At 45.2% G+C, this 57,671-nt stretch carries 47 protein-coding genes (1 of these 47 running past the window's edge); 20 read left to right on the top strand and 27 right to left on the bottom strand.

Annotated features, from left to right (window positions below):
- Together yiaY and AACR09_RS24115 are read right to left on the bottom strand one after the other, a co-directional pair.
- Positions 1 to 424: the start of an L-threonine dehydrogenase gene (gene yiaY, locus AACR09_RS24120; protein WP_004730228.1), read on the bottom strand. It extends 725 nt beyond the left edge of the window; only the first 424 of its 1,149 coding nucleotides appear in the window; the start codon lies at positions 422 to 424; its stop codon lies off the left edge, out of view.
- Between the two features lie 260 nt (positions 425 to 684).
- Positions 685 to 837 carry a hypothetical protein gene (locus tag AACR09_RS24115; protein ID WP_181359798.1) on the bottom strand — a complete coding sequence of 51 codons (153 nt, stop codon included), beginning with the start codon at positions 835 to 837 and terminating at the stop codon, positions 685 to 687.
- 225 nt (positions 838 to 1,062) lie between these two features.
- On the opposite strand from AACR09_RS24115, the gene yjjG reads away from it, so the two are divergent.
- Together yjjG and yddG are read left to right on the top strand one after the other, a co-directional pair.
- A complete protein-coding gene (gene yjjG, locus AACR09_RS24110) occupies positions 1,063 to 1,737 on the top strand; it encodes a pyrimidine 5'-nucleotidase (RefSeq protein ID WP_017092773.1) in 675 nt (224 codons plus the stop codon).
- 205 nt (positions 1,738 to 1,942) lie between these two features.
- Entirely contained in the window at positions 1,943 to 2,872 is a 930-nt protein-coding gene (gene yddG, locus AACR09_RS24105; protein ID WP_017079752.1) for an aromatic amino acid DMT transporter YddG, read from the top strand.
- Between the two features lie 50 nt (positions 2,873 to 2,922).
- Here yddG and AACR09_RS24100 read toward each other — a convergent pair whose 3' ends face one another.
- Positions 2,923 to 3,819, bottom strand: coding sequence for a cation diffusion facilitator family transporter (locus AACR09_RS24100; RefSeq protein WP_193834560.1), 897 nt, complete (start codon positions 3,817 to 3,819; stop codon positions 2,923 to 2,925).
- 315 nt (positions 3,820 to 4,134) lie between these two features.
- Here AACR09_RS24100 and AACR09_RS24095 point away from each other — a divergent pair, with 315 nt between their 5' ends.
- Entirely contained in the window at positions 4,135 to 4,485 is a 351-nt protein-coding gene (locus AACR09_RS24095) for a hypothetical protein (protein WP_193834651.1), read from the top strand.
- A 61-nt stretch (positions 4,486 to 4,546) separates the two neighbouring features.
- Here AACR09_RS24095 and AACR09_RS24090 read toward each other — a convergent pair whose 3' ends face one another.
- Positions 4,547 to 5,425 carry a LysR family transcriptional regulator gene (locus AACR09_RS24090; protein WP_004730238.1) on the bottom strand — a complete coding sequence of 293 codons (879 nt, stop codon included), beginning with the start codon at positions 5,423 to 5,425 and terminating at the stop codon, positions 4,547 to 4,549.
- Positions 5,426 to 5,586: 161 nt separating this feature from the next.
- Here AACR09_RS24090 and AACR09_RS24085 point away from each other — a divergent pair, with 161 nt between their 5' ends.
- From AACR09_RS24085 to AACR09_RS24075, 3 genes are all read left to right on the top strand, one after another.
- Positions 5,587 to 6,186, top strand: a complete 600-nt coding sequence (locus tag AACR09_RS24085) for a class I SAM-dependent DNA methyltransferase (RefSeq protein WP_004730240.1) — start codon at positions 5,587 to 5,589, stop codon at positions 6,184 to 6,186.
- 342 nt (positions 6,187 to 6,528) lie between these two features.
- Positions 6,529 to 8,085: a YjjI family glycine radical enzyme gene (locus tag AACR09_RS24080; protein ID WP_108156430.1), complete on the top strand. Its 1,557-nt coding sequence runs from the start codon at positions 6,529 to 6,531 to the stop codon at positions 8,083 to 8,085.
- A gap of 56 nt (positions 8,086 to 8,141) precedes the next feature.
- Positions 8,142 to 9,056, top strand: coding sequence for a YjjW family glycine radical enzyme activase (locus AACR09_RS24075; protein WP_193834558.1), 915 nt, complete (start codon positions 8,142 to 8,144; stop codon positions 9,054 to 9,056).
- 75 nt (positions 9,057 to 9,131) lie between these two features.
- Here the strand turns inward: AACR09_RS24075 and AACR09_RS24070 are convergent, their stop codons facing one another.
- The 5 genes from AACR09_RS24070 to yccS form a co-directional block, all read right to left on the bottom strand.
- Positions 9,132 to 10,043, bottom strand: a complete 912-nt coding sequence (locus AACR09_RS24070) for a LysR family transcriptional regulator (RefSeq protein WP_029405117.1) — start codon at positions 10,041 to 10,043, stop codon at positions 9,132 to 9,134.
- A 75-nt stretch (positions 10,044 to 10,118) separates the two neighbouring features.
- Positions 10,119 to 11,378 (bottom strand): hydroxymethylglutaryl-CoA reductase, encoded by a 1,260-nt coding sequence (locus AACR09_RS24065; protein ID WP_102456754.1) that lies wholly within the window; start codon positions 11,376 to 11,378, stop codon positions 10,119 to 10,121.
- 170 nt (positions 11,379 to 11,548) lie between these two features.
- Entirely contained in the window at positions 11,549 to 11,869 is a 321-nt protein-coding gene (locus AACR09_RS24060) for a hypothetical protein (protein WP_004730251.1), read from the bottom strand.
- A gap of 121 nt (positions 11,870 to 11,990) precedes the next feature.
- Positions 11,991 to 12,176, bottom strand: a complete 186-nt coding sequence (locus tag AACR09_RS24055; protein WP_004730253.1) for a hypothetical protein — start codon at positions 12,174 to 12,176, stop codon at positions 11,991 to 11,993.
- A 333-nt stretch (positions 12,177 to 12,509) separates the two neighbouring features.
- A complete protein-coding gene (yccS, locus tag AACR09_RS24050; RefSeq protein ID WP_193834556.1) occupies positions 12,510 to 14,693 on the bottom strand; it encodes a YccS family putative transporter in 2,184 nt (727 codons plus the stop codon).
- Positions 14,694 to 14,870: 177 nt separating this feature from the next.
- Here yccS and helD point away from each other — a divergent pair, with 177 nt between their 5' ends.
- Together helD and AACR09_RS24040 are read left to right on the top strand one after the other, a co-directional pair.
- A complete protein-coding gene (gene helD / locus AACR09_RS24045; protein WP_193834554.1) occupies positions 14,871 to 16,946 on the top strand; it encodes a DNA helicase IV in 2,076 nt (691 codons plus the stop codon).
- A gap of 152 nt (positions 16,947 to 17,098) precedes the next feature.
- Positions 17,099 to 17,449 (top strand): VOC family protein, encoded by a 351-nt coding sequence (locus AACR09_RS24040; RefSeq protein WP_065605123.1) that lies wholly within the window; start codon positions 17,099 to 17,101, stop codon positions 17,447 to 17,449.
- 113 nt (positions 17,450 to 17,562) lie between these two features.
- Here AACR09_RS24040 and AACR09_RS24035 read toward each other — a convergent pair whose 3' ends face one another.
- Together AACR09_RS24035 and torT are read right to left on the bottom strand one after the other, a co-directional pair.
- Complete coding sequence (locus AACR09_RS24035) at positions 17,563 to 18,018, bottom strand: methylglyoxal synthase (protein ID WP_004730260.1); 456 nt, start codon at positions 18,016 to 18,018, stop codon at positions 17,563 to 17,565.
- 60 nt (positions 18,019 to 18,078) lie between these two features.
- Positions 18,079 to 19,026, bottom strand: a complete 948-nt coding sequence (gene torT, locus AACR09_RS24030; protein WP_228010436.1) for a TMAO reductase system periplasmic protein TorT — start codon at positions 19,024 to 19,026, stop codon at positions 18,079 to 18,081.
- On the opposite strand from torT, the gene AACR09_RS24025 reads away from it, so the two are divergent.
- Positions 18,971 to 19,135: a hypothetical protein gene (locus AACR09_RS24025; protein ID WP_228010435.1), complete on the top strand. Its 165-nt coding sequence runs from the start codon at positions 18,971 to 18,973 to the stop codon at positions 19,133 to 19,135. The genes torT and AACR09_RS24025 overlap by 56 nt on opposite strands.
- Before the next feature lie 64 nt (positions 19,136 to 19,199).
- On the top strand, positions 19,200 to 22,214 hold the full coding sequence (torS, locus tag AACR09_RS24020) for a TMAO reductase system sensor histidine kinase/response regulator TorS (RefSeq protein ID WP_193834552.1): 3,015 nt from the start codon (positions 19,200 to 19,202) through the stop codon (positions 22,212 to 22,214).
- 247 nt (positions 22,215 to 22,461) lie between these two features.
- Here torS and AACR09_RS24015 read toward each other — a convergent pair whose 3' ends face one another.
- The 3 genes from AACR09_RS24015 to AACR09_RS24005 form a co-directional block, all read right to left on the bottom strand.
- A complete protein-coding gene (locus tag AACR09_RS24015; RefSeq protein WP_193834550.1) occupies positions 22,462 to 24,816 on the bottom strand; it encodes a fatty acid cis/trans isomerase in 2,355 nt (784 codons plus the stop codon).
- Between the two features lie 157 nt (positions 24,817 to 24,973).
- Entirely contained in the window at positions 24,974 to 26,638 is a 1,665-nt protein-coding gene (locus tag AACR09_RS24010; protein ID WP_193834548.1) for a VRR-NUC domain-containing protein, read from the bottom strand.
- A 57-nt stretch (positions 26,639 to 26,695) separates the two neighbouring features.
- Complete coding sequence (locus tag AACR09_RS24005) at positions 26,696 to 27,934, bottom strand: L-lactate MFS transporter (protein WP_017079765.1); 1,239 nt, start codon at positions 27,932 to 27,934, stop codon at positions 26,696 to 26,698.
- Positions 27,935 to 28,528: 594 nt separating this feature from the next.
- Between AACR09_RS24005 and AACR09_RS24000 the strand changes: the two genes are divergently transcribed.
- A complete protein-coding gene (locus AACR09_RS24000) occupies positions 28,529 to 28,909 on the top strand; it encodes a hypothetical protein (protein ID WP_004730275.1) in 381 nt (126 codons plus the stop codon).
- A 189-nt stretch (positions 28,910 to 29,098) separates the two neighbouring features.
- Here the strand turns inward: AACR09_RS24000 and AACR09_RS23995 are convergent, their stop codons facing one another.
- Positions 29,099 to 29,443, bottom strand: coding sequence for a YajD family HNH nuclease (locus AACR09_RS23995; RefSeq protein WP_004730279.1), 345 nt, complete (start codon positions 29,441 to 29,443; stop codon positions 29,099 to 29,101).
- Positions 29,444 to 29,718: 275 nt separating this feature from the next.
- Here AACR09_RS23995 and yghU point away from each other — a divergent pair, with 275 nt between their 5' ends.
- Together yghU and AACR09_RS23985 are read left to right on the top strand one after the other, a co-directional pair.
- On the top strand, positions 29,719 to 30,576 hold the full coding sequence (yghU, locus tag AACR09_RS23990) for a glutathione-dependent disulfide-bond oxidoreductase (RefSeq protein ID WP_017082522.1): 858 nt from the start codon (positions 29,719 to 29,721) through the stop codon (positions 30,574 to 30,576).
- A 182-nt stretch (positions 30,577 to 30,758) separates the two neighbouring features.
- Positions 30,759 to 31,082 (top strand): DOPA 4,5-dioxygenase family protein, encoded by a 324-nt coding sequence (locus AACR09_RS23985; RefSeq protein ID WP_017085490.1) that lies wholly within the window; start codon positions 30,759 to 30,761, stop codon positions 31,080 to 31,082.
- 110 nt (positions 31,083 to 31,192) lie between these two features.
- Here AACR09_RS23985 and AACR09_RS23980 read toward each other — a convergent pair whose 3' ends face one another.
- The 5 genes from AACR09_RS23980 to AACR09_RS23960 all read right to left on the bottom strand — a co-directional run bounded on the left by AACR09_RS23980 (position 31,193) and on the right by AACR09_RS23960 (position 34,933).
- Positions 31,193 to 31,345 (bottom strand): hypothetical protein, encoded by a 153-nt coding sequence (locus tag AACR09_RS23980; protein ID WP_009844874.1) that lies wholly within the window; start codon positions 31,343 to 31,345, stop codon positions 31,193 to 31,195.
- An 87-nt stretch (positions 31,346 to 31,432) separates the two neighbouring features.
- Positions 31,433 to 32,725: a sensor histidine kinase gene (locus AACR09_RS23975; RefSeq protein ID WP_108180883.1), complete on the bottom strand. Its 1,293-nt coding sequence runs from the start codon at positions 32,723 to 32,725 to the stop codon at positions 31,433 to 31,435.
- Positions 32,722 to 33,396 carry a response regulator transcription factor gene (locus AACR09_RS23970; protein WP_193834546.1) on the bottom strand — a complete coding sequence of 225 codons (675 nt, stop codon included), beginning with the start codon at positions 33,394 to 33,396 and terminating at the stop codon, positions 32,722 to 32,724. Before AACR09_RS23970 ends, AACR09_RS23975 begins: the two co-directional genes overlap by 4 nt.
- 8 nt (positions 33,397 to 33,404) lie before the next feature.
- Positions 33,405 to 34,316, bottom strand: coding sequence for a sterol desaturase family protein (locus AACR09_RS23965; protein ID WP_193834544.1), 912 nt, complete (start codon positions 34,314 to 34,316; stop codon positions 33,405 to 33,407).
- Between the two features lie 11 nt (positions 34,317 to 34,327).
- Positions 34,328 to 34,933: a hypothetical protein gene (locus tag AACR09_RS23960; protein ID WP_193834542.1), complete on the bottom strand. Its 606-nt coding sequence runs from the start codon at positions 34,931 to 34,933 to the stop codon at positions 34,328 to 34,330.
- Between the two features lie 180 nt (positions 34,934 to 35,113).
- Here AACR09_RS23960 and AACR09_RS23955 point away from each other — a divergent pair, with 180 nt between their 5' ends.
- Genes AACR09_RS23955 through AACR09_RS23940 form a run of 4 tightly spaced genes read left to right on the top strand, consistent with a single transcriptional unit; the run spans position 35,114 to position 41,397 of the window.
- Complete coding sequence (locus AACR09_RS23955; protein WP_145568611.1) at positions 35,114 to 36,001, top strand: ABC transporter six-transmembrane domain-containing protein; 888 nt, start codon at positions 35,114 to 35,116, stop codon at positions 35,999 to 36,001.
- Positions 35,991 to 37,169 carry an efflux RND transporter periplasmic adaptor subunit gene (locus AACR09_RS23950; protein WP_193834540.1) on the top strand — a complete coding sequence of 393 codons (1,179 nt, stop codon included), beginning with the start codon at positions 35,991 to 35,993 and terminating at the stop codon, positions 37,167 to 37,169. Before AACR09_RS23955 ends, AACR09_RS23950 begins: the two co-directional genes overlap by 11 nt.
- Complete coding sequence (locus AACR09_RS23945; RefSeq protein ID WP_193834538.1) at positions 37,166 to 40,342, top strand: efflux RND transporter permease subunit; 3,177 nt, start codon at positions 37,166 to 37,168, stop codon at positions 40,340 to 40,342. Before AACR09_RS23950 ends, AACR09_RS23945 begins: the two co-directional genes overlap by 4 nt.
- Positions 40,342 to 41,397, top strand: coding sequence for a helix-turn-helix transcriptional regulator (locus AACR09_RS23940; protein WP_193834536.1), 1,056 nt, complete (start codon positions 40,342 to 40,344; stop codon positions 41,395 to 41,397). The genes AACR09_RS23945 and AACR09_RS23940 overlap by 1 nt, the downstream gene beginning before the upstream one ends.
- A 129-nt stretch (positions 41,398 to 41,526) precedes the next feature.
- Here AACR09_RS23940 and fruA read toward each other — a convergent pair whose 3' ends face one another.
- From fruA to fruB, 3 genes are read right to left on the bottom strand one after another with little or no spacing between them, the layout of a single operon-like run.
- Positions 41,527 to 43,275 (bottom strand): PTS fructose transporter subunit IIBC, encoded by a 1,749-nt coding sequence (fruA, locus tag AACR09_RS23935; protein ID WP_193834534.1) that lies wholly within the window; start codon positions 43,273 to 43,275, stop codon positions 41,527 to 41,529.
- A gap of 15 nt (positions 43,276 to 43,290) precedes the next feature.
- On the bottom strand, positions 43,291 to 44,268 hold the full coding sequence (gene pfkB / locus AACR09_RS23930) for a 1-phosphofructokinase (RefSeq protein ID WP_017090852.1): 978 nt from the start codon (positions 44,266 to 44,268) through the stop codon (positions 43,291 to 43,293).
- Between the two features lie 9 nt (positions 44,269 to 44,277).
- Positions 44,278 to 45,411, bottom strand: a complete 1,134-nt coding sequence (gene fruB / locus AACR09_RS23925; protein WP_193834532.1) for a fused PTS fructose transporter subunit IIA/HPr protein — start codon at positions 45,409 to 45,411, stop codon at positions 44,278 to 44,280.
- 372 nt (positions 45,412 to 45,783) lie between these two features.
- Between fruB and cra the strand changes: the two genes are divergently transcribed.
- Positions 45,784 to 46,788, top strand: a complete 1,005-nt coding sequence (cra, locus tag AACR09_RS23920; protein ID WP_099166615.1) for a catabolite repressor/activator — start codon at positions 45,784 to 45,786, stop codon at positions 46,786 to 46,788.
- Between the two features lie 33 nt (positions 46,789 to 46,821).
- Here cra and AACR09_RS23915 read toward each other — a convergent pair whose 3' ends face one another.
- The 4 genes from AACR09_RS23915 to nirB all read right to left on the bottom strand — a co-directional run bounded on the left by AACR09_RS23915 (position 46,822) and on the right by nirB (position 53,437).
- Entirely contained in the window at positions 46,822 to 48,612 is a 1,791-nt protein-coding gene (locus AACR09_RS23915; protein WP_193834530.1) for a bifunctional protein-serine/threonine kinase/phosphatase, read from the bottom strand.
- A gap of 146 nt (positions 48,613 to 48,758) precedes the next feature.
- Positions 48,759 to 50,228 carry a NarK family nitrate/nitrite MFS transporter gene (locus tag AACR09_RS23910; protein WP_065607994.1) on the bottom strand — a complete coding sequence of 490 codons (1,470 nt, stop codon included), beginning with the start codon at positions 50,226 to 50,228 and terminating at the stop codon, positions 48,759 to 48,761.
- A 142-nt stretch (positions 50,229 to 50,370) separates the two neighbouring features.
- Positions 50,371 to 50,715 (bottom strand): nitrite reductase small subunit NirD, encoded by a 345-nt coding sequence (gene nirD, locus AACR09_RS23905; RefSeq protein ID WP_017082504.1) that lies wholly within the window; start codon positions 50,713 to 50,715, stop codon positions 50,371 to 50,373.
- A gap of 139 nt (positions 50,716 to 50,854) precedes the next feature.
- Positions 50,855 to 53,437, bottom strand: coding sequence for a nitrite reductase large subunit NirB (gene nirB, locus AACR09_RS23900; RefSeq protein WP_193834528.1), 2,583 nt, complete (start codon positions 53,435 to 53,437; stop codon positions 50,855 to 50,857).
- A 472-nt stretch (positions 53,438 to 53,909) separates the two neighbouring features.
- On the opposite strand from nirB, the gene AACR09_RS23895 reads away from it, so the two are divergent.
- Positions 53,910 to 56,492 (top strand): molybdopterin oxidoreductase family protein, encoded by a 2,583-nt coding sequence (locus tag AACR09_RS23895; protein ID WP_193834526.1) that lies wholly within the window; start codon positions 53,910 to 53,912, stop codon positions 56,490 to 56,492.
- Positions 56,493 to 56,820: 328 nt separating this feature from the next.
- Positions 56,821 to 57,492 carry a hypothetical protein gene (locus tag AACR09_RS23890; protein WP_157131928.1) on the top strand — a complete coding sequence of 224 codons (672 nt, stop codon included), beginning with the start codon at positions 56,821 to 56,823 and terminating at the stop codon, positions 57,490 to 57,492.
- Positions 57,493 to 57,671: the final 179 nt, after the last annotated feature.

Raw genomic sequence — 57,671 nt, 5'->3', positions numbered from 1 at the left:
CAGTACCAGCCGTGGTGTTAATAGCAATCAGTGGCATCATTGGCTTTTCAGATTGGTCTACGCCTTCGTAATCAGCAATCTTGCCGCCGTTAGAAGCAACCAGAGCGATACCTTTTGCACAGTCATGTGGAGAACCGCCACCTAGAGAAACAACAAAATCACAATTGTTGTCAGTCAGCAATTCAAGGCCATCATTCACGTTAGTAATGGTTGGGTTTGGTTGAGTACCGTCGAATATAACTGCGTCTACGCCACGCTGGCTAAGAAGATCTTGTACCTGCTTAACTACGCCAATTTGATTCAGGATCTTGTCCGTAACGATCAGACCTTTTTTGAATCCTTGAGACTGAATGCTATCAGCAGCATCTTTCAAACAGCCAGTACCCATGAAGTTGATTGTAGGGATGTAAAATGCAGTAGACATTGGAAAACTCCGTTAATTATGATTTTTAATTTCCTACATGTTGTCGGCATTCAAGTGGTCGACCATTGATCTGGAACAACTTTGATTCCGAACTACCACTTTGTGGCTAGTCGTTGTGATAGGGCTCATATAGCAATCGTTTTCATGGATTTTGGCTGTGTTATTTGTCAGTAATGGATAGTGATAAATTGATTCAACTAAGAGCAGAATGATGCTCTATAACAATGAAAAGTAAGGTTTTTCATTGAAAGCTGCTCTAGTTAGGCTTGTGTCGACTTTTTATCTGAGTCGTCACTGCATTCAAGTTGAGGTTCTTGTGACTCTTCAGAATCAAGCGTGTCTTCTGGCTCCTCGTCATAGTATTTGACAAGAAAAGGGGTGAGCATGACAGATGACGGTAAAAAGTGCTTCATAGTACCTCCCGGTACCTAAGTGTATTTCTTGTATGGTATTGGTTTAATATGTGGCAAAATTTGCGATACATCATGACTTGTGGCTTGTTTTCTATAAATTATTAGATTTATATACAGGCTCACAAAATTGAGGGTAAAGTGATGCTCCGCCCTTTGAGGCAACGATAAAAACAACGACAAAAACAGTGCATGCACTGCTCAACAGCGCGAATAATAGGAAATAAAATGAAGTACGATTGGATATTCTTTGATGCAGATGAAACCTTGTTCCATTTTGATGCTTATCAAGGAATGAAGCTGATGTTTTCTCGCTTTGGTGTGGATTTCAGCGAGCAAGATTATTCGGCTTATCAAAAGGTTAACTTACCACTTTGGGTCGATTACCAAGATGGTCGCATTACCGCAGACCAACTGAAACATACGCGCTTCGAAAGCTGGGCTGAGAAACTAGAGACAACAACTGCTGCTTTAAACAGTGCATTTTTAACGGCGATGGCGGACATTTGTTCTTTATTACCAGGTGCACAAGAGTTGGTGGAGTCTTTAAAAGGCAAAGTGAACATGGGCATCATTACTAACGGTTTTACAGAGCTTCAGTCTATCCGTTTAGAGCGTACAGGAATGACGGATTACTTTGAGCACGTGATTATTTCTGAAGAGGTTGGGGTAGCCAAACCGGATGCCGAGATTTTTGAATATGCGCATAAGCTGGTTGGGTTGCCATCGAAACAAAGAATATTGATGGTCGGGGATAACCCACATTCAGATATTCTAGGTGGACTCGATTTTGGCATTGAAACTTGCTGGTTAAACAGTCAAGAAAAGGCAACACCAGCCGGCATCAACCCTCACTATCAAGTGAAGTCTCTGGCTGACTTGCAAGCTCTGCTACTGGCTTAGTTAATAGTTAATAGCTAACAACTGACTGCTACTAGCGAATACGCAATCACAATCGGTTGATTTCGCTAATTGACCAATGCTTTGCAAATTGATTGATGCTTTGTAAACAAAGCATTGATGGCCGAGTACGAAAATGTACTCGGCCAATTATTTTGAACTTGGTTTAACCATAGAGTGACCATCTAAAATAGATAAAGGAAAAGGCGTGCTGAAATCTCATCGTTATAGCTGCTACGGTATTATCGCCATTTTACTATGGAGCTGTTTGATTGCTCTGTCTCGTAGTGTCTCAGAACAGCTAGGTCCAATTGGTGGTGCTGCCAGCCTTTACACGGTGAGTGCACTGTTGTTGGTCTGTGTTATGGGTTTACCAAAGTTGTCACGTTTCTCTAAATCTTACCTACTGATTGGCGGCGCCTTGTTCGTTTGTTATGAGATTTTCCTGGCTCTGGCATTGGGAATGGCGAACAGCCGACATCAAGCCATAGAGATGGCAGTAATCAACTACCTGTGGCCGGCACTGACGGTGTTGTTTGCGGTGTTGCTGAGCGACAAGAAGATTAACTGGTTGGTTTATCCAAGTATCTTTTTGGCATTCTTCGGTGTGGCTTGGAGCATCAGTGGTGACCAAGGTCTATCTGTTGATCAAATTGCGGCCAACATTGCGACTAATCCTAAAACCTATTCGATGGCGTTTTTTGGTGCGATTATTTGGGCTGTTTACTGCAACTACACCCAGCGCGTTGCTAAAGGACAGAATGCGATTGTGCTTTTCTTTATCGCTACGGCGATCACTCTGTGGATCAAATACGCATTGAGTGATGAAACAGGCATGGTGATGACAACGAGTGCGGCGATTGATTTAGCGTTAGCTGGCGCTTGTATGGGCGCAGGCTATGCGCTTTGGAATACGGCAATTCTGGGTGGCAATATGGTATTTCTTGCGACCATGTCGTATTTTACGCCAATCTTCGCAACCGTACTCTCTTCGTTGATTTTAGGCTTGTCGTTGACCATGACATTTTGGCAGGGCGTTTGTATGGTAACCGTTGGTTCACTCGCTTGCTGGTGGGTAACAAGAGAAAAGCCGACGGCAAAGGCGTCGGCTTCTAAAAAGGTTCAGTCTCACTCTTAATCTGAGTTTATGTTCTTGGGTGAGGTGTGTCCTCGTTTGCAATGGAAAACTTAACTCGCAACATTGAGATTCAATTGAAGCTCATAAGGCATCTTAGATAGGCGTCGCTTAAGCTGGCGGCGCGTTCGTTCAATATCATCGACCGCAATCGCTTGTTGGTCGTTGGTATGAATATCAACGTTAATTCTTAGTTCTGGGCCAACCTTAGTCACACCCATTAGCTCCAAATCTTGATCCGCTTCTTTGTCTACCGCGACAACGTTCTTATCTACCGCGTCACAAATATCTTTGTTTGCCGACATCATAAGCAGTTCGCGCATTGCTTCACGTAACATGTCGAAAGGCACTTTGATGAAGTAGAAAGACATCAGCAACATCATCATTGGGTCGGCATACACCGCGTATTCTGCAAGTGGAGAAAAGGTAATTAACCAAGCTGTTACGAAACCAGCCGTTACTGCCACACTCAGTAGCGTATCCATCTGCCACTGCTTAGACTCTGCTTGAATCAGACCTGAAGAAATACGCTTGCTCTTGTTAGCGATGTACCACCAAGCATAACCACAACCCAACACGTTGAAAATACCAAACAGAGTCGCGATAGAAGCATCAACTTCACGACCACCCGTCATCAACGCACCAATCGCAGAGTAAAGTGAATAGCTAACCACTAGCAGAATCACAATTGCTTTAATCGCAATCACAATTGGTTCAATGATGGCTCGACCAAACGGGAACTCCCTATCTGATGGGCGATTAATGTATTTCGATGCAGCTAGTGACAATAAAGTTAGCAGTAAGCTGATAAGAGAATAGACACCGTCAAATACTATGACCAGAGAGCCAACGAGAAGACCCAACACCAATCCGCCAACTGCGAAGCCTGATGCTAAAAGGGCTGAGAACAATAGTACTCGATTTTCGTTTTGGCTTTTCCTGTCACACATAAAATTTTCCAGATGTTTTTGATAACTTCATTGTTCTAATATTGAGCTAACTTTACAAACTTTATCTGATGATGTTTATATGTCAGTAACTCGTTTTATATTCAAGCTGTTATTATTCAATCACTTATTGGTAACTTAAGGTGTCAGTAAAATTGACGTTGAGTGTTTCTTGGGGATGGTGTGCAACTGAAATAGGATCGTTTATGATTAATAAAACACATTAGTCGCTAGGGTTTCATTGATTTCCTAGACTCTGCTGAGACTGAGACTGAGACTGAGACTGCACGGATTGGAATGGATAAGGAATGGATCAATATGAAGTTTGACGATATCAGTGATAACGAATTGTGGGTGATTGCTAACCCGATCATGGATAACTTGATGGACGGTTCAACTAAGGTTGATCATGCTCAGCACTGTCGAGACTTTACCCAAAGGATGAAAGACATTGTTACGCCGGAATATTTAGAAAAGGTATGTCACCATTATCAACACAGCAATGGCTTTTTTGCTGAACGAAAGCAGGTCGCACTATTTAGACGCTCAAATTCTATCGCCTTTGTGTGGAAGCAAGCGTATACCATTGCGAAAGGCGAGTTTGTGGCTGAAATGGTGTTGGTTGAAGAAGACGGACGCTATTTAGTTGATCACGTGATGGTCTTTTAAAGAGAGGGCTTTCTATTTGTTAGATGATTTTAAGTGTCGAGATAGAACATTATCTGACACTTTAAAAATCAAACAAGTAATCGCTGATCTGATCCGCTAACCAATTCATACCTGGGTGTTCAGCCATCCCAGCCGCGGTAAACATACAATAGTCTTCTTGTGTTAAGCCGTACGTGTGTTTGATCACTGCTAGCTCTTGTTCACGCAATAAATGGCGAATCAATGGTTCTGGCATTACGCCCCACGCCTCTTCACGCAAAATTGTATCTAACATGAAGTCGAAGCTAGAGAAGCCAATATAACGGCGAGAGAAGGGCTCAAGCTCAGGATTATCCTTCTCATTGAGATAAACCATGGTCGCTTGCATCGAATTTCTCAATACTTCATCCGATACTCGTCGCATCGCACTCAGATCATGTCCTTTCTTACACACAGACATCATTCGAATCTTACCAAGTGGATTGTAGATAATTCTTGGGTCATCGACACGTTCGTAATCGACGCCAAATGCGAAGTCGACTTGCTGAGTTTCAACCAAGTTAGCTAAGTCGCCGCTTGACGCGAGAACAAAGTTGAATGAGGTAGAAGGGTACTTGTTATTTAAGGCGTGAGATAAATCCTGCCACATTCCATCGGGTAGGGAGTCATCTCGTGCAATCCAAATTTCCGCGTTAAATTCACCTGAAACATGCAAGCAGGTCTGTTTAATACGCGCTGCTGTCACCAACAAGCCTTCGCAATCTTTGTAAATGGCTTTGCCCGCTTCAGAAAGTTCAACGTGGTTTCCGCTGCGTACGAACAGCTCGACATCTAACTCTTTTTCCAAGGCTTTAATCGACATGCTGAGTTTGGTTCGGTTGCATTCTAGCTGGCGTGCAGCTTCAGACACTGATCCTAAATCAGCAACGGAACAAAAGGCTTGGACTTGAGAAAGGTTCATTTCATTTCCATATTGAGCGGGGGTCGGTGCATATTATCTGAATATTGTGCTGACTATCTTAGAAATAGTCCATCTTTGCATGATAACTCTATGACGAATTGACTAATTTGGTTTATTCTGGGGAAGTTCCGAACCTACAAGAAGTAAAGATGGAGGCCATGATGGCGAAACAATGGGACGAGTACGCCGTTGATTGGGATAAAGATCCCGCGACCGCAGTATTCGCACAGTCCGTATTTGACCAGTTAACACCGCTCGTTGATTTAAACGGAACCCGTGTCCTTGATTTTGGTTGTGGTACAGGACTACTCAGCCAGAAAATATCTCCTTTAGCAAAAGAGATCATCGCACTTGATATCTCTGAAGGGATGATTGAAGAGTTAGATAAGAAAGAGTTACCCAACGTTGAACCTGTTGTTGATCTTTTATCGCGCGGGCTTGCAGCGCAGCATCCAGCATTCAGAAACCAGTTTGACCTAGTGGTAGCCTCTTCGGTGTGTGGTTTTATCCCGAACCTACAAGACACAGTCAGTCTGATTTACACGCTGCTTGAAAACGACGGCACGTTTGTACACTGGGATTGGTACTTAGAGAACGACAGCGAAGACTACGGTGTAAGCCAACAGCGCTCAGAGAATGTATTAAGTGCAGCTGGCTTTGCAGTGGTTGAAGTATCAACGCCGTTCTCGATCAACACTCCACAAGGAGAGTTAAAGGTATTGATGGGTGTTGGACGCAAACAAGTGCTTCCTCATCTGTAATCCTGTGTATGCCTAGAGCTAGCCTCGGTAATGCTCATCTAAAATAACGAAACCCACATCAACGACCTTAAGGTCAGTTATGTGGGTTTTCTATTTTTAGTCGTTTGTGTTTCAAACAGGCGAGCCATTGAGTGCTTTTAATATCTTCACTATCACTATCACTATCACTATCAACGCCAACACTGGCTTCTTTCTTCCCACTTCTTTCATAGATAAGCTAATTTCAGGCAATTAACAAATCACTCATTTCCATTTTGGAAATATAGTCTTGCATACATTTCATTAGTGGAAATGTAACAGTGAGATATAAAATAAGCCCATAATAATATTAAGGGTTTCATTATGAGCCACCAATCTGCTTCTCCACAACTTTCAGAGCAACAACAACGCTTTAGCAATATCATTTCAGATGCCCACCTGTCACCAAAACAGAAGTCGAGCTATCTTGCCTTAGAAGCTGAAGCCAGCCTGCCGTATATGCCGGTAAGCAAAGAAGTAGAGCAGGCCCTACAACAAGGTGTGCTATGTGACATGTTTGAAGGGCATGCACCATTTAAGCCGCGCTATGTACTTCCGGACTATTCTAAATACTTACATCAAGGCTCAAAGTATTTAGAGCTTAGCGCGGCAACTAATTTCGATGAAGCATTGAACATGCTTACCATCCTTTACCACCATGTTCCGTCTGTAACTTCAATCCCGGTATACCTAGGTCAGTTGGATGATGTACTGATGCCATTTGTTGGCGACTTGACGGATGAACAGGTATATCAAAAGCTTAAGCTGTTCTGGATTATGCTGGACCGCACATTGCCAGATGCCTTTATGCATGTGAATATCGGCCCGACCGACAACATTGTGTGCCGTACGATTTTGCGCGTAGACGCTGAACTGAAGCAGATCGCACCAAACCTAACCTTTATGTACGACCCTGCTGTGACACCTGATGATCTACTTCGTCATGCGGCAAGCAATATCTGCGAGTGCAGTAAACCACATATCGCAAACTATCCAGCGCACGCCGAGGCTTACGGCGACAAGCGTTTTGGTATTGTGAGTTGCTATAACTCTTTGCCTTTAGCGGGCGGTTCAAACACCTTGGTGCGTATGAACCTCAAGCAAGTGGCGTTGAAGTCTGAGGACAGTGCTGATTTCTTACAACAAGTATTGCCGAATTACAGTGGCATCATGGTTGAATTGATGAACGCTCGTAGCCGCTTCTTGCATGAAGAGTCTAACTTTTTTGACGGCTTCCTGACCAAAGAAGGTCTTATCGAAGAAGATCGCTTTGCGCCAATGTTTGGTATTTATGGCATGGCGGAAGCAGTCAACATCTTGATGGAGAAAGAGGGCCAAGCAGGGCGCTATGGTCACGATGAACAGGCTAATCAACTCGGTCACCGTATCTCTGAAAAGCTGGCTGAGATCGTCGAAAGCTCTGAAGTGAAATATGGGCTGGAAGGTAAGGCTCTGTTGCACGCTCAAGGCGGTATTAGTTTAGATGAAGATGTGACTCCGGGTGTCCGTATTCCTTATGGCACCGAACCGGATCCAGTCTCTTACGTTCGTGCTACCGCGGGTCACCATAAATTCTACACCTCGGGTATCAGTGACATTCTAACCATCGACGAAACAGTGAAATCAAATCCTGAAGCGATGTTTAACCTGTGTAAAGGCGCTATTCAAGCGGGTTACCGTGAGTTCACAGCTAACGTAGCATCGAACGATTTGGTTCGTGTAACGGGTTACATGATCAAGCTGTCTGATATTGCGAAATACGATGAGCAAGGTTCACGCACTAATACCACCTTCTTAGGTGCTGAAGCCGCGAAGAACACGGGTATATTAGAGCGTAAACCACGTGTAGCGAGCTTAGAGATGTCGCCGACATACGAATAGCTTTAACGTGCGTGCGTTATGTGTGTGATGCGTTTCGAATACGAACAATGTGAATTATGAAAATTTCTGATCTAACAACTCAAATGGCTAGGGTTAAAAATAATAAGACAGAAAAACAAGCGAAGGTCAGCCGTGTGCTGACCTTTTCTTGTGTTGACGGCCCGGGAAACCGCTTGGTGCTGTTTCTTCAGGGCTGCAACTTTGACTGCATTACTTGTCACAACCCACACACAATTAACCACTGTAACCATTGTGGAGATTGTGTGAGTGGCTGTCCAAGTAGTGCTTTAAGCATGATTGATGGCAAAGTGAATTGGGACCCGGCAGCCTGTACCAATTGCGATCAGTGTATTGATGTCTGCGATCATAAGTCGAGCCCGAAAATCAACACAATGGCAGTCTCTGAGGTGCTTGAACTCGTCAGGCATAACCAATTTTTCTTAAGCGGAATCACTATCTCAGGTGGCGAGGCGACCATGCAGTTGCCGTTTATCATTGAGCTATTTCAAGCGATTAAAAGTGATCCTCAGCTAGCGCACCTTACGTGCTTTATTGATAGTAATGGCTCGTTGTCACAGCAAGGCTGGGACAAGGTGTTGCCTTATCTTGATGGCGCGATGATTGACCTAAAATCATGGCAATCGGAAACACATCAATGGTTAATGGGCAGAGGAAATCATCGGGTGTTTGAAACCATCAATTATCTTGCAGGCAAAGGAAAGCTGCATGAAGTTAGGTTGCTGCATATTCCGAATAAAAGCGATCTTGAAGATGAAGTTGAACAAGTGGGGCGATACTTGAAGGTGCTACCAAATGATGTTCGTATTCGGCTGAATGCGTTTCAACATCATGGTGTGATTGGCGAAGCGCTAAAATGGCCTAAATGCACCGAACAACAGATGCAGATCTTTCACGATAAGCTCTACACCATAGTTCAAAGACCGATGCAAACCCCTGAAGTTTATACTTAGTTTTTAAGTTTCTTAGGCGGTTAATCAGGCTTCTAAGAACGTTAAGTTTCTAAAGATATTAAGCTTCTAAAAATATTAAGCCTCTAAAAACAGGTCACACAACCACTTGATCGCTTGATCATTCATGTTGGGCTTGTTCCATACTAAGCTATACGCCACCTTACCGTAATCAAAAGGCAAGGGTTTGCTCACTAAACCCTGAGCTTGCTTAGCATGTTCAGCCCACTGTTTAGAGCAAGTGAACAGGAAAGGTGTGTGGTGACACAGTACAGCCGCTGCACCGAAGTCCGCGACCGATATTGCCATATCTCTTGGCTTATGACATTGAACTAAGTTTTGCTCAAAGTAAGGCTGAGACAGTTCGTTATCTAAAATCCCAATGTGCTTGTAATCTAAGTAGCCTTCTACCGTCAGTTCTTGCTGAGCAAGAGGGTGGTCTGCGCCCATCAAACAAACCATTTCGTCTGGAAGAATCGTTTCCCAAACCAGTTCCTTATTATCGGTCGGTGGCTGGGAAATATCATGGGGCAATAAGATTAAGTTGATCTTACCGCTGAGCAAAGCATCAAAACCAAGCTGTTGCTTCGAATAGATGTTGAGTTTGGCTTTTGGTGCGAGTTCAGTGGTAATTTTGCTGAGCTTTGACGCGAATACTTCAAAGGTACTTTCGCGCATCGAAAGTGAAAAGCTGCCTTGGTATTCTTGAGGGGTAAAACTCTTCTGATGAAGCAGTCCGTTCATGCTTGAAAGAATCGCGTGAACAGTCGGAGCTACCTGCAAGGCAAATGGCGTCGGGATCAGCTTGGTGCCATCTCGATAGAACAGTTCGTCATTAAGAATGTCACGCAGTTGAGACAAGGTTTTGCTCACACTCGAAGGGCTTACACAAAGTTGTTCTGAGGTTTGAGTAACGCTGTGGGTGTTCAGCATAATATGAAGCGCAGTGAGGTGCTTAAGGCTCACTCTAGATAGGTGTAAGTAATCCATTTATGACTCATACATTGAGGATGGCTTGATATTTGGCGCAACACACAAAACAACAAGCCAATCTGACAAAGGTTATTAACGAGCTAGTTTATGGTGCGCTCGTGAAAAGTGGCCAGCACAAAACGCACCGACAATCGATAGTTCACCCGCCAAACACAATGCAGCACAAACTTCAGCGAGTGCTTGTGATTTACCGTTGCCATGAAGCCCAAGCAAGTCCAAACATGCTTTTTGACTTGGTAAGCCGGTACCACCGCCAACAGTCCCTAGCATTAAGTTAGGTAGTGTTACGCTCGCGTATAAACCACCTTCTTTATTGAGTTCCATGCGAGTCATACCAATCGCTGATTCAGCGACGCAGGCTGCGTCTTGTCCGCAAGCAATGTAGAGCGCAGCAAGTGCATTTGCATAATGAGCATTAATACCAATCGTGCCGCTCAAAGCACCACCGACTGTGGTCATTTGTCCGAACTGCACCATTTTCTCTGGTGTAGTGTGGAGGTACTTAGCGACAAGCTCGGCAGAGATATTAACCTCGGCTGTGACCTTTTTACCACGAACGCTGCGCAAGGTTTGAGTATTGGCTTTTTTATCGCCTGACAAGTTGCCATCTAGGAAAGCATGATCGGGCTTAACCGGCGTATTTTCTATGATGTACTCAAAAACTGCATTGGTGGCGATGGTCACCATGTTCTGGCCAGAAGCGTCCCCGGTTAGAAACTCAAACACCAAGTAAACATGGTTACCTTCGATGTTGATATTGATGTCGGTCAGCTTGCCGTGTGATGTTGTTGATTCAGCCAAGGTTTTAAATTGGTCATACTGAGTTACAGCCCAAGCCACAAACTGTCCGGCTTCAACTAATCCTTGGAATGCGAAACCAGGAGTACGTGTGACACCTTCATTGAGTAACATTGCACTTGCGCCACCACAGGCCGTAATCAGCTTAGAACCACGATTGTAAGACGCAACAAGCGCTGCTTCTGTGGTTGCGAGTGGGACGAGGTAATCGCCCGTAGCAAATAGGCCATTGACTCTTAAAGGGCCAGATATTCCCACAGGGACTTTAACGGTGCCAATAAAGTGCTCAATGTTTTTCTCATAAGCTTGGATCTGATTTTGTGTATGAGGGTCGAGGAGCTCTTGTTGAGAATCTGAATTGTCGAGCGCTGTCCAGCGACGTGCTAGATTTTTTTCTGTCAGATAGGGGCTAGGAGTCAGCTTATTTACTGGCTTTTCAAAATGAGGCTGAAGCTTTTTTTCTAATGCGTCTGCGGAGATGTCGCCTCCTAAAATAGAAACATAGTCACGGCGATGCAGATTTAGTTTTGGCATAAATAGTATGAAGTAAAGTTTGTGCAGCAAATTGGTTTGCGCTGATTCTACCGAGTAATAAACCAGAAACAAGCGCCTGATATAATGAGTTACAGTTTGTATGGGTTTAGCAGCAATTTGTTCGCCTAAGCAAGACAACTTCGTCAAAAAATGCTCACTATGAGATTGAACTAGATATGGATATCGAGAAGGCTGCCGATGGCTTCGTTTTGACGATCAATCACACTCGCACCAACGCGGTTATAACTTGCGCTTTGAGTCAGTTTGATGAGTGCATCCGTTGAGGATGAAGATGGTTCCGGTTCTTTTTCTTTAAACGAAATGGATTGTTCAGGTTCTATTTGGTTAAAGCTGAAATCGCTGGTTTGGAAAGCGTCATCGGATTCTAGAGAGTGTTTGGAGGCTTGGTTGAGCTCGATTGCGGCTTCTTCAGCCATGTTGGTTGACTGCTGAATAATGGCGTAACCAGATTGAATACCAGATATCGACATAGCAGAACCTTTTATTGACGTATTGAATGAGTCTAGGCGGACGATATTTTGAGCGCAATGGTGAAGAGGTGAAATTTACGGTGAAACGGTGAACTTAAGCTAAAATAGTGACGTCTGTCTATTAATTAAACAGGTCATTCAGTGCGTTTAACTCTTCATCAGTCAGCAGAGAAGGCTGGTCCGTTTCAAGGTTGCCGTCGATTTCACCTTGAAGCGCTTTCAATTGCTGTGGGCTAAGAAGCTGTATTTGCTGCTTAAATACTTCAAATTGCTGTGTATTCATAATGTGACCTTTGTTCAAATCCATATGCTCTATAGAGCATAGCCTACTGATTCAGGAAATCAAACAAGATTAAGTGAATATTAAATGAAGTTTGAAGTTTCCTAAAACTAAGACAACTATAAATTTCTGTGGTCGTTTTTTGTCCGAGAAATGTTAGGCAAAGTTATGGTTGGGTCAATCAAAGTCAGAGAATTCCTACAATGTAAAAATCCCCGCATCCCTTGTGGTGCAAGGGTAGGAAAGTAATTACTCTACCTAATTAGGGGTATGGGTAGAGCAATGTATAAATTACATTTGATGATCAAAAGGTGAGCGATTGGCGGTATCTTTTTGTTTTTACAGTATTTTGTTCGTTGCTCAAGAAGCTTCTGTTTCAAACGGCTTATCTATCTTTACCTTAACCGCAAACTTGGTCGCTAAGGTATGCAATTCTGGAAGCATTCGATAGATCAAATGCAGCTGTTGTAGAACCATTCTGACAGAACTCTCGTCTTCTTCTCGCCACTCACTCAGACGTTTATCCAGTTCAGGGTCGTAAGCGTTTTTTACTTCACACTGTTCTTGGTGGGAGTAGAGTTGATCATTTAGAGCGTCGAGATGTTCGTGTATTACTCTGTGTGCATCTAACACCAGTTTGTGTGTTGCTTCATCATCGATACGTGTTCTGTGAGCACCTAAAGCAGAGATATAACTGAGCAGAGCATGATTAAGTGTTAGGAATCGAAAACTCTCATCTTCAGAGGTGCGGTACTTGCCCGGTTCAACCAGCATACTACTGATGGCCGCAGTCAGGTTGGCATCGTTATTGTGTGCACTGCGGCGCGCAATACGGTAATTAAGGGTGTCTTTTTTACCTACACGATACTGGCCAATGATCTGAGCGAGATAGTTCTTATTGGAATCGAGCGCATCTGCCATTACTTTGTGCAATCGCTTTGATTGCCAATCAGGCAACACGTAAATGACAGCAAGTACGGCGAGGGCACAACCGATAAAGGTATCCGCTAGTCTTGGCAACACCACCGCGTAGCCTTCCCCTAATTGGTTAAAGCAGAAGAGTACAAGCAGCGTGATAAAGCCGGTCGCGAACCCGTAGTTATTGATTCTGAATGCAAAGAACATCACGCCACTGATCACAATGAAAACTAACTGGCTTTCTTGAGACGGGAAGAAGGTCAGTAGTGGTACACCAATCAACAAGCCTGCGACGGTGCCAATGACACGAGCCGTCAGCTTTTGTCGTGTTGCACTGTAGTTTGGCTGGCATACAAACAGTGTCGTCAGCAAAATCCAATAGCCACGCTCTATGTCAAAACCTTGAATGATCCCGTAGCCGAGCGTCAATGTGATTGCCATACGAATCGCATGACGAAACAGCATCGAGTCGGTATTCAGGTTGGCTTTGATCTTGTGCCACATTGCCGTCAAAGTATGAGGGTTGGTATCGTCCAATACGTCTTCTTCCAACTTTTCCGCATCCGGGTTACTGATATTCGAGAGCTGCTTTTCGACGGTAGCTAGGTTATTGAATAAGTAATCCAATTGGTTGAGCAGTGATTTCCACTCGGGCTTGTTCTGTTGGTTAAGATGGTTAAGCGAAGACATTAACTCATCAAGTGCTAATACAGACTTATCGCCATGTTGGTATTCAGCTCCGACTTTCAATGAGCTCGCCACTTCTTTACAGGCTGTGGCTTGGGCTTCGAGTAGATACTTGAATCGAAACAACACATCAGAGCGTTCAAAGTGCTTTGCCAGCTCTTGATAGCGGTAGTGGGTAGAGCTCACGCGCTCATGAATGTCTTGTGCGATGAAATAGGTGTTTAGGAATCGGTCACTCGGACCATCAATGTGCCCGCGCTTAGATCGGTTAAGCAGAGTTGCTTTACACATGTTGAGTGCATTAACGGTACTGGCGTTTAACTTAGCTTCAATAATGCGATGTGGCTGAGGAATAAGATCAGATACAGGGTAGAAGAGTTCTGCTTTTGAGCCGATGTAATTGCCGATTTGATCGAATACCGTTGCTAGGTTTTGTTGTACGGGCTGCATCGGCCAGACAATTTGCCAAATCATCGACATGAAGTAGTACCAAGCGGCGCCGGTTAAAAGTAGAAGCGGTTGAAACCAAAGGTTGGTGCTCTCATGGGCACCGAGCATGGTATAGATAGCAACAAGCAGAGAACCAAACGCGATACTGGCGTATTTAGGGCCAATTGCACCGAGTATAATAAAAGAGAAGGTTGAAACGAAAAGCCCTATCGCGAACAGCCAAGGTGTATCGAACAGGATCTCGATAGAGAAAGCGGCTACAGCGAAACAGATAAAGGTCAATGTGAGTGCTTTGAGACGGCCAGTAAAACTGTCATCACTTTCAGCAAGAGCCGCAGCAATAACACCTAAGATCAAAGGTGTGATGAGTGTGTTTTGTCCATAATACCAAGCAGGAACCACAACACCGAGTAGAGTGATGAGAATTAATACGCTGTAATTTATGGTTTCATTCGCCCAATAGAGGCGCAATTTGGCTGAGAAGTCCACAGTCGCTCACTTGACACACTAAAACCATAATCCTAACAGAAATCAAGCACAAGAATTTGATACTTATCCATAATTGCCCCTAGATGGTCATGAAAGCATCGATAAGATGTGAGACATTATTAATTCTCACAGCATCATGATATAAATTCAATATTCCCAATTAGAGAGCACACTCCAATGCAGCTAAGCGCTAACAAGACTGCACAGTTTTTTATTCAAAATGAATATCATCAAGTCGAACTTGATGGTCCACGCCTGCAGTTATCTTCAGTAGGCAGTGAAGAGCGAATCCCGTTTACTATTTGGAGTGGCAAGATCGCGATAAAACGCGGATTGTTTTGGGGATCGTTACAGTTCTTTGCTAATCAACAAGATGGCAAACAGCGCAGCTGGTTAGTACAGGGCCTACCTTGGGAACAATGCCGTCAATTTGCACGCGCATCGGTTGCTGCTTATCAGAAGTGGCATGACACACAATGTGAACAATTGGCTGAACACGTTCCTCAATGGGAAGCTGAATTGACACGTCTTGAGCAACTTCCTGCTTTCCTAGCGCATTCTAAAGTTAAGACTTGGGTCGACATGGTTAACTCAAGTTTAGAAAACATGACGATGACTTTAGAAGAAGCAGCGCAGCGTATGCCAAACCGCATTGCTCGAATGCAACCATGGTTGTCTGAGACGGAAATTAAGCAAGCCGAAAGAAATCAGCAGTGGTTAGAAACAGAAAGACAAAACTGGGAAGTATTGTTTGCTCAATGTGAATCGTCACCACTCAATTTATCTCAACAATATGCGGTCTTGATGAATGATGATCACAACCTTATTTTAGCGGGCGCTGGCTCGGGTAAAACCAGTGTTCTTACAGCTCGCGTCGCGTATTTACTGCAAAGCCATCAAGCTCAAGCTGAAGAGTTGTTATTGCTCGCATTTGGTCGCGAAGCAGCGGAAGAGATGAAACAGCGGCTTAACAGCAAAATTGGTTTATCAGCAGAGAAGGTGCAAGTGAGTACTTTCCACCAGTTGGGTTTAAAGATCCTTAATCAGGTTGAACCTGAACGTGTGGTTATCTCTCCGTTAGCGCTCGATGACAATCAACGTCAAGCATGGTGCATTGATTGGTTGAAAAAGCACTGGATGACGCCGACTAACTTCAAACGCTGGCAAAAGCACCTGTCTAAATGGCCAATCGCTTATTTAACAGGTGATGACGAACTTGGTAGCCATGTTTCAAACCTCAAGTTGATTGGTTGGCTTGAAAAGCAGCTTGAGCAGTTGAATGCATCGGGTTTATCGAAGAAGGAAGTGCAACAGCAGTTGATTGATCACAGAGACTACACGCGTCTCAACAGCGAGCTTTCACTGTGTTGGCCATGCGTGACAGCATGGCAAAAAGAACTGAAAGAACAGAATCACATCGACTTCTCAATCATGATCAGCCGAGCAACTCAGTATGTCGAAAAGGGCAAGTTTATCTCGCCTTGGAAGTTCATCATGATCGATGAATATCAAGACATCTCGCCAGATCGCCTTGCCTTGGTTGAGGCGCTGTGTAATCAGTCGAAAGCACAACACCACGCTTCTATTTTTGCGGTAGGTGATGATTGGCAGTCGATTTACCAGTTTGCGGGCGCAGATGTTGATTTAACGACGGGCTTTAAGGATCGTTTTGAGAGCTCGACGATTCATCACCTAGATACGACTTACCGCTTTAACAATCAGTTAGGTGCAGTTGCTAATCGTTTTGTGCAGGAAAACCCGATTCAGCTTCCGAAAGAACTGAACAGCTTCAAGCAACAGAAACAGAAGGCGGTGTACAGTGCACCAAGCAAAGAAGTTGAGAAAATCCTCGATCAATTAAACCGCCAATCTAAAGGCAAAACCAACAAGTCTGTGCTGCTACTTGGACGTAATCATTACCACAAACCTGAATTGCTAGAAGATTGGAAAAAAATCTTCACCTCCATTGAGATCAAGTTCATGACTTGCCACGGCAGTAAAGGTAAAGAGGCGGACTTTGTCATTATTCTTTGTGTGGACGAAGGGCAGTTCCCGACCAAGAAGAAACAGCTGCATATTGATGGCGCATTGACTGAATCATCAGATGCGTTCCCTTATGCGGAAGAGCGTCGTTTATTTTACGTGGCAATGACGCGAGCGAAAGAGAAAGTATGGATCACGCACAGTGGCGACGGTTCTGGCTTTGTGCAAGAGCTGCATGGCTCTGATTACCCTGTCGTTCGTAAAAAGTGATGTCACTTGGCGTAATTGTCTAAGATTAGATCTTCAAGCCCGCTACCTATTCTCATTAGGGTGTAAGCTATTATCATTAGCGTGCTAGCTATTCTAATTAGGGCGTAAGATATTATCATTAGGAAAAAGGCATAAAGCAGAAGGAATTCGCTATGGAACACGGCTCTATTAACTACATTGAATTTGCTGCGCGAGACATCGCCGCAACTAAGGCGTTTTTCAGCCAAGTGTTTGGTTGGATCTTCGAAGACTATGGCCCTGAGTATTCTGCTTTTGAAGGTAAAGGCTTAATGGGTGGGTTCTATTTAGCGGATCTGGCGTCGAATGCTGAAAGTGGCGCAGCGCTAATGGTGTTCTATAGCGAAGATCTTGAGCAAACCGAGCGTGACGTGCTTGATGCTGGTGGCGAGGTAAATCGTGAGATATTTAGTTTCCCCGGTGGCAGACGTTTCCATTTTAGAGAGCCAAGTGGCAACGAAATGGCGGTATGGAGTGACAAGTAGCGAGTTAAGATTCTGGTGAAAAAAAAAGCCTGCGATAAAATGCAGGCTTTTTAGTCTGTGACGTTATTTTTGTTCTTAACGAAGCGATCTGCTTAGTTAAGAGCGCTGAACCATTAAGTTCGCTCAGCTAGGTACGCTTCGTAGTCTGGGATCTCAATGATCACTTCTTCTTCAAGCAGTGAAGAGTTAAATAGGAAGTTAGCGGTAGCGCGGTTGGTTGCCACTGGGATGTTCCAAACACTTGCGATACGAAGCAGTGCTTTTACATCTGGGTCATGTGGTACGGCATTCAGTGGATCCCAGAAGAAAATCATCATATCGATCTTGCCTTCAGAGATAAGCGCACCAAGTTGTTGGTCACCGCCCATTGGGCCGCTGATCATGCTCTTAATTGCTAGGCCTGTTTCTTTACTTAGTAGAGAACCCGTTGTGCCCGTAGCATAAAGGAAGTGCTTTTGTAGTTTTTCTTTGTTCTCTGTGACCCATCTAAGTAGCTCAGGTTTGAAATGGTCATGAGCGACCAAAGCGATATTCTTATGCGTTGGCATAGTACGCGTCGTTTTTTGCATGAATGTTCCCTAAATGATTGCTTCGTTTTTATTGTTTTGAGTTCTTCAGCCAATATAGCACTAAGGATTCACACTGAATACCGGACGAAACTCAGAAGGTGACAATGAGTCGGCGATAATTTGATCTTTGAGTGTTGCCGGTGTCAGTGCTTCAATCATGGGTGCACTGTGTTTTTCATAAGGTTGACCGCGTAAGTAACTGGTGGCTTGTTTTACCGATAAGCGACCTTGCTCAACCATTTTATCTGTTGGTGCAAAAAGCACCTTGTTACGAAGTAAGCCGCGGTAGGTTCCGTGACTTAGGTAACTTGAAATTAATCCAATTTCTTTGGTTTTACCGGCTGCTCTCAGCTCACTTATCGCAGCTTCAATCGCGACTGCGCTTCCGACAATATATTGAATATCCGGCTGCTCGATGACTTGTTGTACCAAGTTTCTTTGCAGTTCTTTATCGTTGTCTGCCCAATAGCTTATCGCAATTTTGATATCGCTTGATTTGATTGCATCATAAAACCCAAGAGCTACCGGCTTAGTACCGCCACTTGATTGTGGGCCAAGTAACAAGGCGATAGGTGTTTCGCCTGATCCTTTCGGATGTCGTTTCGACAAAAACTCTCCGACTTGAAATCCCATTTGATACCAGTCGACACCGACCGTGCCTTTCAATACCTTCTGTTGTTCTTCATTGACGGTCAACTCATTCACAGTAGCAAACACAGGGGTAGAGCCAACCCAATCCGTAAGATTGTCATGGTAAGCATCGGGTGAAACTGTGCCTAAAATAATGGCATCGGCTCCCCATTGTGTGCAAAGCACCAGCTGTGAGGCTTGCTTACCAATGTTTGGGTACCCGCCGGCTTCTAATACTCTTAGCTCAACTTGCTGCTTTTCTGCTTCAGAGACCATGCCGTAGTTAACAGACAACCAGTAAGAATCCTTAAGGTGCGGATAAATGGCACAAATTTTCTCTTTATGTGATGTGGCTTCGGCAGGTTTTATTGGGCTCAAAGGCTCGCTAGCACTCGCGACAGAGGTTACTGAGGCCAGTAGTGAGAGAATGATTTTTGAAGCTAAAGGTCTAGATAGCATGAATTGCCGTTTTATTGGTTTTAGATAAGAAACACTGCAAAATATAGCGTATTCTGCATGGGTAAAGAAGAACGTTTTAAGGTTTAAAGTTTATGTTGTTAGCCTCAGCGAGTATTGGACGCAAGCTACTGGCCTCATTCTTAGTGATGGCACTGTTGGTTCTATTGTCTGCATTGATCGGTGTTTCTGGTTTTAGCTTTGTAGCAAAAACGGAAAGAAACGTCGTCGATTCAGCGCTTCCTGCCATGATCGAAGCTCGTCAAGTTTCTGAGTTGAGTAACCGTATTATTTCGTCGGTACAAACGCTTTCTAATGCGAGAAACGAGGCCGAACGAAAAGAGGCTGGCACTGTGTTGTTTGACCAGCTTGAAGCACTTCTTCAACATATCAAAGAGCTTGGTGTCGACAGTTTTGATTCGCAACTTCTCAATAAACTCGAAAACAATGTTCAAAGCGTTATTAACACACTGGCTGAACTGGGTGTCTCGGTCGAACGTAAGCTTTGGTTAAGCAAGGAATTGACGTCTCGTGTTGAAGAGATGCGCTTACTTGCCGAAGAGTTAGAGCAGCTCACGCGAACCCAAGTGCTGAATACTGCCACCATTGCGGTTGCTAACGTAACGCACATCTACGACCTGCTAGAAACCAAAGAAACCGATAGAGCCTACCAAGCCTTAGACGCACTTGTTGAAGTTGATCTTGATTTGTCTGAACGTCTGCACGAATTGCATTTGTTGGCGTTCAAGATGCTCAATCAAATTGAAGAAACGCAAACCGTCACCAACGTTGAACGTATTCATCAAATCCAGTCTGAATTCGAATCTAACCTAAGAATCATGGCGCGCCGCGTTAAAGCGGTCGAAGATCCGACTCGTTCAGCGCAGATGTCTCAGTTGCTTGAAGAGTTGAGAAAACGCCAGGTCGTGTTCGATATCTCGCTAGAACAATATGAGAACACCAAAAAGTCAGAGTTTCTGATGCAAAATACGTTGGAGCTGTTCTCTCAGCTGAATACAACGGTTAACCAACTGGTTGATGATTCAAACCGAAGCACAAAAAAAGCGGTTGATGAGCTGACTAGCACGCTGAATCTGGCTCAATGGTCGCTGTCTGTGATTTCGGTTATTGGTTTGGTTATCGTCGCATTTATCGTTTGGCGAGTGGTTTATATCTCGGTTGTTAAACGTCTTACTGAATACTCTTCTGCTTTGATGTCTATCGCACAAGGTCGCTTGAATATTGATATCTCGGTTAAGGGTAATGATGAGTTGGCTCATATGGGCGAGGCGATCATCACCGCCAGAAACACCGCGCAAGCACTACAAGTGGTCGCGGTTGGCGAAGCTAAGGCAAAACGTGAGCTCGAAGAGCACAAAGAGCACTTAGAAGAGTTAGTAACAGACCGAACCTATCAGCTGCAAAAGACCAATGAGAAGTTGAATGTCGAGGTGGGTAACCACGCTAAAGCTCGCAATGCGGCAGAACAAGCAAGCCGTGCCAAGTCTGCTTTCCTCGCGACGATGAGCCATGAAATACGAACGCCTATGAATGGCGTATTAGGTACGGCTCGATTGCTTAAAGATACTGGTTTAGACCCGCTGCAATCAGGTTATGCGGACATCATTAACCGCAGTGGTAAGAATCTACTCGCTATTTTGAATGACGTGCTGGACTATTCAAAGATAGAAGCGGGACATCTTGAAATACGCGCGGCTTCTTTCGACCTTTACCAGATGGTTCAAGATACCTATCAGTTAATGGAAGGGCGCGCTGCTGAGAAGAAGCTTAACTTTGATTTTCATATCGAAAGTGATGTTCAACGCTATTGGCGTGGTGACGTCACTCGAATCAGTCAAATATTGAATAACTTGGTCGGTAACGCGATTAAGTTTACTGAAAGTGGCTCAGTCGATATCTTTATCAGCTTAGATATCGAAGATGAAAATAGAGTCATGTTTGAAGTGTCAGATACCGGTGTCGGAATTGACGCAAGCGAACAAGCTTGTCTGTTTGATGCCTTTACTCAAACCGATAGCGGCCGCAACAAAACCGGTGGCACAGGGCTTGGATTGGCGATCAGTAAAAGCATCATGTTGGCAATGAATGGGGATATTGGCGTTCATTCCGAAGAAGGCGAGGGCAGTCAGTTTTGGTTCTCATTGCCACTTGAAGTAGGTGAGAAAATTGAAACTAAAGCAACGGTCATTGAAGCTTGCATCCGAGCGAAGGTACTTCTGATTGAAGACAACCCTGTGAACTGTATTGTTGCTGAAGGCTTTTTGAATAACCTGGGTCACGATGTTGTGATAGCGACAACCGGACAAGAAGCGAGAGCCATATTCAGTGAGCAAGAGTTTGATATTGCGCTGGTGGACATTAACTTACCGGACTGCGATGGCGTCGAGTTAATTCAACAACTCAAAGACGATGCGCTTCAGCATGAGCATGAAGAAAACGTAACACGCAAAGTACCACCAATGATCGCAGTATCGGCTCACGTGTTTAACGAAGAAGTGGAAAGCTACTTGTCGTCTGGCTTTGATGGCTTCTTGCCTAAGCCGCTAGAGAAGGAAGCACTTTCTCAGCTCATTGTTGCTCAACTCGATGGTAAAACACTATTGTTGCCACAGCCTGATCCAAACGATGCTGTTTGTAAGCAAAATGGTAACCGTGTGATTAAGGGTAACAGTGATGAATGCTCGACACAGATGGTAGATGTTTTAGCCAAGTACACGACGACAACTGATTCCCAAGATGAAGGAGACACTCCAGTGAAACTGATTGATTCCAAAGTGATAGAGGGTGACTTGTCGATCCTTGGATTGGATAAAATGAAGCAGATCGTTGTGCTATTCGAGGAGAGCAGTAACCTTACCTTGAATGAATTAGTGGAGGCAAGCGAAGCCGATAACGGACGAGAAGTTAAGTCTTTGGCGCACAAGCTCAAAGGATCTGCGGGCAGTTTGGGTTTATTAGCACTGTACAAGTTGTGTCAGAGCATAGAAGTAAGCGAAGAACCATTATTGCAGTACCGAGATAACGATCACGCTTTATCTGAATTGGTTAAAGACTCGTTAGAGGCGCTACTAACTTATGTTTCCGCTTAATGACGTGAGCTTGCTTTAAACTTGATCTAATCAACAAGTCAAAAAAATCCTCTGAACGAATATTCGTCAGAGGATTTTTTATACCGCGCAAGTCAGCGTTCTTTATGAAAGGCTAACCATTCAAGCTAACCAAGGTTCAAGGGTTATATCCGAGGTTCAAGGCTGTATAGCTAAGTCTTAGGAGCTAGAACCACGTCTTAAGAGCTAAAGCCAAGGCTCAAGAGCTCGAATTAATGCTTATCGCTTGCTACCTATTCTCGAAGCGGTTGTAATCCAACAAGCCGAACTCGATCGGTTGGTCTTGTTGATACCAACGATGTACGCGATCACTGAACGGCCAGAACTCGTTAGAACTGCGTCGTACCGCAAACTTATCAAGCAGCGCCACGTAGTCTTCTTTTGTGTTCAAACTTTGCAGCGTTTTCACCAGAGTCGGTATCTCGCTCTCGGTTAAAGACAGGTAGGCGGCAGGGTAGCTACCGACAACGCCTCGTACGAGCGTTAAGTCATCATTGGCGTAATCGCGATTACCTTCTTCATTAAACAAGCTAGAAATGTTGCTGTGCGCGTTATTGTGAATCATGGTGAACAATTGCTCTTCGCCATTTTTGCCTTCAATCATGATCATCACTAATTGAGGAACATGACGCAGGCCGACTCCCTTTATCAAATTCACTTGGTTAAGCAGTGCTTCGTTCTTTCGACCAAAACCTGTTTCGACAATATCAAAGCGACTATCGAGGACAGGCGCGAGCTTATCTTTGATCATATTGAGCAGTTCACGCTTAGGATCGGCCGTTTTGTAAACCACACTTGTTGGTTGGTCGAAAGGGGCGATATTGCGTTGCAAGTAATCGCTCAGTTGTGCACTTTGGTTTTTGTACCAGCTTGAGTGTTCAATATGGCGAACATCTTTAGGAAGAAGGGTTAAGAAGTTACTTTCACCCTCAAGGCGCAAGAAGTCCATAAACATACGCGTAATCAGCTGGTGGCCGAAGTTTCCGTACACATCGAAACCTGCGACAAGAAGGTAATGAATGCGCTCTAGTAAGGCGTAATCAAGGATCCACGCAGTTTTAGGTTGCGTGCCAACTAACCCTTGTACAACAGAAGCGCTATCGAAGTGTCTAAAGATGGTGAGAGCGGCATTTTGGTTGATGCCATCGCCATCCCAAATTATACCGGTGTCTAGGTTCACGCCACTATCGAACCATTGGTTGGTGAAGTCTGATTTCGCATTTAGGTATCGAGCCTGTTGCTTAGCGTATCTTACCCAGTTAGTCGCAGGTACGGTGTTACTTTTTAGCTCGCTAGGTAGTTTTAAGTTTTTCTTCTGGCTGGCGTAGAAAGCGTTTATTTCTGGTAAATCGGCTTTCTCTGGATCAATGAAGAAAACCCAAAAACGGTCGTTAATCACATTCAAGGCAAGTTGACCACGACACACCGGCCCTTTGATAAAAGCCATGATGGTGTTTTGCGCATTGTCCAACATGAAATGGAAGCGCGAGTTCACTGGCAGCGCTTCAAACGAAGTCATAGGGTTAGCTGCGACATCAATGTTGTAACTAGGGAGTTGTTTCACAGAGTAATCAGCATCGACAAACCAAATGTTCCACTTTTTTAGTCGCTCTTTATTGAGTGCGAAAGGCATGTGCGTTTTGTCGACGATGGTGCCTTGTTCTGGAATCAGGCGGTAGTAAACACGTTCTACTTTTGGATCGTCGTAAGGGCGACGAGTCGTGATGCGTTGCACCGCTTCACCTGGAGGCGTTGCAGAGCGAACAAGTGTGAAGAAACGCGTTGGCTGCGCCAAATCAGAGAAGTAGACATGCGATAGAAACAGGTGCTCATAGATGTAACGTGCTGAAAGTTGGCTTTTATTGTCACTCTTATTGAGAAAGCTTTCGTAGACATTAACGAGCTCTTGTTCCGCATCATTCAGTGGAATGTGGTCGTTCATTAACGCGCCATTTTCTAACCAACTCATTAAAGTCGCGTATTCTGTTTTATCTAAGTTCGGCATCCCATAAGGCATCCCCCAAGTTGGGTAATCTCTCTCGTACTGGGCGTACTCTTCAATCGTTGGGCACTGTTGGTCGCGATCGGTTGAAAAGTCGAAACCTTCAAGCTGGGTTTGATCTGGAAGTGGGTGGTTCTCTTTCTGGATCAACATTCGAGAAACAAGACCAGCATCGAGGTTAGCCGTTGAATTCTGCATACGTTCGTTGAGGACTGGATGAAAATCCGCATCGCGCCACTCTTGTGTGGTTAAAGCATCTTCAAACAAGCGAGTAGGGGCTGAGGCGGTTAAACGGGTGCCTTGATAAACGAGTGCCTTGCTCGCACCTCGGTCGATACCTTCTACTGAAGACATTTTGAGCTGGCAAGGTGCGTCATAGCAAGCGTGACAAACCACACATCGGTTATCAATGATGGGTTTCACTTCATCAATGAAGTGTTGTGCTTGAGCCGACAGAATAGGCGCTTGGCGATCGCGAACTTGTTGTTTACCAAACAGCTCGTCGAAGTTTAAACCCGCGTAGACGGCACAACCTGAGAAGACGCTAACAAAAGCTAAAATGAAGAGTTTTTTCAAATTCATACGTATTTATATATTAAGCATTTTCTCTAATTATATCGAAAATGATTGAAAATGCTCATGTTCTAACAATCTTATAGATAAGATCTTGATGGGACTGAGCAACTTATCGAGGTGAGTCACTCACCCGAGGTTGGATTTTGGAGTGTCGAACTAAGGCTTACTGATTGACGTAACAAACAGAGAAAGGGACAGACAATCGCTTAAACTCTTTGATCCAGCGCCATTGGTTGTCTTGCAGTTTGTCTCCGGGACCTTTGACTTCAACCCAATGAAACTCTTTGTCCTTGAATGCAATCAAATCTGGCATCCCAGTTCTGAATAGTTTTAGGTCACTCAATATCACCTTGAAAAGATCAACAATCAATGCGTTGGGAATAGCCACCATGCTGTGCTCGACGAGTGATCTGGGGAAGTAGTTCCAATGAACAAATGGATTGGCGATACCGCGCTTCTGGTCATAAATATTGAGTAAGTGGTTCAGCCCATGCTTGAATATAGTCTGAAACACCGCTTCGACCTGTTCGGCTCGTTTGTCTACGAAATCGGAATGGTACAGATCCAGAGGTCGATGTTGGTATCGATTGATAAAGGCGCCTTCAACATCTGCAAAAATGACCTCCCAAAAGGCCAAGCCGAACAAGCCACATAGAAAACTGTTCTCAGAAAAGTAGACATCCCAGCCTTGGTCCTCAAAATGCTGCTTTACCGCAAGCTCGACTCGCGTTTGGCTGAGGTCTAATTCCAGTTTTATCTCTTTGCAGCTCGGTTTTATGGTTCGTGAAACTTTGTGCCCCTGTTTCCGTAGTAGTTTGTCTTCAAGCTTAATAGCGACTTCCAACTCTGACACATCTGATGGAGCAGCTTTCATTTGCGTGACAATGTCACACATTAAGTCTAACTCGTCTTGCTTGTCATAGATGCGTGCAAGTCGCTCTCTGCTCGGAGGAAGTACAGATTGTTTAAACCAAAAGACAGCTTGGTCGTTTTGGCTGAGCCTTTCTAGATCGCGCGCGATATCGTTGATCAAACGCGATCGTTTTCTGGCTATGCTTCTGTGTTCTGATTCCGCAGGTATCGACTGTAAAAGCTGCTCAAGAAATTCACTGTCTTTGCGGTCACCTTCTGAATACAAGCGTTGAACATCGCGCATCTGGAGCAATTGATTGAGTTGATCTCTAGAAGTGAAGAAGCGGCGCTGCTTGCTTAATGGGTAGTTCTCAAAGGTATTGAGCCCAAGGTCGCTTAACACGAACTGGCTTAAGTCTTGATAGGTGTTAGCAAAGAACAGTAGCAGTAATACATCAATCACTTGAGATTCGACGACGTAAATACAGTCGAAGTTTAGGTTTAGAAATTGATCAAAAGGTTGCTGATCAAGCAGTAACAACAGCTCATCTTTCTTCGCGGTTTTGTGGTTCTTAAAGGCGGGGAATATACTCAACAGCTCTGGTTTGGTGAGTAAGTGCAACCCGATCTCGACATTGCTAATGACAAGGTGATGCTGTTCTTCGGGATGACTCAACGCAATAAAGCCTGCGGTGCTTAGCTCTTGTAGTGTGGTATTTAAATCAGGGATCTCAACATAGTTGAGTTTATCGCTGCGAAACCAACGGCCTTTACGAGAAAGCAAACGAACCATTAAACATTGGCTTGAAACGGAAAGACGTTTGTATTCAGACAACCAATGACATTCATCGTCACTTAGAAGATCGGTATAGAGCGTTTGAGCGTGTTCAACCAACCGATTGAAGTTATCGAGATAATAAGTAGGGGGGAGCTGAAGAGTGGTTTCTATCGTCAATGGGTTCATCGCTTGATACAAAAAGAGCCTAACCCTAAGGTTAAGCTCTTCAGTAACAAATTCAATCTTTTCTGATGATTAAGCTTGAGATGCTTTTAGTTCAGAAACTTTAGCTTCAGAGATTGGCTTAGTGACGATTGCAAGAACAATACACACTGCCATCATAGCTGCAGAGATTGTGTAAGCTAGGCCGTAACCTTCGCCGTTTGTCATTGAGTAACCAACAACTGCTGCACCGATAGCGCCGCCGATACCCCATGCCGTGTAAAGCACGCCGTAGTTAGTACCGTAGTTTTTCAGGCCGTAGAACTCAGCAGTCAATGTTGGGAATACTGCTAGAAGCGTACCGTAACCAACAGCTGCGATAGCCGTACCAATGATTAGCGTGAATTCAGAGTTGAACGTAGCGAATAGAGCCATGTTCGCGCCTTGAAGGATGAACGCTAGAAGTAGAGTACGTACGCCACCGATTTTATCTGCAAGCATACCCGCAGCAACACGGCCGCCTGAGTTGAACACAGCAAGGATAGACGCTAGGTAAACTGCGTTTGGTAGGTTCGCTTGAACGCTAGCAATCGTAGTGATGTTACCGATGATCATAAGACCAACAGAAGCAGCAAATGCGTACATGATCCATAGAGAGTAGAACTGAGGAGTCTTCAGCATTACTTTCCACGTTAGGTCTTCAGTCTTCTTAACTGCTTTAGGTGCTTGGCCTGCTTTTACTTTAGGCTCAGCTGGCGTGTAATCCGCTGGTGGGTTGTTGATTGTTGCTGCTAGAGGTACTGCAATCGCAAGTACGCCGGCACCAAGAATCATAAAGCTTGTTTGAATACCCATGCTGTCGATTAGCGCAGAAGTGAGTGGTGCTAGGTAAATAGCAGCAAGACCAAAACCTGCAGCGATTAGACCGTTAACCATACCTTTCTTAGAAGAATGGAACCATTTCATTGCTGATGGAGAAAGACATGCGTAACCGAAGCCGATACCAGCACCTGTCATCACGCCAAACGTTAGGTTTAGCATCATAGGAGTCGTAGCGAAACCAGAAGCAATCATACCTAGGCCAGTAAGCGCTGTACCAAGAATAAGGATCTTACGTGGGCCCATACGGTCTTGTAGGATGCCTGCAACAAGAAGACAAACAGAGAATGTGATAGTTGCAATAGCGTAAGGTGCAGATGCTTCAGCAGCACTCCAACCAGCTTCGGTGACTAGCGCCTTGTTAAATACACTCCAAGCATACAGGATGCCAAGACAAAGGTTGATACAGAAGCCTGCTAGCAGGATACGTGATGCTTTATCAATCTTGCTCATTTTTATTCTCAGTTTTGTCGTTGGTTAGTGGTGAGCCACTTAACTAAAGACGGGTTATTGTGATTGTTTCTTCAAAATTAGTTTGCGTTTATCAACAGATAGCGCAAAAGAGCGCGGATTATAACCAATAAAAATGTGATTGGAATCTCTTTTTCCATTTTTGGTAAATAAACTCAAATTTGTTAATAAGTTGTTTTTTATTGGTTTTGCAATTGTATTTAATACCTTTCCGTTTTGTTCTTTTTAGCGTGGCGGGCCTATTTTTTAAGGTGTTCTTCGATAAGTATTTCTGAATTGCCACGTATTCCGTGCGGATATCACAGAGTTACGAATTATTTTAATTATTTTCTAAGGTTAATTTTGTGTAACAAAATAAATCGAAGTGGAGCTTTGTCCATATGAGACAAGGAGTAACGGAGTTTTATTAAAAACAAAATGTTAACCAGTTGTTACGGGTGGTTTTTGGTGGTACCTTTGCTTACATTTTGTTCGATTGGAGGGGTTGTGTTGTTGAAAAAAAGTGGGAAAATAGTACGCAAACTGAGATTCCAAATTTGAAAGGATGCGTTTCCAACTTATGGCGAGGCGAGTATTATGAAACTGTTTTTAATTCTATTGATGTCAATTTCTGGTGGTGTAGCGGCAGCTGACCATATCCACTCTTTCTTGTTTGGCTTCTATATTGCTGCATTGGCAGTGGGTAGTTGCTATTGGTTAGCTTTCCGTAGCACGCGTTTCCCACAGTTAGCTCTAATGTTATTGATGTGTGGCTTTTTCGCGAAAATTGCAGTGACAGTTGTCGGTGTTTCTTGGGGTATCTCGAACGATATCATTCAATCGCCGTTCATTTTCTCATTGTCATACCTGTTCTTCTTAGTGGTTGTGTCTTACGTTTGGTTTGCATACCGCGATAAGTTGACGCTAAAAAAGCGCGCTAAGCAGGTAGAAGACTCTCGCAAGCAAGCGGCTGCATAATTGCAGACCTAATACAGAATTCTAAAAAGAGCCTTCTTCGGAAGGCTCTTTTTGATCTGGCCTTAACTTGAGTGAACTCTAGCTATAAGGCAGATAAAAGAAACCCCAGTATGGTGACATACTGGGGTTTCTTGTTATTTATCTAGTATCTAGCCGCTATCATCTAGCAAATACAGGTCTTAACGCGTGTTACTTCTTCATCAACTTCGCTAGATCGGCAAAGGGATTGTGCGTTGCTGATTGATGGTCGTCTAAACGGGCTTTTGCATCAACACCGTAACGGTCATGATCCGTGTATTTTGAGTGCTCATGATCGTGACAGTACAAGCATAGTAGTTCCCAGTTGCTGCCATCTTCAGGGTTGTTTGTATGGTCGTGATCCACGTGGTGAACGGTAAGCTCTCTCAAGTTTGAGTAAACAAATTCACGTGCACATTTACCACAAACCCAAGGGTACAGTTTCAGTGCTTTTTCGCGGTAGCCTTTCTCTTGGCGAGCGTACGCTGCACTCGAGCCTGTGTAATCTGAAGACATTGCCAAATCCTTATCAATTGTAATCTCCCGATTTTATCACAGCTTTCTGGAAGCTGTAGGAATGTCGTGACTAAATCACGTGTCGTACTAACCGATATGGGGCTTAGGTTTGATTGAGCACTTATCTTTTACGTGTGCTATCTCATAAAGCAGGTTATGTCTTTCTGGAATAAGCCATGCTTAACAGTTTGAAAAGAAATTGTATTTAGGGGTTTTAACCAAGGGAGCGTGACCTAATATCAGTTAAAGCTACCCTATATTAATAAGGAAATATCATGTCAGAACAATACACACCGCCAAAAGTTTGGGTTAACGATACTGATGGTGGTAACAAGTGGGCAAATATCAATAGTCCTGAATCTGGCGCTCGCTTTGATAAAGAGCTTCCTGTTGGTGATCATGCTTTTCAATTGTATTCCCTTGGCACACCTAACGGTCAAAAAGTCACTATCTTGCTAGAAGAGTTGTTAGCGGCGGGTGTTAAAGAAGCTGAATATGATGCGTACTTGATCAACATCGGTGAGGCTGATCAGTTCTCTTCTGGCTTTGTTGGTGTAAACCCGAATTCGAAAATACCAGCACTTGTTGATAAATCTGGTGACGAAGATGTGAATGTCTTTGAATCGGCATCCATCTTGATGCACTTGGCCGAAAAGTTTGGTCACTTTTTACCGAAAGAGGGCGCTGCTCGCACTCAAACATTAAATTGGTTGTTCTGGGCGCAAGGCTCTGCACCATTCCTAGGTGGTGGCTTTGGTCACTTCTACGCTTACGCCGATGAAAAGCAAGAATACCCAATTAACCGTTTTGCGATGGAAGTGAAACGTCAACTAGATGTATTAGACAAACAGTTAGCGAATAACACGTATGTGGCAGGCGAAGAGCTTAGTGTCGCAGATATCGCGATTTGGCCTTGGTATGGCAACCTTGTACTAGGTAAAACATATGATGCCGCTGAATTCCTTCAAGTTGAGTCTTACGCCAACGTAGTTCGCTGGGCGAAGCAACTAGAAGCGCGCGAAGGATTCCAACGCGGTCGAGTGGTTAACCGTTCATTTGGCGAAGAGTGGGAGCAAGTACCAGAGCGCCATTCTGCAGAAGACATTGACCGAGTTTTAAAGCTACGCCCGTAGTGATTTTAAAACGATAGTCGACACCAGTATCTCTAGAGTTTGTTTTAGCGGCCAACGTTAACTCAAACTCTAGTTTTTTGTTCCTACGGATTTTTTCCATAGTAAGTCCACTTATTTAGATTTAGCTATTAAAGGCGGTTTAGGTATAAAATCGCGACATCATAATTCTAAAGGATGGTGCCATGTACCACGGTCATATCTATTTCCCTCTGCGCTTTGCAGAGCAGGCAGAAACACTGCGTCAGAAAATTCTATCGGAACGTAAAGATGTGTTAGAGACTTTCCCATTAATACAGCGTTTGGTTGGCCCACATAAGATGCCAATGTTCGAGATTCATTTTGCTAACAAAGAGTCGGGTATTGTTGAATGGCTTGAGCAAGAACGCGGTGATATGTCGGTGTTGATTCACCCTGTGACTGGCGGTGAAGAAACTTTGGATCACACAGTACGCGCGACATGGCTTGGTCGTGAGCTAGGTGTATTCGAAGAAACGCTAAGTAGCTAATTTAATTCGCGCCCGACAGTACGTGCCTAATCAACGTACTTAGTAAATATCGCTGCTGTCGGGTGTGCCAATACTCACTTATGTTTTGAACTATGCTCTTCCTTAAATAACTAGCTTCTCCAGCTGTTGCCCAGTAACAGTGATACCGCTACCGACACACCTAATGCGATTAATATATTAGGTAAGTACAGCCCCCAAATCGCGACACAAACCGCCACCGTTACCACAGCCCACAATAGTGTTTCTAAAATCCAAGTGCCCATAAAATAACTCCTAACTAGATTGTGCGATTAGCATAACCAAGCAAGGGTAAACTTTTGGTCACCATCCAATAACCATTTAGAAAATCGCTATAGCATGACTTTGACGATGAACTCATTGTTGTGAACTTGATGAGTAAACTGCCAACCTTGGTTCTGACAAACGCGATCAATGAGCTCTAGGCCGATACCAAAAGAGGTTTGTTGTTCAGAGTCGTTTGCTAGGTTTTCATCTTCCAAACGATTGGTTACCTCAAACTGATGTTCTGTCAGTGTGATTCTGATATCTCCGCTACCACCATGTTGAAATGCATTTCGGACCAAGTTGGTGAGCACAACCTCGGTTAACTCACGGGGAAGGGAGTGTTGGCCTTGGTCGACCTTGGTGTGGATCTCTACTTCTTTGTTTTTGAGAAGGTAACGTTGGCTTTCGATGATGTTGTTGAGCAGGGGAGTCAGCTTGATTTGCTCATAGTTGGTTTCCATTTCGCTATTACGACTCATCCACAACAGAGTCGTTACCAAGGCTTTCATGCTGGTGGCTGAACGTTGGATTCGTGCGACGGCACGTTGGCCGCTGTTGGGAATGCTTTCAGACAAGCGAACCAGCATATCGCCGCTGGCTGAAATAGTGGCGATCGGTGTTCTTAATTCGTGGCTGGCTGCTCTTAAGAAAAAGCTCTCACGCTCATTGGCCTGTCGTTCACCGTGCACGCTTTTAATTAGTTGGGAAGCTAACTGATCGATCTCTTTATACCGAAACTGAGTCAGTCCTTTAGTGTTGTCCACGTCCAGAGATTCCGACCATTTTGATAAGGTAATAATCGGTTTGGTGACTCGGTGTATCAGCAGGCGAATGATCAAAAACACCAAGAGCAAGAGTGCGCCAATAGCAATGAAGGCATTGTTAATTTGGTTGACGGAATCGGGTGGGTTGAGCTCGAATAGATTCAAGTAGATGGCTTCGTCGTATTCAGAAATGATGTATAACGCTTCGTCGCTACCTGATATCGGATGCTTGGCTGCATAGAGGTATTGGCCTGAATCATTGTTAGCTGATTGCTCGTAGTGTTCATAAATTGCATCGTTATCAAACGCTTTCCAATCAAAGGTTTGTTGAAACTTAACGGGCAGATCTGAATAACTTAGAAAGGCTTGGAATGTTGGGTTTTGGTAGTCTGGCAGTTGCCCTGTTTCGATGTATTGCTGCTCTGCCACTTCCAGCTCATATAAGAATCCATATTTTGCCGATTCATTGAGACCAATATGATAGCTCTGAGATACCATCAAGCTGTAGATGGCAGTGAGTAATACGACGATGCCAAATAAGTAGAGGTAGATATCACGCTTGATACTGACTCGATTCATGTTCGGGTGCTTCATGATGACTCCCCATGTAAGACAACACCAATGCCATGAACCGTGTGAATTAGTTTTGAGTCAAAGGGCGCATCAACCACTTGTCGAAGCTTAAACAGGTGCGCTTTCATGCTATCAGAGCTTGGCATTTCGTCTTCCCATGCTTCTTCAAGCTTGGCTTTGCTCACCACGTTAGGGCTGTTTCGCACTAACATCACGAGCATTCGCCAACAAACTGGGGACAGCTTCAATAGCTTGCCGTCTCTAACAGCTTGGTGCTTGTCTAAGTCCAGCTTGAGATCTGCCACAGACAGAGACGTCACCGAACCTTGAGAGCGACGTATCAGCGCCATCAGCCGTACTTTGAGTTCTTCCATCGCAAAAGGCTTCACTAGATAGTCATCCGAACCCACCTCGAACCCCGCGATTTTATCCTGTAGCGTGTCTCTTGCGGTCAGCATGAGAATTGGAGTGGTCACTCCTTGTTGACGAAGGGATTGGCAGACATCGAGCCCATCCATCTTGGGCATGTTGATGTCCGTTAAGATGATGTCATAACGCCCCTCTAAAGCGAGGTTTAGACCCGCGCTGCCATTGTAAGCAAAATCGAATTCGAAACCGTCGAGTTCCATATAGTCTGCAATGGCTTCTGCCAAGTCGCTGTCGTCTTCAATCAACAGGGCGTTAATACTCATAAGTGTCCTTACTTTGTTTCTCGTTCTCTTTTCCAAGCCCAGATAGGCGGCTGAATAAGAAGTTGTAGTCGGTAGTTCCAATTTGGCGCATGCCATAACTGTTGGCACAGTTTAACGTAGCCGTGGAAATATACCTTAAATGGGTTCACAGAGTTGATTCTCGGAAACACGCCATATCTGACTTCTTGCTCTTCTTTAGCGAAGGTACCGAACATCTTGTCCCAAATAATGAAGATGCCAGCGTAGTTTTTATCAAGGTATTGCTTGTTGGTCGCGTGATGCACTCTGTGGTGAGAGGGCGTATTGAACACCGCTTCGACAGGGCGAGGCAGTCGTTTAACGCTTTCAGTGTGCAGCAGTGTTTGAAACAGTTGAACAAAGGTTTCACACATCAGCACGACAAACGGGTTAAAGCCGAGCAGAATTAACGGCAAGTGAAAGAAGAACGGGAAGAACCAATCTAAAGGCCCAAAGCGGTAAGCGACCGAGATATTAAAGTAAGGCGAGCTATGGTGAACCGAGTGCGTTCCCCAAGCTAAACCGTTGCTGTGCAAGAATCTGTGTTCCCAGTAGTAAGCGAGATCGGCCAAGATCAAGCAACCAAGAATTGTCCAACCGGATATTGGCAGTTGAGTTAGGCTGAAGTTCTCGTAGGCGTAAACAAACGCACCAACATAAGCTAACCCGACGAAGAAAACGGTAACCAATAGGAAGAACAAGGTGACTAAGTTGGTCGCGCTGTCTCCCAACATATTCCAGCTGAGCTTTCTCTTAAAGGCATAGCGGATAAGCTCAAAGATAAACAGAGCCAGAGCAAGCAGTAGAAAGTTGTCATCGACCCAAGTCTCGGTAAGGATGATGCTTGTTTCTGTAAATGTTTGAGAGAGAAAATTCCCAATGCTATCCATAGTGAAATCCATAACTAAATCCTTTACTGGTTGTTCTTATAATAGACGTATAACTCGCTAGAATCTGGCAACCCATGCTGATTCAGCTGGTGATGTTCTATAACCATATCCACTTCTTTTAGAATCGCGATATCTTCCCAAGCATGTGCTAGTTCCTGTTCAGTATGCTCGCCTTTACCTAGCAGAAGGGTGCCTTTGGCTTTGCTTGGAATCTTAATTAATGGTTTGTTTTTATTTAATTTTGATTGCTGAGTCGGGAAGCCAATCGTGATTGTTGCTTCGCTGAAATCTAAGCTGATGTCTTGATAGGTCACGATGACTTTCTGTTGTTGCTCAATGTTTTTATCGTTGGTGCCGAGTTGCTGATAGAAATCGACCCATAGGTTTGGCACGTCATCTAAAGAAATCGTCTTGCTTAAACCTTGCAGATAAGTCGTGTTTGCAGTCGCCTGTTGTTTGACCTCTACGGACTTGTTTTTTGGCTGTTTGTCGATTGATGACTTGTTCGTTGATGACACAGTTATTGGCTGCTCCGTCGATGCATCCGCAATCGCAGGCTGAATATGTAATAGCCCCCAGACAGCACCAGTAATACCGACAGTCGTGAGTATTGAAGCGAATAATTTCATGCTCTTTCCTTGTTGTTCATTTTTCTTATCAAGGACAGTAAAGGAGCCAAGGTAAACAAAAGGTAACCGAGTGGGTTGTTGGGCGAGTCTAACGTCTAATTTTCTAATACAGCAATCTGGGACACTTTTTTCCATGTCGGATTGGTAATACTGGCGCCATATTCATTTATGGGCTCAATAATGCTATTCAAATATCCCATCTCTCTGCTGACGATTATTCGGCTTAATCCATTAAAGGTCGCTGCGACTTGGTTAATGGTATTGGCTGAAAACGTGATGCTTATTCTGCTGCCGCTGTTTATTGGTTACGCCATCGACGGAGTATTAAACCAAAGCTTTCAGCCTTTGATGATGTTGGCACTGATTCTTTTTGTACTGGTGATCATCAGTGTCGTTCGTCGTTTTTACGATACCCGTGTGTATGGTGCTATTCGCGTCAAACTGGCAAACCTTGTTGAGCGTAACCTACGCGGTTTATCTATTTCGACCAAAGACGCTCGGCTAACCATGTCTCGTGAGCTGGTTGATTTTCTAGAAGATGATTTGCCTACTTTGATGACCGCGATAGTTCAGCTTGTCGCGACGGTGGTTATCCTCTCAACGTTTCACTTCTCGTTGGCGCTTTGCATGTTGTTTGCAGGGTTGTCGATGCTGGTTATTTACGGCGTATTCCACCGAACATTTACACGACTCAATGGCCAATTTAACGACCAAGTTGAACAGCAAGTGAAGTTGCTGAGTGGTGTTCGCTTATCTGCACTTCGTTGGCACTTTGAGCGCCTAAAACAGTGTGAAATCAAACTGTCTGATACCGAAGCTGTTGTCTATGGCCTGATTTTTATCGTGTTGTTTGGCGCGGTCATCGGCAATTTATGGATGGTGAGTCAGCTTACAGAGCCGACCGCTGGTCAAGTGTTCTCTATCGTCACTTATTCACTCGAGTTTGTTGAAACCGCAGTGATGTTACCAATCACATTACAAACCCTTTCTCGTCTCACTGAAATCAGTCAGCGCCTTAATCACACCGCCACTCAACAGGTTACCAAGGAGATACCTTATGAAATTTAAAAAGCCACTTTCTGTATTAGTCGGTTGCGCAGCCATCTTTATCGCGTTGGTTGCCGTTGATGAATTGGAACCTGAAGCTACCCAGCCAGTAAAGAAAGAAGCCGTCCTTGCCCCAGTTTCAGTGTTAGAGGTGACACCATCACAGCATCAATCGACGCTAACGATATTAGGTGTAACGGCTGCGCGTTGGCCAGTACAGCTGAAAGCGTCGAGCAGCGCGCAGTTGAAATGGCTAGATGAAAGCATTGAACCGGGGAATTTGGTTAACAAAGGCGATGTGTTAGCAAGGTTAGATACTAGTGCGGTTGATGCGAACTTGGCTCAGGCGTTGAGCTCATTGAAACAAGCAGAATTGGAGTTGAAGCAGGCTAAGCACGAACAAACGGTCGCGTTAAAAATGCTGAACCCGAAAACGAGTTCGTCTTTTGCTCGCAGAGAGCCTCAATTACTTGCAGCGAAAGCCAACCTGAAACAAGCAAAACAGGCTTACCTAAGCGCACAGAAGTTGTTGGAAGAATCAGTGATTACTGCCCCCTTTGATGCAGTGATCATGAAGCGCCATATCAGCCCGAGAGAGTGGATAGAGGCGGGGCAAGTGACCTTTGAATTGGCTGCCAGTGATTCGATTGATATCGAGTTGCCGATTTCTGAAATGCATTGGCAACAAGTCCAAGCGGCACTGACTGAGCCGAGTATCACGGTGGTGAACCGCTCTGGGGATCAGTGGCCTGCCAAAGTGCGCTATGTGTCGCCGCAAGTTGATTCGGTCACTCGCCAAAGACAAGTCGTGCTTTCGGTTGAGGCACCTTATCAAAGCAAACCAAGATTGTTTCCAAATCAGCAGGTTCAGGCTGAGGTTAATCTAGGACTTAAGAATAACGTAGTCAGTATGCCTTTAAGTGCGATGACACGAGACGGGTATGTGTGGACGTTAGACAACAATGATCGTCTACGTAAAGAGTCGGTATCCTTGATTGGGCAAGGTAATCAGGTGCTCGATATTCGGTTTAATCAGCAAAGTGGACAAGTTCGCAGAGTGGTACAATATCCGCTTTCTTCAATGTTAATTGGTAAGCAAGTCGAGCCTACCTTTTATCAAGATGATAGTTCAGAATCCATGATCGCGAGCCAATCTGATGATGAACAGATTGAGGAGGTAAACCAATGAGTTGGATGACCAAATGGTTTATTAATAACCCTGTTGCTGCCAATTTGTTGATGATGGCGATTGTTATCAGTGGTGTGCTTGCGTTCGGACAATTGCGTGTCGAGTCGTTTCCACAAATCGCTCCTTCTTCCATCAGTATCAGCGTTACTTACCCTGGCGGTACGGCGCAACAGATCGATGAGAGTGTGACGCAGCGAATCGAAGAGTCAATCAGTGGTGTTGCAGGCATCAAACAGATCACCAGTCAGTCGAGTGCTGGGATTTCTCAGGTCATGGTCCGTAAAACCAGTAGCACAGATTTAGACAAGTTGTTGGATGACATTCGTAATCAAGTTAACGCCATCAATGGCTTTCCCGTGCAAGCGGACAGGCCGCAAGTCGTGCGAAACGAATTTACTAATTTAGCCGCGTTCGTGGTGGTGTCTGGGCCGAGAACCGATGACGAACTGCAACCCATCGCCAAGCAACTTGAACAAGCGCTAAAGAAGAATCCGCGTATCTCGAAGGTATCAAATTGGGGAACTCGCCCATCTCAATTGGTTATCGAGCCAGATCCAGACCAACTGAAAGCGTTAGGGTTGAGCTTAGAAGATCTCGCAGAGCTCGTTGAGCAGCGTTCGCTTGAGACTCGTAGCGGTGAGCTGATTAGTGACAAAGGTCGAATGGTGATTCGTGGTGACGGATACGCCGATGATCTACAGAAGTTGAACCAGCTTGTCGTGATTTCAGGAAGCAAAGGGAAAATACTACTGGGAGACATCGCCAAGTTAAGTCGTGGCTACCAATACAGTGGTTCTATCGTGCGTAACAATGGCTCTAACGCCATCGCATTATTGGTCAGTACGAGCCAAACCGACAACTTGCTTAAAGTCAGTGAAGCTATCAGTGAAACGCTTGATGCCCAGCGCGTGATTTTGCCGTCGGATATTGAGTTGAATACCATGGCCGACATGGCACCTTACATTGAAGAGCAGCTATTTCGTTTGAGTGAGAATGCATGGCAAGGGTTATTGATCGTCGTAGTTCTACTTGGGATCTTTCTTGAAATTAGGCTCGCCTTTTGGGTCGCAATGGGTATTCCAATTGCGCTGACTGGAACGTTGGCTGCAATGCAGTTGTTCAACTACAGCATCAACGACATCACTCTATTTGGCTTTATCTTGGTACTCGGTGTGCTGGTGGATGATGCGGTTGTTGTAGGTGAAGCGATACATGAAAAACGGACGGGGAACGTCGGCTATTCTTCTAATATCAATGGTTTCTCAAATATAAACGGCCCCTCCAATATAAATGGAAAGACAGCCGCTTGGCAGGGCGTTAACTCAGTATCAGTGGCTACCGTGTTTGGTGTACTCACAACCATCGCTGCGTTTTCTCCAATGTTATGGATTAATAACGAGCTAGCCAAAGTATTGGCTGGGTTTTCAGCCGTGGTGATCTTTGCGCTGATATTCTCGCTTATCGAAAGTAAGTTTATTTTGCCGTCACACCTGGCTCAGCTTTCTGTGAAAAAGCCATCAACGGGTTTGTTCGCCAAGGTTCAGAATGCAGCTCAAGGTGGATTACAGTGGTTTAATCTCAACATCTATAAGCCAGTATTGGAGTTTGCACTTAGCTACAAAGTCGCGTCTCTGCTTGGGTTTGTGGCGGTTATCTCACTGGCTTATGGTATGTGGTCTAACGGTGCGATTCGCAGTGCGTTGTTTCCTGAAATCCCGGGGCGTTACATCACCGCGGTTATTGAACTGGAAGATGGTGCGCCGTTGCCTTTACAGCGCCAAGCCTTGTTGCAAGTAGAGCAAGCAATGACACAAGTAGAAAAAGGTTTGATGGAAGATTATCCGTTACAAGAGAAGCCTGTTGTGAATCTGCTTGCTTGGTCTGATGGCTATGGCGAAATCGAAGTCACAGCTGAGCTTACTAACGAATCTTTAAACTCACTGCCGGGAAATTTATTGTTGAAGCGATGGAGAGAAAATACAGGGCAAATCGAAGGCGCTTATTCGGTTAAATTCAGTGCGGCAGAGGAGCCTGCTGGTGGAACATTCTTAACGATCTCTTCCAATGATCGTGAGCTTGCTTCCCTAGTTAGTGAGGAGCTAGCGGATACCTTAGCCTCGTTGAAAGGCGTATCGGATGTCTACGACGACGGTCAGGATGGTTTGCCGCAAGTTCGATTGGTATTGAATCAATATGGTCAGCAACTTGGGTTAACGCAAGCGAAATTGGCTCAGCTAGCAGGCGAAGCGTTTGGCGAAAGAGAAGTGCATCGCCTGCTAGAAAACGGGCAAGAGACCAAGGTGCTGCTGCAGTATCCAAGGGATGAGCGCAGAACCTTAGCTCAGCTACAACAGGCTCTTATCATGTTACCTAATGGCGGAAGTGTGATGATGGCGGATATTGCTGAGTTTCGTCATGAGCAAGAGCCACAAGTGGTTTACCGCCGTGACCGAGAACAAGTGATCAACCTGTATTGGAAGCAGAACCGAGACCTGCAATCACCAGAAAAAACACGTGAGCAACTCGAAGATACGATTGAATCTCTGCACTTACAGTTTCCAAGCGTGACGATAAAAGCAGGCGGTGAATTTGAAGAGATAGGTGAGGTGTCGAACGGCTTCAAATCAGCGATGATACTAACGCTCATCATGATCTACATTTTGTTGGCTGTGCCTTTGAAGTCCTATTGGCAGCCGATGATCATCATGGCAGTGATACCGTTTGGCTTTGCTGGCGCGATTTTTGGTCACTACTTGATGGATTTACCCATCAGTATTCTTTCGATGTTCGGCATGATGGCCATGACAGGCATCGTGATTAACGACTCGTTAGTGTTGATCACTCGCTTTAATAGTGAATATCGCCAAGGCGTGCCGTTACAGCAAGCGTTAGTCATTGCGGGTACCAGCCGTTTGAGAGCGATTTTCTTAACCACGATAACCACTGTATGTGGGCTGTTACCATTGCTAAGTGAAACTGCAGAACAAGCACAATATTTAAAGCCAGCAGCGGTATCACTGGTGTTTGGTGAACTGTTTGCTACTGCAGTAACGCTGATTTTGATTCCCGTGCTGCTTGGTTTGTTTTGCCGCAAGCCGCCGCTAGTTGAAAATCTAATTGAAAAAGAACTGGGCGAGCAAGATTCATTAGAAGAGCTCACTTTGGATCGCTAGTGATTGATTTTATAAAGGACAAAGACGATAGTGAAGCCAAGCTATCCAACTCAATGAAGCTGTCCAGTTCGGCTAAGCTAACCGACAGTAAGACTAAAGCCAATGTACCTGAGACCCAAGACTGTATGACGCAAGAGAACAAACCTGCTTTGCATTTAGAACCAGCTTTTAAACTGGTGCCTGAGATTACATTGATTGAATCTTTGCCAGAGCACCTTCAAAAACGCTTTACGCATGCATTAACCTTGATGCATGAAGAGTGGGGTGAGCGTTGTACGTGGGAAGAAATCGCAACAGAGAGCGCGATTTCGCCATACCACTTTCATCGTCAGTTTACTGAGTTGTTTAACGAAACTCCGGGTCAGTATCTAAGCCGAGTTCGGTTACAAATCGCGGTGGGTTTGTTGATCAACGATGAGCCGTGGAGCGTGATTGAAATTGCTCAGTATTGTGGCTACTCATCGTCACAGTCATTAGGTAAGGCGCTCAAGCGCGAGCTTGGTGTTACTGCAAAACATATTCGAGAAATGGGCTACAACGCGACGCCAAAGGAAACGGCAGACTTCATCCAGAAATTGGCACATCCAGGTGTGCAGTCTTCGATGGAGAAAGAGCTAGTTAAATCTATGCCGATCGAGCTGGTTTGGTATCCAGAACGCGGCATGCAAAAGCTTAAACTGGAAGATCCTGATTGGGACACGGTATTTGAAATCTATGGTCAGAAGTCGACGCACTTGATGGGCACCACACCAATAAAACAGATGAATAATAAATGGGACGACATCGACGCTGAAATAGGAAATTGGCAAGTCGCGAAAGACCGTTACGATATGACCATTCCTGAAGGCTACTACTTATGCAGCGACGTTTATCTGGTTTCGGATGTGGCGTACAGCACAGCGTTAGAAGCTCTGTTTAAGGCGGTTGAGCAACAAGGTTTGAAGTTAGATGTGCAAGGTTATTTGGTGGAGATGATTCGTCAGATCGACACGGATGATGTCGAAGGCGTGACGTTTTCATTCCAGTTGCCCGTTTTAGCGACATTAGAAAAGTAACACCAGACCGAGCGTTTCAGTTTGTTAGCTAATTCCAATAAAAAGGCTCCTCAAATGAGGAGCCTCTATTCTGTTTCAAGGAACAGTTTATCAAGAGTCTCTGTTTGTCATCTAAACAGAGTAGGGGGATTAAGCCTCTGCTTCTACTTTATCGCTGCTCATCTTTTTAAGAGCTGCGTAACCGAAGCCTGTTACTGCTGTACCTGCTGCAATCGCTACTAGGTACATAAGAACTGGAGAGATAGCACCAGGAATCAGTAGTACGAACAAGCCGCCGTGTGGAGCCATTAGCTGAGCACCAAACATCATTGATAGAGCGCCAGTTAGTGCACCACCTGCCATACAAGCTGGGATAACACGCATTGGATCTTTCGCTGCGAATGGGATTGCGCCTTCAGAGATGAAACATAGGCCAAGAACGAATGATGCTTTACCTGCTTCACGCTCGCCTGCTTCAAACTTGTCTTTCACTAGGAAAGTCGCAAGGCCCATACCTAGAGCTGGAACCATACCTGCTGCCATGATTGCTGCCATTGGTGCGTAAGTTTGCGAAGCCAGTAGACCAACACCGAACGTGTAAGCTGCTTTGTTTACCGGACCACCAAGGTCGAAACACATCATTGCGCCTAGAATCACACCCAGAAGAATCGCGTTAGACGTTCCCATGTTGTTTAGGAAAGTTGTCATTGCGCTCATCACGCCAGATACAGGGCCACCCACGATGTAAACCATCACAAGACCAGTGAACAAACTCGCGATAAACGGAATGATCAGGATAGGCTTGAGGGCTTCCATGGATTGTGGAAGTTGAACCTTGTCGGCAATGAATTTCGCTGCGTAACCCGCAATGAAACCCGCTGCGATACCACCTAGGAAACCTGCGCCCGTTGAGCTAGCCAACATACCGCCGATTAGACCAGGAGCCAGACCCGGACGGTCAGCAATTGAGAATGCAATGAAACCAGCAAGAACAGGAATCATCAGTGCGAATGCAGAACCACCACCGATAGTCATCAGTGCTGCTGCTAACGTGCCTTCTTCTTTAAACGCTTCGATACCGAATACGAAAGACAGTGCAATGATCAAACCACCCGCAACCACCACAGGAAGCATGTGAGAAACACCTGTCATTAGGTGCTTGTACACGCCTTTCTTCTCGTCAGCAGGCGCTGAATTTGAAGAAGCAGTGTGTTGGTATGGTTTAGCTTCTGCGAATGCTTTTTCCATCTCTTGCTTTGTTTTCTTAAGCGCAGGACCCGTTGTCGTTTTGTATAGCGCTTTGCCGTTAAAACGATCCAGAGGAACGTCGATGTCAGCTGCGATGATAACAAGATCAGCGTCTGCGATTTCTTGGTCTGTCAGTTGGTTTTTAGCACCTACAGAGCCGCGAGTTTCCACTTTGATTTGGTGACCTAGGCGTTTGCCTTCTGCTTCAAGCGCTTCAGCCGCCATAAAGGTATGTGCAACACCCGTTGGGCAAGCGGTAATCGCTACGATCTTTTTGCTGCCTGTGCTTGCTGTTGTAGAAGTACCAGTCACTTCCACTGTAGTCTCAACTTGCGAAGCGTCTAATACCGTTGCTTCTGCTACCGCTTTCTCTAGGAATGCTTTTGCATCAGCAGTGCATTCCGAGATAGCTGCTTGGTACACTTTCTTGCCGACAAAGCGCGCTTTATCAACGTTTGTGTTGGCTGCGATAACCACAACGTCGCTGCTGTCGATAGTGTCTTGCGATACGGTTGAGTCTGGTAGCACGCTTGATTGACATTCAATAGCGGCGTTCCAACCCAGTGCTTTTGTCGCTTGCTCTAACAAGCCTGCGGCGATGATGCTGTTTGCTACGCCACTAGGGCAAGCTGTGATAATGGTAATATTCATAATAAACCTTTTGTCCTATTTGCTTGTGTCTAACTGGCTAGTTGGAGCACTAAGCGACTGTAATTGGATATTTTGTAGTACTGAATCCAGCTCTTGTTGGCTGGTGATGCCCACGCCTACCTGTGAAACTGCTAGAGCAGATAGGGCGGTTGCGAATTTAATAAGTTCTGGTTTTGGCATCTGTTGCATGTGACCCCAACATAGGCCAGCAACCAATGTGTCACCTGCGCCTACCGTGCTTACTACTTGCATGCGCGGTGGTTGAGCATGTAACCATTCACCTTGGTTTAGCCACATCACGCCTTCTGCGCCAAGTGACACCACGATGTTCTCAATGCCTTTTTCACTTAGGGCTTGGCCTGCGTGTTGGCATTGGTCGCGTGTGGTTAGTTCAGCGTTGAACAGCTGAGACAGCTCTTCATCGTTTGGTTTGATTAACCAAGGTTGTGCATTGATACCGGCTTTAAGTGCGTCACGGCTGCTATCAAATAGCACCTTCTTACCTAAATCGTGTAAGCGTTGAACCCAAGAAGCGCAAAGCTCAGGAGAGATGCCTTGTGGCAAGCTGCCTGCAATCACGAAGTAATCGTGCGTTTCAGCAAGTTCTAATAGGGTTTCTTCGAACGCTTTAATCGCGTCAGCATCAACAGGAACACCTGGGAAGTTGATGTCGCTTACTTGGCCTGAATTTTCTACCAATTTCACGTTGATACGAGTCGCGCCGTCGACACGGATGAAGCGGTCAGTTGCGCCCATCTGCTCAAACAGTTGGCAGAACGCTTCTTCGTTATTGCGACCAAGGAAACCTGTTACGGTCACTTTCGCGCCAAGCTCTGAAAGTACTTTTGCTACGTTTACGCCTTTGCCCGCTGCATGCAGAGAGCCTTTGTTTACTAAGCTCACTGAACCCACGTTGAGTGCGTCGATAGCGCCAGTTAGGTCGAGAGCTGGGTTTAGCGTTACGGTAACGGCTTTGATTTGTTTATCAGACATATCGACTCCTTAACCTTCGCCAAGGCCTGAAGCGATAGCTTTGCCAATCGATTCAAGTGCTTGTGCTGCGTCATCACCTTCAGCAACAAACTGAAGTTGGTGGCCGTGTTTAACGCCAAGTGCGATTACTTTCATCAAGCTCTTCGCGTTCACTTCTTTTCCGTCGCCATCTAGGTTTGAAACACGGATAGTTGATTCAAACTTCTTCGCTTCAGCGACTAGCATTGCACCCGGACGAGCGTGCAGGCCGTGTGCGTTTTTGATTTTGAATACTGCGCAGTTGTCATCGTCTTGAGACGCTGTAGAAACCGCTTCACCTTTCAGAAGGCCAATCACTTGCGCTGCGTCAGCGGTTAACAGTTGTTGCTGTTTACCTTCGAAAACCATCTTACTTAGGGTTGCCAGAATAGATTGGTGTGCGCTGTTACAAGCGGCGAATGCGACCAATGCTTTCACTGGCGTGCCTTCGTACTCACAATGGTTTGCCGTTGAAACGAAAGATACGCCAGTGCGAGTTACGCCTTTATCGCTGCCCAACAACCACAGGCCTTGGCCTAGGTGAGTCGGTGTTTTTGTTACTAGGTCAGCAACGAATGCGTTGTCTGTGCAACCTGTGTTCTTAAGCAGGCCGCCAGCTACAGCAGACATTTGAACCATGTCGCTCGCAGGGAACAGTAGCTGAACTAAAGAAGCGTCTAGGTCGGCTTCTAGTTGAACTTCGCCGTTAAGTAGGGCGATGATTTCGTCTTCTGATTTCGCTTGTTTTAATTTCTCTTCAACACCGTCAGCCGCTAGCACTTTCGTTAGCTGCTTAAGAATGCCTAAGTGTTCGTCAGATTTAGCCGCAATACCAATTGCTACGTAAACACGGTTGCCGTCTGCCCAATCAATACCTTCAGGGAAGTGATGTACCGCAACGCCTGTCTCTTTTACTAGGCCACGCGTGTCAGTGGTTCCGTGAGGAATCGCGATGCCGTTACCTAGGAACGTAGAGTTCTGGTTTTCACGGTTCAGCATTCCTTCAACGTAGCCAGAGTCAACTAAGCCTTTCGCGGTCAGGTCGCCAGCAATGTTTTGGATAGCTTTGAATTTGTCTTCGGCAATTTGGCCTAGAGTGATGTCAGATTTTGATAATTTAAGCATGGTGCCTCTTTAGCGTATCGCTTGAGAATTTGTGTATCGCTACGATTCAGTCTAAAGCAAGATTTATGGAGCTAAACTCTTTGCCTTATGCTTGCTGAATCGGTTCAGCATTCAGTGTAAAAAAATTCAGCAAAGCCGATTTTGGTTTTCAAAATAGTTTTGCTGCGTGTCGTAATTTCAGTTTCGTTAATAATGAGAAGTCGAATCACAACAAATGACGCTCAATCCATTCAAAGGATGATTGAAGTCACTTTTCAGATTTTGCTGAATCCTTTCAGCTTTTATACTGAATCGATTCAGCATATAATTCAACTAATCCGAGGATCAGATCATTGGTTATATGATCCTACGCACAAAATACAGGTCACCCATATGACACTTGATGAAATTGCTAAATTGGCTGGAGTATCGAAAACCACGGCCAGTTATGTCATCAACGGCAAGGCGCAGAAATACAGAATCAGTGAAAAGACTCAGCAGAAAGTCATGGCGGTGGTGGAAGAGTATAACTACCGACCAGACCATGCTGCTTCGTCGCTGCGTGCTGGTAATAGCCGTTCATTTGGTTTGATTATTCCTGATCTGGAAAACAGCAGTTACGCGCGTTTAGCAAAATTGATAGAGCAGAACTCACGTAAAGTGGGCTATCAGATTTTGATTGGTTGTTCTGATGATGATGCTGAAACTGAACGCAAGGTGGCTGAAGCTTTGGTAAGTCGTCGTATTGATGCCTTGCTGGTGGCGAGTTCCATGCCAGACGCCAATGAGTTCTACTTGAAACTGCAAAACTCAGGTACCCCAGTAATTGCGATTGACCGTCCGTTAGATGATGAGCATTTTGCTTGTGTGATCAGTGAAGATTTCGAGGCTGCATTTGAACTAACGCATTCGATTCTCGATGACAGCATTCATAGTGTTGGCTTGATAGGTGCACTACCTGATTTAAATATCTCACGTGAACGTCAATTGGGTTTTGAAGCCGCAAACAAAGCACATACTCAACAAACAGGGCTAACAGAAAATAAGCCGATGGTTGTGGGTTATGGTGAGCACTTTGACCGAGAATCAGGGCGCGAGGTTTTTGAGGGTTGGATTGCAAAAGGCACGGTGCCTGATGCGATTGTGACTATGTCTTACACCTTGTTAGAGGGTGTGCTGGATGTGATGGTCGAAAAGCCAGAGCTGATCAATCAAGTAAAACTGGCAACCTTTGGTGATAACCGTTTATTGGATTTCTTACCTTTTAAAGTCCATTCACTGCCGCAACAATTTGAAGTGATTGCAGATAGTGCTTTTGCCTTGGCGTTAAATGCTTCCGCTAAGCGTTACCAAGCGGGTATTGAACTCGTACCAAGAAGCTTAGTGAAACGAGGCTAAACGCGGTTATATTAGGCTAATTCGTAAACGTATCTAGCTTGGGTTTAACAATAAACCCAGTTCTACGACCGCAACAAGGCCGAGCAACAAAGCCAACACCTTCCAAAACTGGATTGGGTTTCGGTTTATCAAAGGTTGCTTGGCTTGGCTTTTCACCAAGCTTTGGTTTGGCGTGTAAAGGTCTGCCACAAAATCCCCCAACACTTGATGACGTTCGCTTGGTGATTCCGCGCAGGCTTTTTGTAATACCAAATCCACCCAGCTTGGTAAGTCAGCTCGTTTCTGTGTGATGGGTTGGTATTCCCATTGATGGTGACGAGATTGCTTAAGCGATTGTGCAGTCATCTCAGAGTAGGGCAATTCACCGGTTAGCATCTCATAGCCGATCACGGCGATAGAGAACAGATCCGAGCTTGTGGTGGCCGTGTTGTGCTTGATGGTCTCGGGTGCAATGTAATTGACCGCGCCTAATGGAGTGTCGTCTTTGTCGGTGAGCTCTCCCTCTTCAAGGCCTCTCACTAACACCGCACCAAGGTCGATGATTTTTACCTCACCATCACGTTGAATCATGATGTTTTCCGGCTTTAAGTCTCGGTGCACCATGTCTGCACGTTGCAGTGCTCGAATGCCTTGAGTGATCTTTTCTAGTATGTCGCGTACTTCATTGAGTGACGGTTTTGGATTGTCGTACATCCATTGTCTTAGCGTGATGCCTTCTACCCATTCGCAGATTTGGTATAAGAATTGCGAGTTCTCTGGCGTCGGGTAAACCTTCATTACTCTCTTGTTTTTTAACAAGATCCCCGCCCATTGTTCATTAAAGAAAGCTCTGAGTTGCGAAGGGCTATCGTGATATTGGACGGAAGGGACTTTCAGCACGAACTCGGTCTGTGTCTCTTTCTGCATCACACGATACACATGGCTTCTAGATCCTGCATACAACACCTCAAGCACCATGAAGTTGTCGATACTTTGCCCGAGCTTTAAAGCGGGGGGGATGGCACGTTTAGCTAGCTTCTCATGGAACTCAATCAGCGAAGGTTTAGGTAGATGGCTGACTTGCACAATCAAACAGCTCACGTTGTCTGAGCTATTGTGGCTTAAAGCAGTGTTACAGATGGTTTGTGCTGCGTATTCAAAATCCGCTCCAGGCTTATCGATGTGTTCATTGAAGGTGTTGGGCGAGACAAATTCATGCACACCATCCGAAGTGAGGATAAAGCAGTCGTTTTTCTTGATAGGCAGGGTTTGATAGTCAACGTTGAGTTGGTTGTCCATGCCTAAGGCGCGTGTTAAGTAATGCTTCTGCCCCATATTTTTACGGGTGTGGTCGCGGGTCAGTTGGCGTAATTCTCCATCTCTTAGTAAGTAAATGCGACTGTCGCCAACGTGAAATATATGCGCGGTGTTCGATTTCAATATCACGCTGCTAAAGGTGGAAACGAGCGCATTATGATTCACTTGTTGTGCGGGATGAATATTAGAAACAGACGTGTTGAAGAGCCAAGAATTGAGGGACGTTAAGACCTTTTGCGCCGAACGTTGAATGCTCCAGCTATTTGGAGTGGCGTAATAGTCGTCGATAAACTGCATCACGCTGGTGTGACTGGCTTTCTGGCCGTGTTCACTGCAACTTGCCCCGTCTGCTATGCAGGCGACACTGCCTTTCAACTCTTGCTCAGTACGAGTTTTGGGGTGCTTTACAATGATGGCGTCTTGGTTTTCATCACGTATGCCTTTATTCGAATAACCACCAAACTTAAGCGTTAACTGGTTGTTGGATTCTGGCGTGACGACTTGCCCTTGGCTGAATGAAATTGTCATAACTGGTCTTCTTTTAACTGTTCTTCTTCCCGCTTCCTTGGCAGAACATCCTAGGAAGAACAAAAGCTCTAGTGAACGTAGAGCCTTTGAACGCAGTACCAAAGTGGTGAAACACACCTCGGTACTACTCCCGATTCAATGAGTGGTTAGCTCGATACGTTAATCAAGGTCACGCTACCGTCGTCGTTTACTTCGGCAATTTGACCGTTAGGTTCTTCCATGAACAGTAGAGTTACAAAGCCAAGTACCGCTGTTGCAGCAATCACTAAGAAGAACGTTTGGTAGCTCACGAATGACAACACAGTTAGGTAAACTACCGCACCCACGTTACCGTAAGCCCCGGTCATACCAGCAATCTGACCTGTCATACGACGCTTGATTAGAGGAACTGTTGCGAATACTGCACCTTCACCCGCTTGCACGAAGAAAGAACACGCCATCGCTGCGACAACCGCTAGCCATACAGGCCATGTGCTGTCGACTTGACCCATTGCGAAGTAACCCACAGCAAGACCAATCGTTAGAATAAGCAGTGTTGGTTTACGACCGAATTTGTCTGAAATCCAACCACCACCTGGGCGAGACATTAGGTTCATAAAGGCATAAGCCGATGCAACCATACCTGCAAGAACCGGTGTTAATTCAAAGGTGTCAGAGAAGAACAGTGGCAGCATAGAAACAACAGCCAGTTCAGAACCAAATGTCGCGAAGTATAATACGTTAAGTACCGCAACTTGCTTGAATTTGTACTGGTGAATCTCTGGTACTTCTTCTTTAAATACGTTCTTGTTTACTTTCCAAACTTGCGACACTTCGTACACGTAAAGCGCAGCCAAACCTGCATACACAGAATACACCGCCATGTCAGATAACATGTTGATGTTGCTTGGTGATAGCTTCCATGTCAGTAGCGCTAAAGCGGCATACATTGGGATCTTCATAATAAGTAGGAAGAAAAAGTCACCCTTTGATGTCACTTCCATTGCCGTTACTTGAGCTGGTTTGAAGTAAGTAGAACCTTTTGGTGTATCCGTTACGTTTTTGTAGAACACAAACGAGAACGCTAAGCTCATAAGGCCAGTAATACCGACCGCATAACGCCAGCCGTCTTCACCACCAAATGTTAAAGCCAGAGTTGGAAGTGTAAATGCTGCTGCTGCTGAACCGAAGTTACCCCAACCGCCGTAAATACCTTCTGCAGTACCCAATTCATTGTGTGGGAACCACTCAGACACTAGACGAATACCGACAACGAAGCCTGCACCGATGAAGCCTAATAGGAAACGAGCAATCGCCGCTTGAATAAAAGAGTCTGCCATGGCAAACATAAAACAAGGGATTGAACAGACCGCGAGTAGCGAAGAGTAGACCAATCTTGGGCCGTATCGGTCGGTTAACATACCAATGGCGACACGCGCCGGAATGGTCAATGCAACGTTGAGAATAAGCAGTGTTTTGATCTCTTCAGTAGAAAGACCAAGTGAGGTTTTCACCATTTGCAGTAGTGGGGCAAAGTTGAACCACACAACAAAGGTGATAAAAAAGGCCATCCAACTTAGGTGTAAGGTTTTCATCTTACCCGTAAATGAAAGCAGCGAAAATTTTGTGTTATCCATGGTTTAAATCCTTTAAATCTGGAAAATTACCCGGCTTTAGCTCGTGCGTTACTTCCGAAATTCGAACGCATTAATGTGGCTAAACCCTGTGCCGAAATTGCTCACGCTGATAACGCGTTCGCATGATGATGTCGGCGTTTAGTTAACTGGCGATAGCAAGCGGTGCGAGAACCTGAACCTGTTCTCCTTGCTTGCGAACTTCAAATTTCACGAGCTTGAGATCGGGTTGTTCAAGGCACGCGCCAGTTTCTAAGTGGTAATGCTGCTTGTATAAGGGCGAGGCTACGTAAGGCTCACCGCTTAATGAACCAATTATACCACGTGACATAACATTCGCCTTGCCGATAGGGTCGTAATTAGAGAGCCCATAAAGCGTGTCGCTGCGCTTGCAGTAAAAAATAGCCACTTGGTTATCGTCTACTTTGGCGCAAATTCCACCATTTGGGGTTAAGTCCCGGGTGCTACATACGGTTGTCCAATTTTCCATGACTTTCTCCTAGTCAAAACATAAAACTAATAATCAATTTAATTAGGGTGATAGCCGACAGCAGTTTTCTTGGGCTGTGCCACTGTCGGCTATCGATATTGGGTTTAGTTGTTACTGATTCACAGACCGTCAATTCGGCTTACGAAACTTCCGTGACTTCGATTTGGTCAGCCTTGGTTAGCATTTCATCGCGTTGTGAATCTGAAGAAGAGCTCAAGCTCGGCTTAGGAAAACGCTGCTCTCGTTCTTTGATGAATGACAGGCTAGTGTCCATTTCTTCGCTGTTGATGTAGTGCTGGAAACGCTTCATTTTTTCAGGGTTTTCGATGGTGGTTTTCCACTCACATTGGTATTTTTCGATGTTAAGGGCGATATCGGCTTCAAGTTCTTCAGCAACGTTGAGCTTGTCTTCAATCACGACTTGTTTGAGGTATTCGATGCCGCCTTCAAGGTTTTCCATCCATACCGATGTACGCTGTAGGCGATCCGCGGTACGTGTGTAGAACATCAGAATGCGGTCGATGTATTGCAGCAGGGTGGTTTCATCAAGGTCGGTAGCGAAAAGGTCACCATGGCGAGGGCGCATACCGCCGTTACCACAGATATAGAGGTTCCAACCTTTGTCGGTGGCGATAATGCCAAAGTCTTTCGATTGAGCTTCTGCACATTCACGAGTACAGCCAGAAACCGCAAACTTGATCTTGTGTGGCGAGCGTAAGCCTTTGTAGCGGTTTTCTAGTCGAATCGCTAAGCCAACACTGTCGTCGACACCGTATCGACACCAAGTGCTACCGACACACGATTTCACGGTACGTACCGATTTACCGTAGGCATGGCCCGTTTCAAAACCAGCATCGATTAGCTTTTTCCAGATGATTGGTAGTTCGTTAAGTTGAGCACCAAACAAGTCGACGCGTTGACCACCGGTGATCTTGGTGTAAAGGTCGAATTCTTTAGCGACTTCGCCAAGCACGATCAGTCTATCAGGGGTGATTTCACCGCCAGCAATACGCGGAACCACCGAGTAAGTGCCGTCTTTTTGCATGTTGCCAAGGTAGATGTCGTTGGTGTCTTGCAGTTCGATATGTTGATCTTCGAGGATGTAATCGTTCCAGTAGGAAGCCAGAATCGAACCGACAGCAGGTTTACACACGGTACAGCCCAATCCGTTTCCATGAGAATCCAATAGCTCATCGAAGGTCTTAATTTTGTTGACGCGGATGATGTCAGTTAGCTCTTGGCGAGAATACGCAAAGTGCTCACAGATATCGTTAGAGACTTCCACACCTAGATTACTTAGCTCGCTATCGAGAACCTGTTTAGCAAGGGCAGAACAACCGCCACAACCTGTTGAAGCATTAGTGGTTTCTTTCAATGCAGCCATCGTGGTGCAGCCTGCTGAAACGGCGTCTTTAATGTCGCCTTTGGTCACATCGAAACATGAACAAATCACTGCGCTATCGGGCAGAGCTTCAACACCCATTGCCGAACCTGAATCATCGGCCACGTTAGGTAAAATTAGCACTGATGGGTTTTCAGGAAGAGGCATGTCATTTTGCTTGATTTGCAGTAGCGAACCGTAAGCTTCGGCGTCACCGACCAATACTGCACCGACAATCTTTGTGCCGTCTGCCGAGATGATCAGGCGCTTATAAACTTGTTCAATTTCATCGTTATAGGTATACGACTGAGCGCCTTCCGTCTTGCCGTGTACTTCACCAATACTGGCCACATCAACACCCAGTAATTTGAGCTTGGTACTCATGTCAGCGCCAGTAAATGCAGCGTCGTCAGTACCGCCGGAGACAATATGCGAAGCCGCGACTTTCGCCATGGAGTAACCGGGGGCGACTAAGCCGAAGATCTTGTTGTCCCAAAGCGCACACTCACCAATCGCATACACGTTGTCGATGTTAGTTTGGCAGTGATCATTAATCACGATGCCGCCACGTTCACCAATGGCGATATCAGAGCTGCGAGCTAGGGCATCTTGAGGGCGAATACCCGCAGAGAACACGATCATATCGGTTTCAAGGTGGGTGCCGTCTGCAAAGTTCATTCTGTAGCGAGCGTTCTCACCCGCGACTATCTCAGAGGTCGCTTTCTCGGTGTGAACTTGCACACCAAGGTCTTCAATTTTTCTGCGCAGTAGGGCACCGCCACCGTCATCTAATTGAACGGCCATCAGGCGAGGTGCAAATTCAACGACATGTGTTTCCAAACCAAGGTTTTTGACTGCGTTTGCCGCTTCTAAGCCAAGCAGACCACCACCAATAACCACGCCAGATTTACTGCCTTTGCTAGATAGTTCAATGGCGTCTAGATCTTCGATAGTGCGATAAACGTGGCAGTGTTCTTGGTCGTTACCGGGAATAGGAGGAACAAAAGGGAATGAACCGGTCGCCAGAATCAAGGTGTCATAACTCTCGGTATGTCCCGACTCAGTCACAACGCACTTATTTTCAGTGTCCAGTTGAGCGACTCTCGCGTTGAGAAGGTAATTGACGCCATTGCTTTGGTAATACTCTTCGCTGGTTAATGCCAAATCATCAGCATTTCCGCGCTTGAAGTAAGCGGTCAACTGAACACGGTCGTATGCCAACCTTGGCTCTTCACTAAACGTAATAACATCAAACTCATCACTCTCTGATTGCAGGATGTTGTCGATAAATTTGTGTCCAACCATGCCGTTACCAACAACGACGATTTTCTTCTTGCTCATAATCCATTCCTTATTCTCGGCGTCACCATCACTAGCATCTAATTTCTAGTCGTTAGCAGATGAATACCGGGTTGAGATTCCACTCAATTCATAATCATCAAGAAAAACAAAAATGTTTTTTCTAAGTCTTGGTTTCTAGTGGAGCAAGGAGGGTGCCAGATTGCGAGTTGTTCATTCAAATAAAATTTAACTCATATATTTCAATGATTTAAAAATTGAGGGTGGCACGTAATTACCCCTAAAGTGGTATGTAAAATTTTTGTTAGATTTATATAAATGAGCGTTTGTGGTGCAACTTTCTGCAAGATGGTGCAAAAATTAAGTTTCTATCTTAGTTAAGTTCAATTTTGTTCAGCGTTGATATTTTTTATTTCATTAAGTTATTGTTTTTAAGCGATAATATTTCAATTCGGTCGACTGGTATTAAGTGGCGTGCTATTTGCTTGGTTTGAGTTATTACAATTATGGATAATTGAGCGAGAAACGGATGACCGATTCAAACAGCGGCTGGATAAAATCAACCTGTGCTTATTGTGGTGTAGGGTGTGGAATAGAAGCGAGACCGACATCGCTAGGGAAACTAGAAGTGCGTGGTGATAAAGATCATCCATCAAACTACGGAAAGCTATGTACTAAAGGGATTGCGCTTGGTGATACCGTCACGCCTTTAGGACGCCTAACACAGCCTGCTCATATTCAGAATGAGCAAAAACAAGAGCTGGACTGGAACAGTGCCACTCAGTTGGTCGCAGACAAATTCAATCAAACCATCGAAGAATTTGGGGCCGATTCGGTTGCGTTCTATGTTTCTGGTCAGCTGCTTACCGAAGACTACTACGTTGCCAATAAATTGATGAAAGGCTTCATCGGCAGTGGCAACATCGACAGTAATTCTAGGCTGTGTATGGCTTCAACCGTGGTCGGGCATAAGCGAGCGTTTGGCGCAGACACAGTACCGGTCTGTTATGAAGATCTCGAGCAAGCCGATCTAGTCGTGATTACAGGCTCCAACCTAGCATGGTGTCACCCGGTACTTTTCCAAAGGCTAAGAGCCGCGAAACAAGCCAACCCTGCATTGAAAGTTATCGTGATAGATCCGCGTTATACCGACACCTGTGAAATCGCAGACATTCACTTGGCATTGGAATCAGGCTCAGATGTGGCGCTATTCAATGGTTTATTGGGCTATCTCGACGATAACGACAAGCTAGATGCAGACTATATAGAAAACCACACTCAAGGCTTTACTGAATCGATTCGATCTGCGACTCAATATCGTTATACCGAATCAGGCTGGGGCGACAAAAGCGTTCCTGAGCTCACAGGGTTAACAGAGCAGCAGCTAAAACAGTTCTACAGTTTGTTTGCATCGAATGAGAAGGTGCTGACCATTTACTCCCAAGGCGTGAACCAATCGACACAAGGGTGTGACAAGGTGAATGCGATTATTAACTGCCATTTAGCCACCGGGAAAATCGGTAAGCCGGGCATGGGGCCATTCTCAGTAACAGGTCAGCCGAACGCAATGGGCGGGCGTGAGGTGGGCGGTTTAGCCAATACCTTAGCGGCGCATTTTGAATTTGGTGATCCACAATCACACCAAACCGTCAGCGAGTTCTGGCAAACCGACAGCTTAGCCACACATGCGGGTTTAAAAGCGATTGACCTGTTTGATGCCATGAATGAAGGCAAAATCAAAGCCGTGTGGATCATGGCAACCAACCCAGTCGTGAGCCTGCCTGACAGTGAAAAAATCAAAGCCGCATTAGAGAAGTGCCCATTTGTGGTGGTGTCTGACTGCATTGCCGATACGGAAACTACTCGCTTGGCTGATGTAGTGCTGCCCGCGCAAGGGTGGAGCGAGAAGTCGGGCACCGTGACTAACTCTGAGCGTCGAATCTCACGCCAACGCCGTATACTACCAAGCCCAGGGGAAGCCAAACCCGATTGGTGGATATTAAAAGAAGTCGCACAAAAAATGGGATTCAAAGAGCAGTTCGAGTTCCGCCACGAAGGCGAGATCTTCAAAGAGTATTGCGAGATGACAGCGCTCGACAATGAAACAGGCAAAGCGCGAGACTTGTGCTTAATTGGACTCACGCAACTGGATGAGAAAGGTTATGGCGAGCTTACACCACAGCAATGGCCAGTGCTTGAGTATCAACCAGAGATCATCGAGCAGCGCATGTTCACCAATGGCGAGTTTTTTACAGAATCTGGCAAAGCGCAGTTTATTGCAGTCGAACACGACAAACCCATTGCCGATACCAGCCTGGAATTCCCGCTAATCATGAACACAGGGCGAATCCGAGACCAATGGCACACCATGAGCCGCACGGGCTTAGCCGCAGGTTTAGGCGAGCACACCCCAGAACCGTTTGTCGCCATGCACCCAGATACCGTTGCTGAGCTTGGTTTAGATGAATTTGGGCTAGATGCCTTCAACCACGCCACTATTAACCCAGTGGTGAAAGTGCGCAGCGCACAAGGGGAGTGCCAAGCCCGCTTAGTCGTGACCAAAGAGATGCGCCGCGAACAAGTTTTCATGCCTATCCACTGGAATGCACCGACCGCCAAAGACAGCAAACCATGTGACTTGATCTTGCCTCATACCGATGCTGCTTCTGGTCAGCCAGAGTTCAAACATACCCCTGTGGTGGTTGAACCCTGTGGCTATCGCAGCGAAGCGGCATTGGTCAGTGACAAGGTGATGGATTGCAGCGGTTTTGATTACTGGGTACGCCAGAGAGTGGAGGGCGGTTTTCTGTATCGCATCTCATCATCTAAGAACCCAATGGAACTGGTGATTCAGCTTGCCAACACCCTTGATGCATTACCAGAACCTAACGCGGTGGCAATCAAATCACTCCATTACCACGGCAATAAATCATTCAAGAACTACGGCTCTGCCAAGTTGGGTCAGTCTGGTGTAAAGCAGGCCTTCGTGGTGAACAGTAAGCTTGACCATCAAAGCATCGATTGGCTGGTGGAATGCCTAACTCGAGAAGCCGATGAAGAGTTCGAAGCCGAGTTTTTGAGTACCATGGCGAAGTAGCTACTACCTCTCGCTAATCCATACCTATAGTGTAAACGCCGACATGATTGTCGGCGTTTTTGTTTGAGAACGCGATTTCCAAGATAAAACCTTCATTGCCTGAACTGCGGTGTGCTCACACATTGGGGAGTTTTCTGCATTTTGCCGGAACTATATGGAAAATTTCTGCTTTTCGTCATGTTTGATACGAAGATAAGTAGGTAAGATTCTGTTATTAAGAGAGTTATTGGACTAAGTGTAGTGTGTCTTGGAAACTAGACAGAATTGTTTCAGGGACAAAATGCAGAATTATTCTGTCTAATATAGCTGTTAGAAAAATGGAGATAATTTGGCTATGTGGATACCTGTCATTTGTTTAGTTGTACTGTCAGGTTTAGGGTTTGTTAGTGTCTTTAGACGAAAGCTTGTGAACAACGATAAAATTGAGTTTGTAGTCGATTTTAATTCTAAATTTGTTACTTACTGGAACAGTAAAGGGCAAGATCGGAGTGCATTCGGTTTATTGATTAGGCATTCGAATAAAATGCAAAATAATTTAGGTAATCAAGGGGTTGCTGCAAAGTTTAAACCACCATATCTCAATGTCGTTTACCAAGATTATCCTATAATTATCAACATGCTCCCATCACTAGATGACGCTTTATCAACTCCTGGCTTTATGGGCGGTATCGGAGATGATGCAGTTCAATATGCAAAAGCAATAGAGCAGACTCTTTTAAGGCATATAGGTTCTTTAGAAGCAAATGATGAAACCCTTGTAAAGCAGCTAAGAAATCCAGTTATTTGGTTAAGAGAGGGTATTCGATCTGTGCTATCACTTCCTGTTCATTTTGTTTCTTGGTTTGGTCTAATTAGTGCAACGACAGCCATTAAAATTACATCTAGTTGGATATTTCGTTTTTTATCTGGTTTCACTGGTCTAATCGGTTTATTTAGTGCAATTATGGGTATTGCTTTGGGCTGGGAAGAGTTCGTGAAAATGGCGAGCAAATTTTTCTAACAAAGCATTTAAGAGTGATTCGCAACGCTTGGCAGTTTCGCTTCGCTCAAGTATAGCCAAGCGCCACTCACACCTTAATGCGGCTACATGGATTCCCCCGGTTGTCAAACATCCGCTAAACTTATGTTGATGGGTTTTGGACTGCCGCTCTACATTCGGCCTACTTATCGACGATTCGC

The organism is Vibrio sp. OPT20, assembly GCF_963889365.1.
Lineage (GTDB): Bacteria > Pseudomonadota > Gammaproteobacteria > Enterobacterales > Vibrionaceae > Vibrio > Vibrio splendidus.
The sequence above is the reverse complement of the archived record's forward strand: the minus strand, read 5'-3'. Positions and strand labels throughout refer to the sequence as shown.

Excerpts from the sequence above, each read along its gene's own strand:
- AACR09_RS23985 (WP_017085490.1), top strand. The coding sequence starts at position 30,759 with ATGTACCACGGTCATATCTATTTCCCTCTGCGCTTTGCAGAGCAGGCA.
- AACR09_RS23960 (WP_193834542.1), bottom strand. The coding sequence starts at position 34,933 with ATGAAATTATTCGCTTCAATACTCACGACTGTCGGTATTACTGGTGCT.
- AACR09_RS24060 (WP_004730251.1), bottom strand. The coding sequence starts at position 11,869 with ATGTCGATATCTGGTATTCAATCTGGTTACGCCATTATTCAGCAGTCA.
- AACR09_RS24055 (WP_004730253.1), bottom strand. The coding sequence starts at position 12,176 with ATGGATTTGAACAAAGGTCACATTATGAATACACAGCAATTTGAAGTA.
- yjjG (WP_017092773.1), top strand. The coding sequence starts at position 1,063 with ATGAAGTACGATTGGATATTCTTTGATGCAGATGAAACCTTGTTCCAT.
- AACR09_RS24000 (WP_004730275.1), top strand. The coding sequence starts at position 28,529 with ATGAAACTGTTTTTAATTCTATTGATGTCAATTTCTGGTGGTGTAGCG.
- AACR09_RS24090 (WP_004730238.1), bottom strand. The coding sequence starts at position 5,425 with ATGAACCTTTCTCAAGTCCAAGCCTTTTGTTCCGTTGCTGATTTAGGA.
- AACR09_RS23970 (WP_193834546.1), bottom strand. The coding sequence starts at position 33,396 with ATGAGTATTAACGCCCTGTTGATTGAAGACGACAGCGACTTGGCAGAA.
- yghU (WP_017082522.1), top strand. The coding sequence starts at position 29,719 with ATGTCAGAACAATACACACCGCCAAAAGTTTGGGTTAACGATACTGAT.
- AACR09_RS23950 (WP_193834540.1), top strand. The coding sequence starts at position 35,991 with ATGAAATTTAAAAAGCCACTTTCTGTATTAGTCGGTTGCGCAGCCATC.
- AACR09_RS24080 (WP_108156430.1), top strand. The coding sequence starts at position 6,529 with ATGAGCCACCAATCTGCTTCTCCACAACTTTCAGAGCAACAACAACGC.
- AACR09_RS24075 (WP_193834558.1), top strand. The coding sequence starts at position 8,142 with ATGAAAATTTCTGATCTAACAACTCAAATGGCTAGGGTTAAAAATAAT.
- AACR09_RS24095 (WP_193834651.1), top strand. The coding sequence starts at position 4,135 with ATGAAGTTTGACGATATCAGTGATAACGAATTGTGGGTGATTGCTAAC.
- AACR09_RS23975 (WP_108180883.1), bottom strand. The coding sequence starts at position 32,725 with ATGAAGCACCCGAACATGAATCGAGTCAGTATCAAGCGTGATATCTAC.
- fruB (WP_193834532.1), bottom strand. The coding sequence starts at position 45,411 with ATGCTTAAATTATCAAAATCTGACATCACTCTAGGCCAAATTGCCGAA.
- cra (WP_099166615.1), top strand. The coding sequence starts at position 45,784 with ATGACACTTGATGAAATTGCTAAATTGGCTGGAGTATCGAAAACCACG.
- helD (WP_193834554.1), top strand. The coding sequence starts at position 14,871 with ATGCAGCTAAGCGCTAACAAGACTGCACAGTTTTTTATTCAAAATGAA.
- pfkB (WP_017090852.1), bottom strand. The coding sequence starts at position 44,268 with ATGTCTGATAAACAAATCAAAGCCGTTACCGTAACGCTAAACCCAGCT.
- AACR09_RS23980 (WP_009844874.1), bottom strand. The coding sequence starts at position 31,345 with ATGGGCACTTGGATTTTAGAAACACTATTGTGGGCTGTGGTAACGGTG.
- AACR09_RS24100 (WP_193834560.1), bottom strand. The coding sequence starts at position 3,819 with ATGTGTGACAGGAAAAGCCAAAACGAAAATCGAGTACTATTGTTCTCA.
- torS (WP_193834552.1), top strand. The coding sequence starts at position 19,200 with ATGTTGTTAGCCTCAGCGAGTATTGGACGCAAGCTACTGGCCTCATTC.
- AACR09_RS24015 (WP_193834550.1), bottom strand. The coding sequence starts at position 24,816 with ATGAATTTGAAAAAACTCTTCATTTTAGCTTTTGTTAGCGTCTTCTCA.
- nirD (WP_017082504.1), bottom strand. The coding sequence starts at position 50,715 with ATGGAAAATTGGACAACCGTATGTAGCACCCGGGACTTAACCCCAAAT.
- AACR09_RS23945 (WP_193834538.1), top strand. The coding sequence starts at position 37,166 with ATGAGTTGGATGACCAAATGGTTTATTAATAACCCTGTTGCTGCCAAT.
- AACR09_RS24085 (WP_004730240.1), top strand. The coding sequence starts at position 5,587 with ATGGCGAAACAATGGGACGAGTACGCCGTTGATTGGGATAAAGATCCC.
- AACR09_RS23910 (WP_065607994.1), bottom strand. The coding sequence starts at position 50,228 with ATGGATAACACAAAATTTTCGCTGCTTTCATTTACGGGTAAGATGAAA.
- AACR09_RS24070 (WP_029405117.1), bottom strand. The coding sequence starts at position 10,043 with ATGGATTACTTACACCTATCTAGAGTGAGCCTTAAGCACCTCACTGCG.
- AACR09_RS24005 (WP_017079765.1), bottom strand. The coding sequence starts at position 27,934 with ATGAGCAAGATTGATAAAGCATCACGTATCCTGCTAGCAGGCTTCTGT.
- AACR09_RS24115 (WP_181359798.1), bottom strand. The coding sequence starts at position 837 with ATGAAGCACTTTTTACCGTCATCTGTCATGCTCACCCCTTTTCTTGTC.
- AACR09_RS23915 (WP_193834530.1), bottom strand. The coding sequence starts at position 48,612 with ATGACAATTTCATTCAGCCAAGGGCAAGTCGTCACGCCAGAATCCAAC.
- AACR09_RS23955 (WP_145568611.1), top strand. The coding sequence starts at position 35,114 with ATGCTATTCAAATATCCCATCTCTCTGCTGACGATTATTCGGCTTAAT.
- AACR09_RS24035 (WP_004730260.1), bottom strand. The coding sequence starts at position 18,018 with ATGCAAAAAACGACGCGTACTATGCCAACGCATAAGAATATCGCTTTG.
- AACR09_RS24040 (WP_065605123.1), top strand. The coding sequence starts at position 17,099 with ATGGAACACGGCTCTATTAACTACATTGAATTTGCTGCGCGAGACATC.
- fruA (WP_193834534.1), bottom strand. The coding sequence starts at position 43,275 with ATGAATATTACCATTATCACAGCTTGCCCTAGTGGCGTAGCAAACAGC.
- AACR09_RS23965 (WP_193834544.1), bottom strand. The coding sequence starts at position 34,316 with ATGGATTTCACTATGGATAGCATTGGGAATTTTCTCTCTCAAACATTT.
- AACR09_RS24065 (WP_102456754.1), bottom strand. The coding sequence starts at position 11,378 with ATGCCAAAACTAAATCTGCATCGCCGTGACTATGTTTCTATTTTAGGA.
- AACR09_RS24025 (WP_228010435.1), top strand. The coding sequence starts at position 18,971 with ATGGCACAAATTTTCTCTTTATGTGATGTGGCTTCGGCAGGTTTTATT.
- AACR09_RS23995 (WP_004730279.1), bottom strand. The coding sequence starts at position 29,443 with ATGTCTTCAGATTACACAGGCTCGAGTGCAGCGTACGCTCGCCAAGAG.
- nirB (WP_193834528.1), bottom strand. The coding sequence starts at position 53,437 with ATGAGCAAGAAGAAAATCGTCGTTGTTGGTAACGGCATGGTTGGACAC.